Annotated in this window: 62 protein-coding genes and 1 tRNA gene (1 of these 63 cut by a window edge); 36 read left to right on the top strand and 27 right to left on the bottom strand. The window is 66.5% G+C overall.

Going from position 1 to position 54,157, the window contains the following annotated elements; all coding sequences use genetic code 11:
- The 4 genes from V7S63_RS22500 to V7S63_RS22485 all read left to right on the top strand — a co-directional run.
- A protein-coding gene (locus V7S63_RS22500; protein WP_442896507.1) for an ABC transporter substrate-binding protein crosses the window boundary here: on the top strand, positions 1-1,351 show its 3' portion. It extends 242 nt beyond the left edge of the window; the window shows 1,351 of its 1,593 coding nt (coding positions 243-1,593); the start codon falls outside the window, past its left edge; it ends in the stop codon at positions 1,349-1,351.
- 229 nt (positions 1,352-1,580) lie between these two features.
- Positions 1,581-2,516 (top strand): ABC transporter permease, encoded by a 936-nt coding sequence (locus tag V7S63_RS22495; RefSeq protein ID WP_091841507.1) that lies wholly within the window; start codon positions 1,581-1,583, stop codon positions 2,514-2,516.
- A gap of 8 nt (positions 2,517-2,524) precedes the next feature.
- A complete protein-coding gene (locus V7S63_RS22490) occupies positions 2,525-3,346 on the top strand; it encodes an ABC transporter permease (RefSeq protein ID WP_091841505.1) in 822 nt (273 codons plus the stop codon).
- A 31-nt stretch (positions 3,347-3,377) separates the two neighbouring features.
- On the top strand, positions 3,378-4,343 hold the full coding sequence (locus V7S63_RS22485; protein WP_336531844.1) for a succinylglutamate desuccinylase/aspartoacylase family protein: 966 nt from the start codon (positions 3,378-3,380) through the stop codon (positions 4,341-4,343).
- Positions 4,344-4,356: 13 nt separating this feature from the next.
- Here the strand turns inward: V7S63_RS22485 and V7S63_RS22480 are convergent, their stop codons facing one another.
- On the bottom strand, positions 4,357-4,770 hold the full coding sequence (locus tag V7S63_RS22480) for a hypothetical protein (RefSeq protein ID WP_336531843.1): 414 nt from the start codon (positions 4,768-4,770) through the stop codon (positions 4,357-4,359).
- 168 nt (positions 4,771-4,938) lie between these two features.
- Here V7S63_RS22480 and aroQ point away from each other — a divergent pair, with 168 nt between their 5' ends.
- The gene (gene aroQ, locus V7S63_RS22475) at positions 4,939-5,388 is read left to right on the top strand and encodes a type II 3-dehydroquinate dehydratase (protein WP_336531842.1); all 450 of its coding nucleotides are present in this window, start codon (positions 4,939-4,941) and stop codon (positions 5,386-5,388) included.
- Between the two features lie 280 nt (positions 5,389-5,668).
- Positions 5,669-6,373 (top strand): invasion associated locus B family protein, encoded by a 705-nt coding sequence (locus V7S63_RS22470; protein ID WP_336531841.1) that lies wholly within the window; start codon positions 5,669-5,671, stop codon positions 6,371-6,373.
- An 88-nt stretch (positions 6,374-6,461) separates the two neighbouring features.
- Here V7S63_RS22470 and V7S63_RS22465 read toward each other — a convergent pair whose 3' ends face one another.
- The 3 genes from V7S63_RS22465 to V7S63_RS22455 form a co-directional block, all read right to left on the bottom strand.
- Complete coding sequence (locus V7S63_RS22465) at positions 6,462-7,391, bottom strand: dihydrodipicolinate synthase family protein (protein ID WP_336531840.1); 930 nt, start codon at positions 7,389-7,391, stop codon at positions 6,462-6,464.
- 163 nt (positions 7,392-7,554) lie between these two features.
- Positions 7,555-8,241, bottom strand: coding sequence for a fumarylacetoacetate hydrolase family protein (locus V7S63_RS22460; protein WP_336531839.1), 687 nt, complete (start codon positions 8,239-8,241; stop codon positions 7,555-7,557).
- A gap of 104 nt (positions 8,242-8,345) precedes the next feature.
- Positions 8,346-8,816 (bottom strand): Lrp/AsnC family transcriptional regulator, encoded by a 471-nt coding sequence (locus V7S63_RS22455; protein ID WP_164547550.1) that lies wholly within the window; start codon positions 8,814-8,816, stop codon positions 8,346-8,348.
- Positions 8,817-8,972: 156 nt separating this feature from the next.
- Here V7S63_RS22455 and V7S63_RS22450 point away from each other — a divergent pair, with 156 nt between their 5' ends.
- The 6 genes from V7S63_RS22450 to V7S63_RS22425 all read left to right on the top strand — a co-directional run bounded on the left by V7S63_RS22450 (position 8,973) and on the right by V7S63_RS22425 (position 13,863).
- Positions 8,973-9,989 (top strand): ABC transporter substrate-binding protein, encoded by a 1,017-nt coding sequence (locus V7S63_RS22450; RefSeq protein ID WP_100962419.1) that lies wholly within the window; start codon positions 8,973-8,975, stop codon positions 9,987-9,989.
- A 13-nt stretch (positions 9,990-10,002) separates the two neighbouring features.
- Entirely contained in the window at positions 10,003-10,755 is a 753-nt protein-coding gene (locus V7S63_RS22445; protein WP_336531838.1) for an ABC transporter permease, read from the top strand.
- Positions 10,731-11,507: an ABC transporter ATP-binding protein gene (locus V7S63_RS22440; protein WP_336531837.1), complete on the top strand. Its 777-nt coding sequence runs from the start codon at positions 10,731-10,733 to the stop codon at positions 11,505-11,507. Before V7S63_RS22445 ends, V7S63_RS22440 begins: the two co-directional genes overlap by 25 nt.
- 107 nt (positions 11,508-11,614) lie before the next feature.
- On the top strand, positions 11,615-12,094 hold the full coding sequence (locus V7S63_RS22435; protein WP_336531836.1) for an SRPBCC family protein: 480 nt from the start codon (positions 11,615-11,617) through the stop codon (positions 12,092-12,094).
- 138 nt (positions 12,095-12,232) lie between these two features.
- Positions 12,233-13,426, top strand: coding sequence for an O-succinylhomoserine sulfhydrylase (metZ, locus tag V7S63_RS22430; RefSeq protein WP_336531835.1), 1,194 nt, complete (start codon positions 12,233-12,235; stop codon positions 13,424-13,426).
- A 56-nt stretch (positions 13,427-13,482) separates the two neighbouring features.
- Positions 13,483-13,863, top strand: a complete 381-nt coding sequence (locus tag V7S63_RS22425) for a hypothetical protein (protein WP_091841470.1) — start codon at positions 13,483-13,485, stop codon at positions 13,861-13,863.
- Positions 13,864-13,871: 8 nt separating this feature from the next.
- On the opposite strand, the gene V7S63_RS22420 is transcribed toward V7S63_RS22425, so the two are convergent.
- The 7 genes from V7S63_RS22420 to fabA form a co-directional block, all read right to left on the bottom strand.
- Positions 13,872-14,117, bottom strand: coding sequence for a DUF2188 domain-containing protein (locus V7S63_RS22420; RefSeq protein ID WP_091841467.1), 246 nt, complete (start codon positions 14,115-14,117; stop codon positions 13,872-13,874).
- A gap of 105 nt (positions 14,118-14,222) precedes the next feature.
- On the bottom strand, positions 14,223-15,056 hold the full coding sequence (gene fabI / locus V7S63_RS22415) for an enoyl-ACP reductase FabI (protein ID WP_336531834.1): 834 nt from the start codon (positions 15,054-15,056) through the stop codon (positions 14,223-14,225).
- An 18-nt stretch (positions 15,057-15,074) separates the two neighbouring features.
- Complete coding sequence (locus tag V7S63_RS22410; protein WP_336531833.1) at positions 15,075-15,485, bottom strand: type II toxin-antitoxin system VapC family toxin; 411 nt, start codon at positions 15,483-15,485, stop codon at positions 15,075-15,077.
- Positions 15,482-15,724 carry a type II toxin-antitoxin system VapB family antitoxin gene (locus tag V7S63_RS22405; protein WP_336531832.1) on the bottom strand — a complete coding sequence of 81 codons (243 nt, stop codon included), beginning with the start codon at positions 15,722-15,724 and terminating at the stop codon, positions 15,482-15,484. The genes V7S63_RS22410 and V7S63_RS22405 overlap by 4 nt, the downstream gene beginning before the upstream one ends.
- A 52-nt stretch (positions 15,725-15,776) precedes the next feature.
- Positions 15,777-16,049: a DUF3303 domain-containing protein gene (locus V7S63_RS22400; RefSeq protein WP_091841457.1), complete on the bottom strand. Its 273-nt coding sequence runs from the start codon at positions 16,047-16,049 to the stop codon at positions 15,777-15,779.
- Between the two features lie 10 nt (positions 16,050-16,059).
- On the bottom strand, positions 16,060-17,286 hold the full coding sequence (gene fabB / locus V7S63_RS22395) for a beta-ketoacyl-ACP synthase I (protein ID WP_091841454.1): 1,227 nt from the start codon (positions 17,284-17,286) through the stop codon (positions 16,060-16,062).
- Positions 17,287-17,471: 185 nt separating this feature from the next.
- The gene (gene fabA / locus V7S63_RS22390) at positions 17,472-17,984 is read right to left on the bottom strand and encodes a 3-hydroxyacyl-[acyl-carrier-protein] dehydratase FabA (RefSeq protein WP_091841451.1); all 513 of its coding nucleotides are present in this window, start codon (positions 17,982-17,984) and stop codon (positions 17,472-17,474) included.
- Positions 17,985-18,243: 259 nt separating this feature from the next.
- Here fabA and irrA point away from each other — a divergent pair, with 259 nt between their 5' ends.
- A complete protein-coding gene (gene irrA, locus V7S63_RS22385) occupies positions 18,244-18,705 on the top strand; it encodes an iron response transcriptional regulator IrrA (protein ID WP_199777491.1) in 462 nt (153 codons plus the stop codon).
- A gap of 22 nt (positions 18,706-18,727) precedes the next feature.
- Here the strand turns inward: irrA and V7S63_RS22380 are convergent, their stop codons facing one another.
- The gene (locus tag V7S63_RS22380; protein WP_336531831.1) at positions 18,728-19,264 is read right to left on the bottom strand and encodes an SH3 domain-containing protein; all 537 of its coding nucleotides are present in this window, start codon (positions 19,262-19,264) and stop codon (positions 18,728-18,730) included.
- 241 nt (positions 19,265-19,505) lie between these two features.
- Between V7S63_RS22380 and V7S63_RS22375 the strand changes: the two genes are divergently transcribed.
- Positions 19,506-20,501: a 2-hydroxyacid dehydrogenase gene (locus V7S63_RS22375; protein ID WP_091841442.1), complete on the top strand. Its 996-nt coding sequence runs from the start codon at positions 19,506-19,508 to the stop codon at positions 20,499-20,501.
- Between the two features lie 97 nt (positions 20,502-20,598).
- Here the strand turns inward: V7S63_RS22375 and V7S63_RS22370 are convergent, their stop codons facing one another.
- Complete coding sequence (locus tag V7S63_RS22370) at positions 20,599-21,600, bottom strand: complex I NDUFA9 subunit family protein (RefSeq protein ID WP_336531830.1); 1,002 nt, start codon at positions 21,598-21,600, stop codon at positions 20,599-20,601.
- Between the two features lie 181 nt (positions 21,601-21,781).
- On the opposite strand from V7S63_RS22370, the gene V7S63_RS22365 reads away from it, so the two are divergent.
- Both V7S63_RS22365 and V7S63_RS22360 read left to right on the top strand, forming a co-directional pair.
- Positions 21,782-21,868: transfer RNA gene (locus V7S63_RS22365), tRNA-Leu, on the top strand.
- 397 nt (positions 21,869-22,265) lie between these two features.
- Complete coding sequence (locus tag V7S63_RS22360) at positions 22,266-23,885, top strand: GMC family oxidoreductase (RefSeq protein ID WP_442896506.1); 1,620 nt, start codon at positions 22,266-22,268, stop codon at positions 23,883-23,885.
- Between the two features lie 141 nt (positions 23,886-24,026).
- On the opposite strand, the gene V7S63_RS22355 is transcribed toward V7S63_RS22360, so the two are convergent.
- The 5 genes from V7S63_RS22355 to V7S63_RS22335 form a co-directional block, all read right to left on the bottom strand.
- The gene (locus V7S63_RS22355; protein ID WP_336531828.1) at positions 24,027-24,608 is read right to left on the bottom strand and encodes a TetR/AcrR family transcriptional regulator; all 582 of its coding nucleotides are present in this window, start codon (positions 24,606-24,608) and stop codon (positions 24,027-24,029) included.
- A 310-nt stretch (positions 24,609-24,918) separates the two neighbouring features.
- Positions 24,919-26,622, bottom strand: coding sequence for an urease subunit alpha (ureC, locus tag V7S63_RS22350; protein WP_336531827.1), 1,704 nt, complete (start codon positions 26,620-26,622; stop codon positions 24,919-24,921).
- 1 nt (position 26,623) lies between these two features.
- A complete protein-coding gene (locus V7S63_RS22345) occupies positions 26,624-26,935 on the bottom strand; it encodes an urease subunit beta (protein ID WP_100964803.1) in 312 nt (103 codons plus the stop codon).
- A 9-nt stretch (positions 26,936-26,944) separates the two neighbouring features.
- Positions 26,945-27,247: an urease subunit gamma gene (ureA, locus tag V7S63_RS22340; RefSeq protein ID WP_091841427.1), complete on the bottom strand. Its 303-nt coding sequence runs from the start codon at positions 27,245-27,247 to the stop codon at positions 26,945-26,947.
- Positions 27,248-27,277: 30 nt separating this feature from the next.
- Positions 27,278-28,183, bottom strand: coding sequence for an urease accessory protein UreD (locus V7S63_RS22335; protein ID WP_336531826.1), 906 nt, complete (start codon positions 28,181-28,183; stop codon positions 27,278-27,280).
- 240 nt (positions 28,184-28,423) lie between these two features.
- Between V7S63_RS22335 and V7S63_RS22330 the strand changes: the two genes are divergently transcribed.
- The 3 genes from V7S63_RS22330 to V7S63_RS22320 are packed head-to-tail and all read left to right on the top strand — an operon-like array spanning position 28,424 to position 30,429.
- The gene (locus V7S63_RS22330; protein ID WP_336531825.1) at positions 28,424-29,020 is read left to right on the top strand and encodes an urease accessory protein UreE; all 597 of its coding nucleotides are present in this window, start codon (positions 28,424-28,426) and stop codon (positions 29,018-29,020) included.
- 59 nt (positions 29,021-29,079) lie between these two features.
- Positions 29,080-29,730, top strand: a complete 651-nt coding sequence (gene ureG / locus V7S63_RS22325; protein ID WP_100964796.1) for an urease accessory protein UreG — start codon at positions 29,080-29,082, stop codon at positions 29,728-29,730.
- A gap of 3 nt (positions 29,731-29,733) precedes the next feature.
- Complete coding sequence (locus V7S63_RS22320; protein ID WP_336531824.1) at positions 29,734-30,429, top strand: urease accessory protein UreF; 696 nt, start codon at positions 29,734-29,736, stop codon at positions 30,427-30,429.
- A gap of 13 nt (positions 30,430-30,442) precedes the next feature.
- On the opposite strand, the gene V7S63_RS22315 is transcribed toward V7S63_RS22320, so the two are convergent.
- Genes V7S63_RS22315 through V7S63_RS22305 form a run of 3 tightly spaced genes read right to left on the bottom strand, consistent with a single transcriptional unit; the run spans position 30,443 to position 32,657 of the window.
- A complete protein-coding gene (locus tag V7S63_RS22315; protein WP_336531823.1) occupies positions 30,443-31,483 on the bottom strand; it encodes an amino acid ABC transporter substrate-binding protein in 1,041 nt (346 codons plus the stop codon).
- Positions 31,484-31,527: 44 nt separating this feature from the next.
- Entirely contained in the window at positions 31,528-32,166 is a 639-nt protein-coding gene (locus tag V7S63_RS22310; RefSeq protein WP_100964790.1) for a L,D-transpeptidase, read from the bottom strand.
- Between the two features lie 14 nt (positions 32,167-32,180).
- A complete protein-coding gene (locus V7S63_RS22305; protein WP_336531822.1) occupies positions 32,181-32,657 on the bottom strand; it encodes a hypothetical protein in 477 nt (158 codons plus the stop codon).
- A 503-nt stretch (positions 32,658-33,160) separates the two neighbouring features.
- Here V7S63_RS22305 and V7S63_RS22300 point away from each other — a divergent pair.
- A complete protein-coding gene (locus V7S63_RS22300) occupies positions 33,161-33,970 on the top strand; it encodes a YggS family pyridoxal phosphate-dependent enzyme (protein WP_442896505.1) in 810 nt (269 codons plus the stop codon).
- A 66-nt stretch (positions 33,971-34,036) separates the two neighbouring features.
- On the opposite strand, the gene V7S63_RS22295 is transcribed toward V7S63_RS22300, so the two are convergent.
- Positions 34,037-35,557 (bottom strand): bifunctional metallophosphatase/5'-nucleotidase, encoded by a 1,521-nt coding sequence (locus V7S63_RS22295; RefSeq protein ID WP_336531821.1) that lies wholly within the window; start codon positions 35,555-35,557, stop codon positions 34,037-34,039.
- 153 nt (positions 35,558-35,710) lie between these two features.
- Between V7S63_RS22295 and hemH the strand changes: the two genes are divergently transcribed.
- The gene (gene hemH / locus V7S63_RS22290) at positions 35,711-36,748 is read left to right on the top strand and encodes a ferrochelatase (protein ID WP_336531820.1); all 1,038 of its coding nucleotides are present in this window, start codon (positions 35,711-35,713) and stop codon (positions 36,746-36,748) included.
- A gap of 9 nt (positions 36,749-36,757) precedes the next feature.
- Here hemH and V7S63_RS22285 read toward each other — a convergent pair whose 3' ends face one another.
- Positions 36,758-37,657: an alpha/beta fold hydrolase gene (locus V7S63_RS22285; protein WP_336531819.1), complete on the bottom strand. Its 900-nt coding sequence runs from the start codon at positions 37,655-37,657 to the stop codon at positions 36,758-36,760.
- 54 nt (positions 37,658-37,711) lie between these two features.
- Between V7S63_RS22285 and V7S63_RS22280 the strand changes: the two genes are divergently transcribed.
- The 4 genes from V7S63_RS22280 to V7S63_RS22265 all read left to right on the top strand — a co-directional run bounded on the left by V7S63_RS22280 (position 37,712) and on the right by V7S63_RS22265 (position 40,378).
- Positions 37,712-38,275: a MarR family winged helix-turn-helix transcriptional regulator gene (locus V7S63_RS22280; protein WP_442896502.1), complete on the top strand. Its 564-nt coding sequence runs from the start codon at positions 37,712-37,714 to the stop codon at positions 38,273-38,275.
- Between the two features lies 1 nt (position 38,276).
- Positions 38,277-39,254: an SPFH domain-containing protein gene (locus V7S63_RS22275; protein WP_336531818.1), complete on the top strand. Its 978-nt coding sequence runs from the start codon at positions 38,277-38,279 to the stop codon at positions 39,252-39,254.
- 1 nt (position 39,255) lies between these two features.
- The gene (locus tag V7S63_RS22270; protein WP_336531817.1) at positions 39,256-39,702 is read left to right on the top strand and encodes an NfeD family protein; all 447 of its coding nucleotides are present in this window, start codon (positions 39,256-39,258) and stop codon (positions 39,700-39,702) included.
- Positions 39,703-39,850: 148 nt separating this feature from the next.
- Positions 39,851-40,378, top strand: a complete 528-nt coding sequence (locus V7S63_RS22265) for a L,D-transpeptidase (protein WP_336531816.1) — start codon at positions 39,851-39,853, stop codon at positions 40,376-40,378.
- 131 nt (positions 40,379-40,509) lie between these two features.
- Here the strand turns inward: V7S63_RS22265 and V7S63_RS22260 are convergent, their stop codons facing one another.
- Positions 40,510-41,457: a 2-hydroxyacid dehydrogenase gene (locus V7S63_RS22260; RefSeq protein ID WP_100964778.1), complete on the bottom strand. Its 948-nt coding sequence runs from the start codon at positions 41,455-41,457 to the stop codon at positions 40,510-40,512.
- A 236-nt stretch (positions 41,458-41,693) separates the two neighbouring features.
- On the opposite strand from V7S63_RS22260, the gene V7S63_RS22255 reads away from it, so the two are divergent.
- From V7S63_RS22255 to V7S63_RS22245, 3 genes are all read left to right on the top strand, one after another.
- Positions 41,694-42,011, top strand: coding sequence for a DUF2853 family protein (locus tag V7S63_RS22255; protein ID WP_091841397.1), 318 nt, complete (start codon positions 41,694-41,696; stop codon positions 42,009-42,011).
- A 126-nt stretch (positions 42,012-42,137) separates the two neighbouring features.
- Positions 42,138-42,269 carry a hypothetical protein gene (locus tag V7S63_RS22250; RefSeq protein ID WP_336531815.1) on the top strand — a complete coding sequence of 44 codons (132 nt, stop codon included), beginning with the start codon at positions 42,138-42,140 and terminating at the stop codon, positions 42,267-42,269.
- 7 nt (positions 42,270-42,276) lie between these two features.
- Entirely contained in the window at positions 42,277-42,480 is a 204-nt protein-coding gene (locus tag V7S63_RS22245; RefSeq protein ID WP_091841394.1) for a hypothetical protein, read from the top strand.
- A 6-nt stretch (positions 42,481-42,486) separates the two neighbouring features.
- Here the strand turns inward: V7S63_RS22245 and V7S63_RS22240 are convergent, their stop codons facing one another.
- Positions 42,487-43,788 (bottom strand): class I SAM-dependent methyltransferase, encoded by a 1,302-nt coding sequence (locus tag V7S63_RS22240; protein ID WP_336531814.1) that lies wholly within the window; start codon positions 43,786-43,788, stop codon positions 42,487-42,489.
- 237 nt (positions 43,789-44,025) lie between these two features.
- Between V7S63_RS22240 and V7S63_RS22235 the strand changes: the two genes are divergently transcribed.
- Complete coding sequence (locus tag V7S63_RS22235; RefSeq protein ID WP_100964772.1) at positions 44,026-45,540, top strand: globin-coupled sensor protein; 1,515 nt, start codon at positions 44,026-44,028, stop codon at positions 45,538-45,540.
- 105 nt (positions 45,541-45,645) lie between these two features.
- Here V7S63_RS22235 and V7S63_RS22230 read toward each other — a convergent pair whose 3' ends face one another.
- Complete coding sequence (locus V7S63_RS22230) at positions 45,646-45,867, bottom strand: DUF1674 domain-containing protein (protein ID WP_336531813.1); 222 nt, start codon at positions 45,865-45,867, stop codon at positions 45,646-45,648.
- 109 nt (positions 45,868-45,976) lie between these two features.
- Here V7S63_RS22230 and htpX point away from each other — a divergent pair, with 109 nt between their 5' ends.
- The 6 genes from htpX to V7S63_RS22200 all read left to right on the top strand — a co-directional run bounded on the left by htpX (position 45,977) and on the right by V7S63_RS22200 (position 52,523).
- Positions 45,977-46,897: a zinc metalloprotease HtpX gene (gene htpX, locus V7S63_RS22225; RefSeq protein WP_100964770.1), complete on the top strand. Its 921-nt coding sequence runs from the start codon at positions 45,977-45,979 to the stop codon at positions 46,895-46,897.
- Position 46,898: 1 nt separating this feature from the next.
- Positions 46,899-48,233 (top strand): RsmB/NOP family class I SAM-dependent RNA methyltransferase, encoded by a 1,335-nt coding sequence (locus V7S63_RS22220; protein WP_336531812.1) that lies wholly within the window; start codon positions 46,899-46,901, stop codon positions 48,231-48,233.
- Between the two features lie 58 nt (positions 48,234-48,291).
- Positions 48,292-50,034 carry a heparinase II/III family protein gene (locus tag V7S63_RS22215; protein ID WP_336531811.1) on the top strand — a complete coding sequence of 581 codons (1,743 nt, stop codon included), beginning with the start codon at positions 48,292-48,294 and terminating at the stop codon, positions 50,032-50,034.
- Between the two features lie 114 nt (positions 50,035-50,148).
- Positions 50,149-51,741 (top strand): bifunctional phosphoribosylaminoimidazolecarboxamide formyltransferase/IMP cyclohydrolase, encoded by a 1,593-nt coding sequence (purH, locus tag V7S63_RS22210; RefSeq protein ID WP_336531810.1) that lies wholly within the window; start codon positions 50,149-50,151, stop codon positions 51,739-51,741.
- 21 nt (positions 51,742-51,762) lie between these two features.
- Positions 51,763-52,041, top strand: a complete 279-nt coding sequence (locus V7S63_RS22205) for a hypothetical protein (protein ID WP_091841377.1) — start codon at positions 51,763-51,765, stop codon at positions 52,039-52,041.
- The gene (locus V7S63_RS22200; RefSeq protein ID WP_100964762.1) at positions 52,038-52,523 is read left to right on the top strand and encodes a YbaK/EbsC family protein; all 486 of its coding nucleotides are present in this window, start codon (positions 52,038-52,040) and stop codon (positions 52,521-52,523) included. Before V7S63_RS22205 ends, V7S63_RS22200 begins: the two co-directional genes overlap by 4 nt.
- A gap of 3 nt (positions 52,524-52,526) precedes the next feature.
- Here the strand turns inward: V7S63_RS22200 and V7S63_RS22195 are convergent, their stop codons facing one another.
- Positions 52,527-53,333, bottom strand: coding sequence for a DUF72 domain-containing protein (locus V7S63_RS22195; RefSeq protein WP_336531809.1), 807 nt, complete (start codon positions 53,331-53,333; stop codon positions 52,527-52,529).
- 265 nt (positions 53,334-53,598) lie between these two features.
- On the opposite strand from V7S63_RS22195, the gene V7S63_RS22190 reads away from it, so the two are divergent.
- Positions 53,599-53,958 carry a helix-turn-helix domain-containing protein gene (locus V7S63_RS22190; RefSeq protein ID WP_336531808.1) on the top strand — a complete coding sequence of 120 codons (360 nt, stop codon included), beginning with the start codon at positions 53,599-53,601 and terminating at the stop codon, positions 53,956-53,958.
- Positions 53,959-54,157 lie beyond the last annotated feature (199 nt).

Raw genomic sequence — 54,157 nt, 5'->3', positions numbered from 1 at the left:
GAGCGTCCAGGTCTCGGCCGACGGCAAGACCTACACCTACAAGCTGCGCGACAACGCGCTTTTCCATAACGGCCGCAAGCTGACCTCCGACGACGTCATCTGGTCCTATACCCGCATCATGGATGGTTCGAAGAACTATCCGGGCGCGCGCTATGTCGCCCGCATCGTCGGCGCGACCGACGTCCAGAAGGGCCAGGCCAAGGAGATCTCAGGCCTGAAGAAGATCGACGAGTCCAGCTTCTCGATGACGCTGACCGACAAGGCCGATCCCGGCTACTTCCTGTTCCAGGCGCAGACCGCGATCCTGCCGGCCAAGGAAGCACAGGCCGCCGGCTTCTTCGACAAGCCGATCGGCCTCGGCCCCTTCAAGTTCGTTGAGCATGTGCCGGGCTCGCGCATGGCCTTCGAGCGCTGGGACAAGTACTACCTCGCCGGCAAGCCCTATGCCGACAAGCTCGTGATCTCGCCGATGGGCGAGGCGGCGGCGCGCGACGTCGCCTTCCGCAACAAGGAGGTTGACGTCTCGATCCTGGGCTCGACCCAGTACGTCGCCTACAAGGCGGACCCGAACCTGTCGAAGGGCATCCTGGAGGTCGCCGAGGTCTTCACCCGCAATATGGGCATGAACCCGACCTTCAAGCCCTTCTCCGACAAGCGCGTCCGCCAGGCGATCAACTACGCCATCGACAGCGAGCTGATCATCAAGCGCCTCGTCCGCGACAAGGCCTACCGCGCCGTGAGCTGGCTGCCGCTGTCCTCGCCCGCCTTCGACAAGGACGCCAAGCCCTACGCCTTCGACCCTGAGAAGGCCAAGAAGCTCCTAGTCGAGGCCGGCTATCCCGACGGCTTCGAGTTCGAATGGACCGCGACGCCGAACGAAAGCTGGGGCGTGCCGATCGTCGAAGCAACGATCCCGATGCTCGCCAAGGTCGGCATCAAGGTGAAGGTCAAGCCGGTCGAAACCTCGGCGCTTGGTGGCGTCGTGGTGGGTGGTGATTTCCAGGCCTATATCTGGTCGAACACCTCGGGCCCGGACACGCTGACGGCGCTGAAGTGCTTCCACTCCTCGACGCCGCGCTCGTCCTGCAACTACACCACCTTCAAGAATCCGGCCTATGACAAGCTGATCGACGACGCCGCGAACGAGGCCGATGCGGCCAAGCAGCTCGACCTGCTGAAGAAGGCCAACGCCATGCTGCAGGACGAGGCGCCCGTCTGGTTCTTCAACTACAACAAGGCGGTGCTGGCCTATCAGCCCTGGCTGCACGGCCTCCAGCCGAATGCGACCGAGCTGGCGCTGCAGCGCTACGAGGAGCTCTGGGTCGACAGCACCTCGCCTGCGGCGAAGTAAGCCTCGTCCCATCGGATGTAACGAGAAACGCGCGGTCATCCCGGACAAGCCGCGCGAGCGGCGCCGATCCGGGATCCATTCCTGAACTGTTCCGGAATGGATCCCGGGTCTCCCGGAGCCTGTCTTCGGGCCGACCGAAGGTCGGACCCGATGGGTCGCCCGGGATGACCGCGAACTTCATGTTTCCGATCGCGACACGCAGCCAAGTCGCAATCAGGAGCCCTCCATCATGTTGCCTTACGTCTTTCGCCGGCTGCTGCAGGCCATCCCGATCCTGCTCGCGGTCGCCGCGCTGATCTTCGTGCTGTTCAGCGTCATTCCCGGTAATTTCGCCACCAGCCAGATGGCCGACGGACGCAGCAATATCGACGCTGCGACGATCGAGCGGATGAACCAGCAGTTTGGCCTCAACGACCCGCTGCCGCTGCGCTTCGCCAAATATGTCGGCGGGCTGGCGACCTTCGATCTCGGCGATTCCTTCCGCACCCGCCAGCCCGTCACCGCGCTCATCGGCGAGCGGCTCTGGCCGAGCCTGCAGCTCGCGCTCGCGGCGATGTTCTTCGCCATCGTCATCGGCGTGCCGCTCGGCTTCTTCGCCGCGCTCAGGCCGGGAAGCTGGGTCGACATGCTCTCCATGGTCTTCGCCGTCTCCGGACTGTCGCTGCCGATGTTCTGGCTCGGCCTGCTCCTGATGTATTTCTTCGCGCTGACGCTGAACTGGTTCCCGAGCTTCGGCTATGGCGACGGCGATCCCCGCTACATCGTGCTGCCGGCGATCGCGCTCGGCGTCTCGCCTCTCGCCCTGCTCGCGCGCACGACCCGCGCTGCGGTGCTCGAGATCATGCATGCCGACTTCGTCCGCACCGCCCGGGCCAAGGGCGCGAACGCCTATCGCGTCATGCGCTGGCATGTCGCCCGCAACGCGCTCGTCATCGTCCTGACCACGCTCGGCCTGCAGTTCGGCTCGGTGCTCGGCCAGGCCGTCGTCGTCGAGAAGCTCTTCGCCTGGCCCGGCCTCGGCTCGCTCCTGGTCGACAGCGTCACCTGGCGCGATATCCCGGCCGTACAGGGCTGCATCCTGACGATCGTGCTCTTCTTCCTCGTCGTGAACATCGCCGTCGACGTGCTCTGCGCCGTCGTCGATCCGCGCATCAAGTACAGCTAGGCCGCACCATGAAGTTCCGTGCCAACCTCTGGATCGGCGCCACCTGCTTCGCCCTCGTCGTCGCCGGCGGCGTCTTCGCGCCCTGGCTCGCCCATACCGACCCGGTGATGGACGCCAATCTGATGAACGCCGAGGTGCCGCCCGGCTCCGAATTCTGGTTCGGCACCGACGCGCAGGGCCGCGACATCTACAGCCGCGTGCTGCATGGCGCCCGCATCTCGCTGACGGTCGGCATCGTCTCGCAACTGATCAACACCTGCATCGGCGTCGCGCTCGGCCTTTCCGCCGCCTATTGGGGTGGCTGGTGGGACGATTTCGTCAACGGCCTCACCAACATGATGCTGGCGATCCCCTCGCTGGTCTTCGCGCTGGCGATCATGGCGATCCTGCAGCCCGGCTTGACCAGCCTGCTGATCGCGCTCGGCCTGACCAACTGGTCCTTCACCTGCCGATTGACGAGGGCGGCGACACTCTCGGTCAAGCAGCTCGGCTATATCGAGGCGGCGAGATCGCTGGGCTACGGCACCTTCCGGATCATGTTCACCCAGATCCTGCCGAACATCGCCGGCCCGATCATCGTGATCGGCACGCTCGGCATGGGCGGCGCCGTGCTGGCCGAAGCCTCTCTCTCCTTCCTCGGCCTCGGCATCCGCCCGCCCTTCCCGAGCTGGGGCTCGATGCTGTCGGATGCGCGCGACCAGATCTCGACCGCACCCTGGATCTCGATCTTTCCCGGCCTTGCCATCTTCCTGACCGTGCTCGGCCTCAACCTGCTCGGCGACGGCCTGCGCGATATTCTCGATCCGCACTCGCAGACCCGCAAGGCCTGAACCTTCCTCTCGACGAAAGCGACCTGTACCTGTGACTGCCTCCGACCTCGACGACGGCCCGCTCGAAACCGTCAGCTTCATCGGCCTGAAGCCCGGCCCCAAGCTGATCGTGACCGGCGCCGTCCACGGCAACGAGCCCTGCGGACCGACCGCGATACGCCGCGTCATCGAGGAGTGCCGGGCAGGCCAGATCAGGATCCTGCGCGGCGAGGTCACCTTCCTGCCCGTCACCAATCCCAAGGCTTTCCGCCTGAAGACCCGCGAGGGCGACCGCAACTTCAACCGCGACCTGCGCGAGCGACCACTGGCCGGCGATTACGAGGACCGGATCGGCAATCCGGTCTGCGCGCTGCTGCGCCGGCACGACGCGCTGCTCGACATCCATTCCTTCCGGCAGGAGGGCGAGCCCTTCGTCTTCTTCGGCCCTGCGAACAATCGCGGCGCGCTCGAACCCTTCGCCCGCGCGGAAGAAGAGCTGGCGCTTGCCTCCTGCCTCGGCGTCCCGACCGCGATCCATGGCTGGCTCGACAACTACGCCCGCCTCCTCGACATCCGTGCCCGCCTGCCGGTGCCCAGGCTCAACGTCACCGAGGGCTATGGCACGACCGAGTTCATGCGCTTCGCGGGCGGCTATGCTGTGACGCTGGAGTGCGGCACGCATGACGACCCCAAGGCAGCCGATATCGGCTACGCAGCAATCCGCAATACATTGGCGCAGTTGCAATTGGTCGAGGCGCCCCTGCCGAAGCCGGCGTTGCGCGATGTGATCGAGATGGTCGAGGTCCTGCTCTGCGAGACGGAGGGCGACCGTGCCGAGGCGGGCTGGCGCACCGGCGATGCCGTCGAGGCCGGCGCAATCCTCGCCCATCGCGCCGACGGCTCCAAGGTCACGGCGCCGCGCGACGGCTACATCATCTTCCCGAACACCGCGCCCAAGCTCGGCGAGGCGATCTGCCATTTCGGCATCGCCAGCCATCGCGCGATTGGACGCGCCTGACATAAGGCGAGAGTCAACGCCGGCCGGCTGCGACGAACTTGTCTCCATTCCAGACGAGCCGGCGCTGGCAGCCCATGTGGCCGGAGCGGCCGCAGGCGCTGCCGTGCAGGGACAGCACCAGCACGGACTTGCCGCCGGCTTGAGCGAGCGACCAGCCCTGGACATTGCTGCCATAGGCCTGGCGGTAGCCGCCCCCGCTCGACATCAGGATATCGAGCGTGCAGCCCGCCGAGCCGCAGAATGGATTGGTCGACATCCCGCCGACGCATGCGGACTCGCTATAGTCGAGCAGATAGTCGGGTTGGCCGTCGCCGTTGAAATCGGCCGTTCGCTGGAAGCCCGACTTGAACGTCGCGCGCCCGCCGCAGGTCTCCCGGATTTCGGCGCGGACCTTGGCGATCTCCGCGGGAACCGATTGTTGCGCCAAGGCGCCGGCACCGAACTGAGCAGCGAAGGACAAACCCAAAGCAAGACTGCGCCACAAGTCCATCACCTCCCCCTCGGCAACACCGGCATGACGCTACGGCAAGGCACATCATGTTGCGTCCGGTCCGGATAAAAGCAACATCCCACCCGCATCGCTTCCGGAGTACTCATGCCCCGTCTCGTCTACGTTCTCAACGGCCCGAACCTGAACCTGCTCGGCAAGCGCCAGCCTCATATCTACGGCTCCGAGACCCTCGCCGATGTCGAGGATGCCTGCCGGGCGCTGGGGAAGGAACTCGACCTCGAGATCCGCTTCCACCAGTCGAACCGCGAATACGAGATCATCGACTGGATCCACGCGGCGCGCGAGCAGGCGGCCGGCATCGTCATCAACCCCGGCGCCTTCACCCATACCTCGGTCGCGATCCTCGACGCGCTCAACACCTTCGACGGCACGGTGATCGAGTGCCATATCTCGAACGTGCACAAGCGCGAGAGCTTCCGGCACCATTCCTACATGTCGCTGCGCGCCGACGGTGTCATCGCCGGCTTCGGCACGCAGGGCTATCTGCTGTCGCTGCGCAGGGTGGCGAAGCTCGCGGACGAGAAGACGGGCTGAGCCGACTGCGGCTCTCGCTCATCGTTACGGCACCGGCCGCACCGGCCGGCGCCAAGACCCAGGTTGGTCACATCAAGCGGGTGATCATGGCCGATCGGATCGAACGATATCTGGCGTCACCAGCGTAATCGATGCGGCATGCAAACCTTTTTTTGAAGTAAATAAAAACAAGTCCAGAGCAACAACCCAGTTGCCCTGCCACGACAACTTGCACATGTCAGGCGAATGCTCTAATCGCACCTCGGCGGCGCCGACCGGCTGCTGCAACGAGAACACTGACGTGACCAAAGCAAATCTTCTTGGTATCGCCGTGCTTGCCGGCTGGATCAGCCTGCCGGCAATCTCCGCCCTCGCGCAGACAGAGCCGCCGGCGACCCAGGAGCCGGCGCCGCGCGCGCCAGCCGCCCGCCCGGCTCCCGCGGCACGTCCTGCCCCTGCGGCGCGTCCGGCGACGGCGAATCCGTCCGCCCGTCCCGCGACCGCGCAGGCTCCGGCGACGCCGAGCGTGAGCCAGCCAGCCGCTGCGACGGCGCGACTGCCGAACGGCGCCTTGGCCGTCAACGAGGTCTATGGCGACTGGACCGTCGATTGCCGCATCAATGACGGCCAGAAGCTCTGCCTGCTGTCGCAATCGCAGGGCGACAGCCGCACCAACCAGCGTGTCTTCGCAATCGAGTTGCGCGCGCCGAAGGATGGCCGCGCCGAAGGCACGATCCTCATGCCCTTCGGGGTCAAGCTCGAAAACGGCGCCGTGCTCAAGCTCGACGAGAAGGATCTCGGCCAGGGCCTGCGCTTCTCGACCTGCGTCCCGGCCGGCTGCCTGCTGCCGATTTCCTTCCCGACCGTGGCGACCGACGCGATCAAGGGCGGCAAGACGCTGACCGCGGCGGCGCTCAACCTGTCCAGCAACGACGTGGTCTCGTTCAACATCGCGCTGAACGGTTTCGGCCCGGCGCTCGACCGGCTTGTGCAGTTGGCGAACTGATCGAAGGCGGCATGTTCTGGCACGGACCCGAGCATCTCCCCGCGGGAGAGTCTCGGGTCAGCGCCTCGCTCCGCTTGAGACCGAGGGCTCAGAGCTTCGCGCGCGGATCTTGTTTCGCCAGCCGTCCGAGCAGGTAGTCGACCTCGGCCTTGGCGGCGGCGGTCAGGCCGGGCCCCGGCTTGCGCTGCGCGTCATGGCTGAGGATGCCGCGCTTCATCATCACATATTTGCGCACGGCGAGGCCCACGCCCTGCTGCTGCTCATAGCGCAGCAGCGGCAGATGCGCGTCGAAGATGTCATGGGCCTCGTCGCGGCGGCCGGCCTTGCTGGCCTTGACGACGTCGATCAGCAGTTCCGGGAAGGCGTAGCCGGTATTGGCGCCGTCGGCGCCGCGCTCCATCTCGAAATCGAGGAAGAGCCCGCCATTGCCGGTGAGGATCGCGACACGGCGCAGCGAACCTTCGGCCTCGAACTTGCGCAGCGTCGAAATCTTCTCGAGGCCCGGCCAGTCCTCATGCTTCAGCATCACGCAGGACGGGTTGTCCTGGATGATCTTGCGGATCACCGCCGGCGTCATCACGACCGATAGCGTCAGCGGATAGTCCTGGATGACGAAGGGGATGTCGGTGCCGATCGCCTCGACCGCCTGCGCGTAATAGCCGGTGATCTGGTCGTCGGTCCGCAGATTGGTCGGCGGAGCGATCATCACGCCGCCGGCGCCGAGATCCATGACCTGCCGCGCTAGGGAGCGCATCGCCGCGAAGCCTGGAGCGGAGACGCCGACGATGATCGGCTTAGCCCCCATCCTGGCGACGGCGCGCTTGACCAGCCCGATCGATTCCTCCGGCTCGAGCTTGGGCGCCTCGCCCATGATGCCGAGCACGGTGACGCCATCCGAGCCGATGCTGTGATAGAACTCGAACAGCCGGTCGGCCGAGGTCCAATCGACGCTGCCGTCTGGGTTGAACGGCGTCGGCGCGATCGGGAAGACGCCGGAGGCTTCGGGGGTCAGAGGCATGGCTCGATCCTAGCTATTAAAGACATTCAAGAAGCGGTCGTCCCGGGCGAGCGAAGGGAGACCCGGGACCCATTCCGGAACCTTGATGGGTGAGGTTCAGGCATGGGTCCCGGCTCTGCGCGGCTTCGCCGCTTCGGCCGGGACGACCTGTCTCCTCTGGTACTCAAACAATCCGCGTCCGGACGGTGCCGACGCCGGCGATGACGCCTTCGAGCAGATCGCCCTTGACGACGGCCGCGACGCCTTCGGGCGTTCCGGTCATGATCAGGTCACCCGGCGCCAGCGTGACGAAGCCGGACAGATACGAGATCGTCTCCGGCACGTTCCAGATCATCTTGGCGAGATCGGAGCTCTGGCGCACCGTGCCGTTGACCTTGAGCTCGATCAGCCCCTTGTCGGGGTGACCGGCCTTGGCCGCCGGGACGAGTTCGCCGATCGGCGCCGAGAAATCGAAGCCCTTGCCCATGTCCCAGGGCTTGCCGGCCTTCTTGGCCGCGCCCTGCAGGTCGCGGCGGGTCATGTCGAAGCCGGCGGCATAGCCGTAGACATGGGAGAGCGCATCGGCTTCGGCGATGTCCTTGCCGCCCTTACCGATCGCGACGACGAGCTCCATCTCATGGTGCAGGTCGGCGGTCTTGGGCGGGTAGGGCATGTCGGCGCCGCCGGTCAGCACGGCATCGGACGGCTTGGTGAAGAAGAACGGCTCCTCGCGATCGGGATCGCCGCCCATCTCGCGGGTGTGCTCGGCATAATTGCGGCCGACGCAGAAGATGCGGCGCACCGGGAAGAGCCCGCCGCCGGCCACCGGGATGACGGCGACCTTCGGCTGATCGATGACATAGCTGGACATGGGCACGCCCCGTTCGAGAAATCCGGGAGCGTTCATGCGGGAGCGCGCCCGCCGGGGCAAGTGCCGGGCATGCGATGGCGGGCCTGCGCTCCCCGCAATGACGCCTACGACGCCTTCGGCAGGTCGGGCACCTTGTAGGCCGTCGTCGCCTTGATCCGCTCCATGGCGAAGCGCGAGGTGACGTTCTTGAGCGGGATCGTTTCGATCAGCTTCTTGTAGAAGGTGTCGTAGGCGGCCATGTCGGCGACGACGACGCGCAGCATGTAATCGACGTCGCCGGCCATCCTGTAGAACTCGATCACCTCCGGCATCGCAGCGACGCTCTGGGCGAATTTCTCGAGCCAGGGGCCGGAATGGTCGGCCGTCTCGATCTGGACGAAGACGGTGAGCCCGAGCCCGATCTTTTCGGGCGCGACCAGCGCCACGCGCTTGATGATCACACCGGTCTGCTCAAGGCGCTGGATGCGCTTCCAGCAGGGGGTTTGCGACAGCCCGACCCGATCGGCGAGCTCCGCAATCGAGATATTGGAGTCTGCCTGCAACACGGTCAGAATCTTGCGATCAATGGCGTCCATCTCTCGATCCATGGCGATGTAGAAAAAACCCTTTGCCTGATCGAGGCAACGGAGAATTTTCTTCTTTTTGAAGAGCTAAGCTTGTCTTTAGATAGAAAATCCTTTTATCAGACGTCAATAGGCTCGAAAACACGCACCGTTCAGGGAATTCCGATCATGGACCGCCGCCAGTTCCTGCTCGCCGGCTCGTCGCTCGCTGCCGCGCTGCCGTTTGGCGCTCGCGCCCAGGAGGCGATCCCGGCCCGCATCGGCTATATCCCGATCATCGGCACCGCCCCGATCTTCGTCGCCAATGGCGAGGGCTGGCTGAAGCAGGCCGGCATCACGCCGACGTTCACCGTATTCGAATCCGGCCCGAACATGATCCAGGCGCTCGCCTCGGGCACGATCGATTTCTACGTCGCTGGTGTCGCCCCGCTCGCCGTCGCCCGCTCGCGCGGCGTCGATATCCGCGTCGTCGCCTCGACTGCGACCGGCGAAAACGTCTTCGTCGCCGCCCCGGCCCTGGCGAAGTTCTTCACGACCGGCACGAGTGCAGCCGCCGCCTTCAAGGCGCACAAGGCCACGACCGGCAAGCCGGCACGCCTCGCCACCCAGCCCGCCGGCTCGGTGCCCAACACCGTGCTGCAATACTGGCTCTGGGAGGTCGCCAAGGCCGACAAGGGCGATGTCGAGATCGTGCCGATGGGCATCGACGCGACGCAGCAGGCCGTGCTCGCCGGCGCCGTCGAGGGCGCGATCGTGCGCGAGCCGGCGCTGACCATCGTCCAGACCCGCAATCCCGGCATCAAGCTGATCGCCGGCGGCGAAGACGTGTTCCCCGGCCAGCCCGGCACGGTCGTCGCCGTCTCCGGCGCCTTCGCCGCCAAGAACGGCGCCGCCGTGCAGGGGCTGGTCTCCGGCCTGGTCAAGGCGGCCGACATCCTGATCAAGACCCCGGCCAAGGCCGCGCCCCATGTCGGCGCCGCGCTCGGCAAGGGCATCGTCGACCCCGCTTTGATCGAGAAGGCACTGGTCTCGCCGGCAACCCGCTTCGAGATCGACCCGCGCAAGATCATCGAGCCGGCCCGCGCCATGCAGGCCTATCAGGTCAAGCTCGGCTCGCTCGAGAAGGAACTTCCGTTCGACGGCCTGTTCGAGACGCAGTATTACGAGCGCGCCATCAAGGGCTGACGGGGCTATCGATTTGCGTTCACTGCGGGCTCCGGCCCTTGCCCTGACGGGCCTCGTCGCCTTCCTGCTGCTCTGGGAGGCGATCCCTTATCTCGGCATCGTCAATCCGGCCTTCCTGCCGGGCCCGAGCGCCCTGCCGAGTGCTTTCCTGCGCGAGGTCAAGTCCGGCGCCTGGCTCTCGGCGATCATGGGCTCGCTCGGCCACTACTTCATCGGCCTGTTCACCGGCGCAGGGCTTGGCATCGCGCTCGGCGTGCTCACCGGCATGTCCAAGATCGCCGAGGAGACCACCGCCTGGGTGGTTCGCGTGCTGCGGCCGATCCCCGGCCTTGCCTGGGTGCCGTTCGCGATCATCTGGTTCGGCGTCAACCCGCAGGCGGCGGTATTCATCATCGCGATCGGCGTGTTCTGGATCGTCTTCTTCGCGGCGCAGGGCGCGATCCGCGGCGTCGACCGCGACCTGATCGAGGTCGCCGACGCCTTTGGCTTCCGCTCGCCGCTTCAGCGCCTCAGCAAGATCCTGCTGCCGGCGGCATTGCCCGGCATCCTGATCGGCGTGCGCACCGCGCTCGGCCAGGCCTGGATGGCGGTGGTCGCCGCGGAGATCTTCGGCGTCGCCGGCGTCGGCCAGCGCATGATGCAGGCCTCCAGCCTGCTCGCGACCGATATCGTGGTGATCTACATGCTGACCATGGCAGCGCTTTACGGCCTGCTCGACACATTGTTCGTCGCCTTCCAGGGATGGGTGCTGCGTTGGAAAGCGTGATCGACATCAAGGAACTGTCGCTCACCTTTACCCGCGACGGCGAGGCGACGCAGGTGCTGCGCAAGCTCAACCTCTCTGTGGCCCCAGGCGAGTTCCTCGCCATCGTCGGCCCCTCCGGCGTCGGCAAGTCGACGCTGCTGCGAGTCATCGCCGGCTTGGCCAAGCCAAGCGGTGGCGAGGTCGTGATCAATGCGAAGGACAACACTCGCCGGCCGGTGGCGCTGGTCTTCCAGGATTCGCGGCTGCTGCCCTGGCGTAAGGTGATCGCCAATGTCGGCTTCGGCTTGGAAGGCCAGGCGCCCCGGGGGGAACGTCTCGCCAAGGCGCAGCAGACACTCGACCTCGTCGGCCTCGGCCATCTCGCCCAGCGCTGGCCGCATCAGCTCTCCGGCGGCCAGCGCCAGCGCGTCTCGCTGGCGCGCGCGCTCGCGGTCGAACCCGAGATCCTGCTGATGGACGAACCCTTCTCGGCACTCGACGCGCTGACGCGCGAGACCCTGCAGGACGAGCTGATCGAGGTCCGCCGCCGCACCGGCAAGACGGTGCTGTTCGTCACCCACGACATCGACGAAGCCGCCTATCTCGCCGACCGGGTCGTGGTGCTCTCCGGCGCACCCGGCCAGATCATTGCCGAGCACAAGATCGTGGCCGCCCATCCGCGCCGGCGCGGGGCGGAAGCGGAAGCGCAGATCGTGCGGGCGGTGCGCGTCGATCTCGGCGCGGATATCGTGAGTGACGGGGCTGCGATCTGAACTGCCGGACGCCGCGCTCGCGCGAATTCACGCCGGACTTGTTACTCACTACCGTCCGAGGCATCCGGCTACGGTTCTCCCATCGCACCAGACGAGAGGAGAACGTCATGACCAACCGCGATTACACCCTCAGCTTCACCGTCGCCCAGTCACCGGACACCGTCTTCGCCGCCATCGCCAATGTGCGCGGCTGGTGGTCGCAGGAGATCAGCGGCGGCACCGAGCATGTCGGCGACATCTTCGCCTACCGCTACCAGGACCTGCATCGCTGCAGGATCGCGATCACGGAGGCGGCGCCCGGCAAGAGAATCGTCTGGCACGTGCTCGACAACTATTTCAGCTTCACCCGGGACGAGACCGAGTGGAAGGGCACGGACATCGTCTTCGACATCAGCAGCAAGGACGGCGTCACCGAAGTCACCTTCACCCATCGCGGGCTGGTGCCGAGCTATGAATGCTTCGAGGCCTGCTCGCAGGGCTGGCGCATGTATGTCGAAGGCAGCCTGCGCGACTTGATCATGACCGGCAAGGGCCGCCCCAATGTCGGCGAGGCGATGACCGAGAGCGAGCGCATTCTCGCCGCCTGAGCGCATCCGGCATGGGATAGAGGGGCGCCAAACTCGCGCTTTGGCGCTCCCTACGCAGAAAGTTCGTTCGCCTTTACGAACGCGGGCGACGGTGATATTCCCTTCGTCCGTTATATCGAACGAGCCGGACGAGATATCATGGCGAACGACGCGACAGGCACAGCCGCACTGCATCCCGAAACCCTGCTCGTCCACGCCGGCACGCTGCGCTCGCAATATGGCGAGACCTCGGAAGCCCTGTTCCTGACGCAGGGCCATGTCTATGACAGCGCCGAGCAGGCCGAGGGCCGCTTCCTGAACACCGATCCGGGCTTCCAGTACGGGCGCCTCTCCAACCCGACCGTCGCCATGCTGGAACAGCGCATGGCGACCTTCGAGGGCGCCGAGGCCTGCCGCGCTACCGCGACCGGGATGGCAGCCGTCACCGCGGCAGTGATGGCTCCGGTCCGGGCCGGCGATCATGTCGTGGCGGCACGCGCCCTGTTCGGCTCCTGTCGCTACGTCATCGAGGAGCATCTGCCGCGCTACGGCGTCGAGTCGACGCTGGTCGACGGCACCGACATTGCCGCCTGGCGCGCTGCGATCAGGCCGAACACCAAGCTGCTCTTCCTGGAGAGCCCGGCCAATCCGACGCTGGAGGTGATCGACATCGCCGCCGTCGCCGCGATCGCCAAGGAGGCCGGCGTCATCCTCGTGGTCGACAATGTCTTTGCAACGCCACTATTCCAGCGCCCGCTCGAACTCGGCGCCGATCTCGTCGTCTATTCCGCCACCAAGCACATCGACGGCCAGGGCCGCTGCCTCGGCGGCCTTATCCTCGGCTCGAAGGCGCTGATCGAGGCCGATATTCAGACCTATCTACGCCAGACCGGCCCGGCCATGTCGCCCTTCAACGGTTGGGTGATGCTGAAATCGCTGGAGACGCTGCCCCTGCGCATTCGCCAGCAGGCACAGAACGCGACTGCGGTCGCGACCTGGCTCAAGGGCCGCAAGGACCTGCCGCATGTCGCCTTCATCGGCGATCCCGACCATCCCCAGGCCGACATCATCGCCAGGCAGATGACCGGCCCCTCGACGCTGATCGCCTTCGAGGTTACGGGCGGCAAGGACGCGGCCTACCGCTTCCTCAACCGGCTCAGGCTGATCCGCATCTCCAACAATCTCGGTGACGCCAAGAGCCTGATCGTCCATCCGGCGACGACGACCCATCAGCGTTTTACGGCGGAGGTGCGCGCCAGCATGGGCGTCGGCGACGGTCTGGTCCGCCTTTCGATCGGGCTGGAACATGCAGACGACCTCATCGCCGATCTCAAGCAGGCGCTCGACGGCTGATTCGAACCAGTGTCGCGGCCGCGCGTTGGACCTTCGGCAACAACCGAGGTTCAACCATGATCCGCAAGCCCGCCTGCACGAAGACCGCCTGCACGACCGCGCTTCTGGCCCTGCTCGCCGCGCCGGCGTTCGCTCAGAACGCTGCGCCCGCCTCGCCGGCACCCGTCGAAAAGCCGTCCTCGCCGGAACTCGTCGCCTGCAAGGCGACCGCGATGGCGGCACTGACGGCGCGCGAGCCCGAGATCAAGGACATCTATATCGACGAGGATGGGCTGACGATCGCGGTGTCCGAGACCAAGGTCGAGGATACGCCGATCAAGCGCATCATCATGGGCGAGGCCTATCTGAAGACCGACAAATCCGACAAGCCGCGCCGCTTCCTCTGCCTGGTCGGCGAGAAGGGCAAGGTGCTGCTGACCTTCTTCACACAGCGATAGGCAACGCCTCAACCGCCATCGACGATCTGCGTGGTCGGCCGGTCGCGGCCGTCGGCCAGTTCTTCGTGCCATTCGCCCTTGGCATCCTGATAGACGATGCCGTCAGTGACACCAGGCCTCTTCTGGCGGGCAGCGGCCTTGTTCGCCGCCTTCAGCGCGGCGTCATGCGAGCGGAAGGTTTCCGAAAGAGCGTCGCCGACCTTGTAGGCCCAGCCGCCATCGTGCTGGACGATCTCGTACTTCACCATGACCATGAGCGTCCTCCATGGCTCACTGATCGAACCAATGGCGTGCGCCCCCGGTTCCACCGACGGCGAGGATAGCCCTGCCTCGCCCGCGGCGAAAGAGCGTCTTGGCGTTCAGTCGCCGTTGCCGGTATCGGCGGCGCGCAGCCCGTCCAGCACCGGCATCGAGGTGATGTGATAGCCGGCGTCAATATGGTGGATGTCGCCGGTGACGCCCGCTGACAGGTCAGAGAGATAATACAGAGCCGAGCCGCCGATCTCGTCCAGCGTCACCGATTTGCGCAGGGGCGAGTTGGCGCGCTGCCAGGAATACATGGCGCGCGCGTCCGAAATGCCGGCGCCGGCCAGCGTGCGCACCGGCCCGGGCGAGAGCGCATTCACGCGGATGCCTTTCGGTCCGTAATCGGCAGCGAGGTAGCGCATGCTGGCTTCGAGCGCCGCCTTGGCGACGCCCATGACATTGTAGTTCGGCATCACGCGGGTCGAGCCGCCATAGGTCAGCGTGATCATGCTGCCGCCCTGCGGCATGCGCTCGGCGGCGCGCTTGGCCGCTTCAGTGAACGAGAAACAGGAGATCACCATGGTGCGCGAGAAATTCTCGCGGGTGGTGTCGGCATAAAGCCCCTTGAGCTCGTTCTTGTCGGAGAAGCCGATGGCGTGGATCAGGAAATCGAGCGTGTTGCGCTCGGGGTCGCCACCCCAGGCCTCGTCGATCGCGGCGAAGGCGGCATCGACCGTCGTGACGTCCTCGACATCGCAGGGAATCACCAGCTTCGAGCCGATGCTCTCGGCCAGCGGCTTGACGCGCTTGCCGAGCGCCTCGCCCTGATAGGTGAAGGCCATTTCGGCGCCATGCGCATGCAGGGTCCGGGCGATGCCCCAGGCGATCGAATTCTGGTTGGCGACGCCCATGACGAGGCCGCGCTTATTGTGCATCAGGGGGAGCATGGGGGTCACTATTCGTGTTTACGGGCCGGAGCGGGCGGAGGGCAGATCTGTTTGGCTGAAATCCTGCCCCTTGAACAGGATGCGAGCATCATGAACGGCCGCGCAGGCATAGGCAAAACAATCGCCCATGTTGAGCGCCGCCGGATGACGCGCTTTGCCGAAACGGTCGAAAACGGATACCGCGACGTGACCCTGCCCCTCATCGATCGGTGCGACGGCAATCGACATCCGGCTCAAGGTGAGATGAACCTCGTCCCTGGCGATAGCCGCAGGAATGGCATTGACGCGCGCGATCGCGAGCGATGCCTCATCGATCGCAAAGGGCGAGGTTATGGCGGAGTCGCCCTCATCGAGGGCACTTGCGAGATCGGCCGCGTCCGGCTCACCCAGGATCATGGCAACGATCGCCGAGGCGTCGACATAGATCATTCGTCGCCCGACAGCCAATCGTAGAACGTCTTGTCGGCCTTCAAACCTGTCTTCGGATAGGCGGCGACGCGCTCTTGGATGTCCCGGATACGCTCGATCATCGGCCGTTTGTCTTCTTCGAGCTTGGCAAGCTCGCTTTCGACGGCGCCTCGCACGGCCTCGGTCATGCTCACGCCCTTGCGCGCCGCGAGCTGCCGCACGGCCTTGTCCGTTCTCGGATCGCGGATGTGGAAAGCCATCGGATGCTCCGTCTAGACGACGCACATAGTCGTCTAGACGACCGCTGTCACCTCAGAGGTGCTTCTTCACGGCCGCCGCCGTGTCCTTCGAGCTCGCCAGCGGCACGATCTCGAAGCGGGCGAGATCGCCCCAGGCCAGCACCCATTCCTGCAGCTTGGTGACGTCGTCGCACTGCATCACCTGGAAACACCGGGCAAAATCCGCCGAGATCCAGCTGTCGATATAGGTCAGGCCTTCGGGCATCATCCGGCCATGCTCATGGAAGCGGGCGTAGATCTCCTTCACGCGCGCCTGGTCGAAATGCTCGATCACCATGAAGAGCATGGCCCGCTCCTCAGGCTTCCAGACGCTTCATCACGATCGTCGCGTTGGTGCCGCCGAAGCCGAAGGAGTTGGAGAGCACGCAGCCGAGGCCAGCATTGTCGATGCGCTTGCGCACGATCGGCATGTCGGCAAAGGCCGGGTCGAGCTCCTCGATATGGGCGCTCTCGCAGATGAAGTCGTTGTTGAGCATCAGCAGCGAATAGATCGCCTCCTGCACGCCGGTGGCGCCCAGCGAATGGCCGGTCAGCGACTTCGTCGCCGAGATCGGCGGGCTCTTCTCGCCGGCGCCGAAGACCTCGCGGATCGCCTCGATCTCCTTGGCGTCGCCGACCGGGGTCGAGGTTCCGTGTGGGTTGATGTAGTCGATCTTGGCCTTCACGCCGTCGAGCGCCATGCGCATGCAGCGCACCGCGCCCTCGCCGGACGGAGCGACCATGTCGTAGCCATCCGATGACGCGCCGTAGCCGACGATCTCGCCATAGATGCGGGCGCCACGGGCCTTGGCGTGCTCGAGTTCCTCCAGCACGACGACGCCGGCGCCGCCGGCGATGACGAAACCGTCGCGGCGGGCGTCATAGGCGCGCGAAGCCACGGCAGGCGTCTCGTTGAAGTCGGACGACATCGCGCCCATGCCGTCGAACAGCACGGAGAGCGTCCAGTCGAGCTCCTCGCAGCCGCCGGCGAAGATCACGTCCTGCTTGCCCCACTGGATCAGCTCATAGGCGTTGCCGATGCAATGGTTCGAGGTCGCGCAGGCCGAGGAGATCGAATAGTTGACGCCCTTGATCTTGAACCACGTCGCCAGCGTCGCCGAGGCTGTCGAAGACATGCCCTTGGGCACGGCGAAGGGACCGACCTTCTTGGACGAGCCGCTCTCGCGCGCCTTGTCGTAGGCGTCGATCAGCGCGCGGGTCGAGGGGCCGCCCGAGCCCATGATGATGCCGGTGCGCTCATGGCTGATTTCTTTGTCTTCCAGCCCGGCGTCGCGGATGGCTTGCTCCATCGCAACCTGGTTCCAGGCCGAGCCGCCGCCATGGAAACGCATGGCACGGCGGTCGAGCACGGTCGCAGGATCGAGCGTGGGCGCGCCGGCGACGCGGCTGCGAAAGCCGTGCTCGGCGAAATCCTGGGCATAGGAGATGCCGGACTTGGCCTCGCGCAGCGAGGCCAGCACTTCCTGCGTATTGTTGCCGATGGACGAGACGATGCCCATCCCGGTGACCACAACGCGTCTCATGCTGCTTCTCCGGCTCTTTGGTGACGGGCCGGGAGGCCAACCCCGGACCTATGATAGATCGACACCCGCGCAAATGGACCGCGCGGACAGCGAAGGCAAGGCGCGACGATCGCCTTTATGATTCCGAGCGAGATTTCAGCGAAAACCGGTGACCACTTTTCGCATCCCGCTCGGGTTTATTTTGCTTAGGCTGCTTCCGGCTTGAACAGGCCGACGCGCATATCGGTCGTCGTATAGATGCGCTTCCCGTCGGCCTCGAGCCAGCCATCGGCGATGCCGAGGACGAGCTTGGACTTGAAGACGCGCTTGAAATCGACGCCGTAGACGACGTGCTTGACCGAGGGCAGAACCTGGTCGGCGAACTTGACCTCGCCGACGCCGAGCGCGCGGCCGCGGCCCGGCAGGCCGAGCCAGCCGAGGAAGAAGCCGGTGAGCTGCCAGAGCGCATCGAGGCCGAGGCAGCCCGGCATCACCGGATCGCCCTTGAAATGGCAGTCGAAGAACCAGAGGTCCGGCCGGACGTCGAGCTCGGCGCGCACCATGCCCTTGCCATGCGGGCCGCCGGTCTCGCTGATCTCTGCGATACGGTCGAACATCAGCATCGGCGGCAGCGGCAGCTGCGCATTGCCCGGCCCGAAGAGTTCGCCGCGCCCGCAAGCGAGGATCTCCTCGTAGCTGAATGACGATTGCCGCTCCATATCCGACTTCACTCCATTCAGGCCGCCCGCTATCCGGTGGCCAACTCCCGATGCAACGTGCCTAACACGGTGGCGCTGCGGAACGAAAGGGTCGGGGCGGCCTACCGTGGAAGATCGCAGCCCGTTTCCTGCCAAGGCACCGAGCCAAAGCCGGCCGGCGGCACCGCGATGCTTGCAGCTGGACAACCAAGGCCTTACATCGAATCTAAACGATGGCGTCCCGATCATGGGGACGGGTTTCACGGAGACGACGCGCGGCATGGACGGCCTGACGCAGGACCAGGGCTACGGAACGGACGCGCGGCAGGGCTGCCCCTTCCACGATGTGCGCCAGAAGCTGCGCCGGGTGGGCCTGCGGCCGACGCGACAGCGGGTCTCGCTGGGCTGGCTGCTCTTCGCCAAGGGCGACCGGCACATCAGCGCCGAGATGCTCTACGAGGAGGCGATGAAGGCGCGCGTGCCGGTCTCGCTTGCGACGGTCTACAATACGCTGCATCAATTCACGCAGGCTGGCCTGCTGCGCGAGCTCGCGATCGACGGCGCCAAGACCTTCTTCGACACCGACAACAGCGACCATCACCATTTCGTCGTCGATGGTGAGGACAAGGTCATCGACATCCCGGCCTCGGCGGTCGACGTCGCCGAATTGCCGCCTCCTCCCGATGGCTACGAGATCAGCCGGGTCGACGTCGTCGTCAGGTTGCGCAAGGTCGCCGGCTGAGGCTTCCGCGCCGCGACCGGACCTACTGCACGGTCTCGTTGGGATAGACGCCCCAGAGTCGGTCCTGCTTCATGTAGCCAGACATCTTGCTCACCGTGACGCGGCACCAGCCATTCTGGCAGGACTGGACATTGGCGATGACGCCGGGCTCGAGCGTCGCCACCACCGGCGCGCTGTCGCTGGTCGTCTCGCGCAGCGAGAAGGTTTCGCCCTTGTTCTTCGACCAGGGTGAGACCAGCACGGTGCGCCGTCCCGAGAGCAGGCTGTGCAGCACCCAGCCCTCGGTGCCGTCGGCATCGCGCACGCGGCGCCATGTCTCGAATTCGGCGGTGATCTCGACCGGCAAGCCGGCGCGCTGGAACACCCAGCTGGTGCGGTGCTCCTTCGAGGGCCCCTCGCGCAGATTGACGCGGTCCGACTTCAGGCTGACATAGCGCGGCAGCGGCAGGCCGGAGACCGGGCCGTTGGCGACCTCCTGGGCTGAAGCTGGCATCGCCGGCAGGGCCAGGCCCGCCGCAACCACAAGGCCGAGCGCTACGCGCATCGTCTGAACCGTCATCCCACCCACTCCTCGCCTGTCCCGCTTCCGGCGCATTAGCGCCAAAGGGTCAGGTTGTGTTCCGCCGCAACGCTGCTAGAGAACGAAACGGCCGCCGACCGTCGAAACGGCCCGACTCAATTCCTGATGCGCCTCGGTTAATGGGGGGTTGAGGCGGAATGGCGACGCTGCGGCCACTGGTCGCGCCCGGCCGGGCGCAGCGCCGGCAGTATCGGAGCCTGAGGGGCATCAAGGAGCCGCCATGACGAAGAAAAAGCCCCTGGTCGTGGTTACGCGCAAGCTTCCGGCCGTGGTCGAGACGCGCATGCGTGAGCTCTTCGACGCCAGGCTCAATCTCGACGACACGCCGATGAGCCAGGCCGCGTTGGTCGAGGCGATGAAGACCGCCGACGTGCTGGTCCCGACCGTGACCGACAAGATCGACGCCGGGCTGATCGCCCAGGCCGGCGAGCAATTGCGCCTGATCGCCAATTTCGGCAACGGCGTCGACAATATCGACGTCGCCAGCGCGGTGCAGCGTGGCATCACCGTGACCAACACGCCGGGCGTGCTGACCGACGACACTGCCGACATGACGATGGCGCTGATCCTCGCCGTCGCCCGACGCATCGCAGAGGGCGCCCGCATCATCACCGACGACGAATGGGCCGGCTGGTCGCCGAACTGGATGCTGGGCCGCCGCATCACCGGCAAGCGCCTCGGCATCGTCGGCATGGGCCGGATCGGCCAGGCGCTGGCCAGGCGCGCCGCTGCCTTCGGCCTGTCGATCCACTACCACAACCGCCGCCGGCTCGACTCGCGCATCGAGGAAGCGCTCGACGCGACCTATTGGGATTCTCTCGACCAGATGCTGGCGCGCATGGACGTCGTCTCGGTCAACTGCCCGCACACGCCGGCGACCTATCACCTGCTCTCGGCCCGCCGGCTCAAGCTGATGAAGCCCGACGCCATCCTGGTGAATACGGCGCGCGGCGAGATCGTCGACGAATCCGCCCTGTCGCGCATGCTGGAAGCCGGCGAGCTCGCCGGCGCCGGGCTCGACGTGTTCGAGCACGAGCCGGCGGTCAATCCGCGCCTGCTCAAGCTCGCCCGCCAGCACCGCGTCGTGGTTTTGCCCCATATGGGCTCGGCCACACATGAGGGCCGCGCCGACATGGGCGAGAAGGTCATCGTCAACATCAAGACCTTCATGGACGGGCACAAGCCGCCGGATCGCGTCCTGCCCAGCATGCTCTGAGCCCTGGCAGCGCCTCTCGTCATGTGAGGCGCTCCGAGTCGCATCGGCCGCGCCTTAACGCGTGGCCGGCAAGCTGGTGCTGCTGCCCTGACGGGGCTCAACTGGCGCGGGCGGTGGCGAACTGGCCGGCCTTGCGGAAGCGCCAGAGATAGCCGGGCACCTCGGCCTCGGCCGAGACCGGCGTGATGCCGAGCCCCTGCAACGTCCGGCCTTCCTTCTCGGCCGTCGCGGAGACGACATTGTCGCTCTCGAGCAACTTGACCTGGTCGCGCGTCAGGATGAGCTCGTTCGGCAAGATGCCGAGCGTCAGCATGTCGGCGAGCTCGAGGATCTGGCCCTGCAGACGGGCGAGGCCGAAGGGGACCGGCACGATCAGGCGCTTGCGGCCGGTGACCTCGCAGACATAGTCGACCAGCTCGCGCAGCGTCTTCACCTCGGGACCGCCGAGCTCGTAGGCCTTGCCAGCCTCGGCCTTGCCGTCGATGGCGCGCGCGATCGCTTCGGCCACGTCGCCGACGAAGACCGGCTGGAACCTCGTCTGCGCACCGGCGAGCGGCAGCACAGGCAGCATGCGCACCAGCGAGGCGAAGCGGTTGAAGAAGGTGTCCTCCGGCCCGAACATCACCGAGGGACGCAGCACGATCGCCTGCTTGACCAGGGCCTGGACCGCCGCCTCGCCTTCGGCCTTGCTGCGGGCATAGACGGACGTCGACTCGGCGTCGGCTCCGAGCGCGGAGACCTGGACCAGGCGCTCGACGCCGAAATGTGCGCAGGCCTGCGCCACGCCGCGCGCGCCTTGCGCCTGTACCGAGGCGAAGTTCTGCCGGCCCTTCTCGCGCAGGATGCCGACGAGGTTGATCACTGCATCGGCGCCGTTGACGGCGGCCGCGACCGAATCGGGATAGCGCAGATTGGCCTGGACGGCGGTGACCTGGCCGACGCTGCCGAGCGGCTGCAGGAAGCCGGCGAGGTCCGGGCGGCGCACGGCGGCGCGCACACGATAGCCGCGCCGCGCCAGCGCCCGCACGACATGCCGCCCGAGGAAGCCCGAGCCGCCGAAGACCGTGACGAGTTGCGAAGCGGGAGGCAGGACCGTCATGATGACGCGAAGCTCCGTTTGGAAGCGCTGAAAACTGGCTCTATTGTGCCTGTCCTAGTGCATAGCAGCGCGGCTGTGAAGGCGGTGAGACGCCGCCCGCAGCGCGACCGATACACTATTGTCAAAAAGCCGGCTTCGGCCGTTGACAGGCGCGTTCGGCCCCCGTAAACGAACCGCCGTTGCCCAGGTGGCGGAATTGGTAGACGCACCAGCTTCAGGTGCTGGCGCTCGCAAGGGCGTGGAGGTTCGAGTCCTCTCCTGGGCACCATTTTTCAAGGGTTCTACCAAGCCCTTGAGGCCGAAGGTGTTTCCTTCCGCATCGGAAATGATCTGTCGCCCGGCCTGTGTAGACGGGCGGGATAGAACCGTCGTGAGAATGCCGCGCCCTGCGAGACGGGCAGGCAGCACCTCTCAGCTTTGCGTGCGCGCTCCCTGTGAGTTCCAAAGGCGTCTGGAAAAGAGCGCCCGAAAGGCCGCAACACGGCTCCTGGTCTCGTCGCCGCATACGCCTTCCAAGATGATTCGGATCCTCTCCGGCCCCCAGGATCCGCAGCGCGCTTTCGCCCAGACGGAACGCTGCGCGATGCGCGCTACCGGCTCGATATCGATCTTGCTACGACGATCGCAGCGCAATGACAGCATTGTCGATCGGAGGTCACTTGAGCATCCGTCGCCATCTCGGTTCCTGGGACTATGTCATCGTCGGCGCGGGTTCGGCGGGCTGCGTGCTCGCCAACCGCCTCAGCGCCGATCCGCGCAAGCGCGTGCTGCTGCTCGAGGCCGGCGGCTCGGACAATTACCACTGGATCCATATCCCGGTCGGCTATCTCTACTGCATGGGCAATCCCAGAACCGACTGGGGTTACAGCACGGCACAGGAGAAGGGCCTCAACGGGCGTGTCCTCGCCTATCCGCGCGGCAAGGTCCTCGGCGGCTGCTCGTCGATCAACGGCATGATCTACATGCGCGGCCAGGCGGCCGACTATGACGGCTGGCGCCAGCTCGGCAATCCCGGCTGGGGTTGGGACGAGGTTCTGCCGCTGTTCCGCAAATCCGAGCGGCATCACAATCTGACCGGACCGTTCCATGGCCAGAAGGGCGAGCTGCGGGTCGAGCGCCAACGCCTGTCCTGGCCGATCCTCGATGCCGTGCGCGAGGCCGCCGAGGAGATCGGCGTGCCGAAGATCGACGATTTCAATGCCGGCGACAATTTCGGCTCGGCCTATTTCGAGGTGAACCAGAAGGCCGGATTCCGCTTCAACGCGGTGCGCGCCTTCCTGAGTCCGGTGCGCAATCGCAGCAATCTGACGGTGCTGACGCAGGCGCAGGCCGAGCGCATCGTCTTCTCCGGCAAATGCGCGAGCGGTCTCGAGCTGCGCCTGAAGGGGGAGCCCGTCCAAGTCGACGCCGCCGGCGAGCTGATCCTCTCGGCCGGCGCGATCGGCACGCCGCAATTGCTGCAGCTCTCCGGCGTCGGGCCGGGCGCGCTGCTGTCGCAGCACGGCATCGCCGTCCAGCACGAGCTGCCCGGCGTCGGCGAGAACCTGCAGGACCATCTCCAGATCCGTACGGTCTTCAGGATCACCGGCGCGAGGACGCTGAACGAGCGGCAGGCGAGCCTGTTCGGCAAGGCCGGCATCGCGCTCGAATATGCACTGCGTCGCTCAGGGCCGATGGCGATGGCGCCGAGCCAGCTCGGCATCTTCATGCGTTCGGACGAGCGTTTCGCCACGCCCAACATCGAATTCCATGTCCAGCCGCTCTCATTGGAGCGCTTCGGCCAGCCGCTCGATGCCTTTCCGGCGATCACGGTCTCGGTCTGCAATCTCAGGCCGGATTCGCGCGGCCATGTCCGGATCGTCTCGGCAGATCCCTTCGCGCATCCGACCATTGCGCCGAATTATCTCTCGGCCGACAGTGATCGTGAGGTCGCCGCCGCTTCGATCACCGCGGCGCGGCGCCTCATGGCGACCAGGCGAATGCAGGCATTCAAGCCGGAAGAGCTCAAGCCCGGCATCGCCGTTCAGGAGCCCGCCGAACTGGCGCAGGCAGCAGGCGACATTGCCACCACCATCTTCCACCCGGTTGGAACCGCGAAAATGGGCGTCGACGCGATGGCGGTGGTCGATCCTGAGCTGCGCGTGCACGGTCTCGAAGGCCTGCGCGTCGTCGACGCCTCGATCATGCCGACGATCGTCTCGGGCAACACCCACGCACCGGCCGTGATGATCGCCGAGAAGGCGGCGCAGCTCATGACAGCGAGCCAGCCCGGCAAAAGTGCGTAGCCGTTTTGCGTGGATACGAAAGACAGAGCCTTGAGGGCGAACCTGCATTCGCCTGAAATGCTCTAGACCCCTGCCTTATCGCAATGCCTGCGAACGCGCGATCGCCTCCATCGCCGGCAAAGGCAAGCCTGGTCGCAGCCGCTACCGCCCGGCGCCAATTCCGTCGAGCAGGGTCGTGACGGCCAGTGCCGCGACCTGGTCGCTGCTGGCGCCGCTGGCGCGCATCCATTCCGGCACGCGGTTCAACCCACCGAGGAAATACGGCACCAGCAGGTGCAGGTCGATGCCGGCATCGACCTCGCCACTGGCGACGCCGCCGGCGAAGAGATCGAGCCAGAGCCGGGTATAGGTTTCGCGCATCTTGCGGCTGCGCCGTTTGATGACCGGCGGCAGGTGCTCGTAGACGTGCATGTGCTGCTGGTCCTTGCCGACCAGGCTTGCCACATGCACCCCGACCGCTGCCGAGAGCCGGCCCGCGAACGGCGCGTCGGCCGGCAGGCTGCGGAGCGCCTCCGCGACCCGGGCATAAAGCGTTTCGATGCCCTGGTTGAGGATCTCCTCGACGATCTCGTCCTTCGACTTGAAGTGGTAGTAGAGGCTCCCGGCCTTCATATCGACCAGCGCCGCCACAGCCCGCATCGTGCAGGCAGCGTAGCCCTTGCGGACGATGATCTCGGCAGCGGCGGCGACGATCTCGCCGCGCATCGGGCTTGGCTTCGTCACCTGCGCTGTCGCGGTCCCTGCCGGCCTTCTTGCGCTGCGTACTCTCATGCCCTGCCTCGCGCGCCCTCGGCTCTCGCGCGGCCGCATTCCGGCCGAATGCCCGTTCCGCGACGGGACGCAGGCTTTCGTCACTATCGCCCCTCGGGGCCCCGATCAAGGCGACCCGTCAAACGTTCGTTTCGGGCTCACGCGCGCCACCGGCGCCGATCTTCTTTCCGTTGTTTGCCGGGATCGCCCCGGCACGGCGCATCCCCGTCCCAGGCCGATCAGGCTTCTCCCTACGGCGGAGTTCAGTGCCGGCTGCCTCCCCTCAGAACAGGAAGTAGCGCTGCGTCATCGGCAGGGAGGTCGCGGGCTCGCAGGTGATCAGCTCACCATCGACGCGCACCTGGTAGTTCTGCGGATCGACCTCGATCTTGGGCGTCAGCGCATTGTGGATCATGTCCTTCTTGCGGACGCCGCGCGTGCCCTTCACCGCCACCAGCTGCTTCTGCAGGCCGAGCCTGTCGCCGATCCCGTCGTCGAGCGCCGCCTGCGAGACGAAAGTGACCCCGGTCTTGCCGCGGGCGCGCCCGAGCACGCCGTACATCGGCCGGTAATGGACCGGCTGCGGCGTCGAGATCGAGGCGTTCGGATCGCCCATCGGTGCGGTGGCGATCATCCCGCCGACCAGCACCAGCGACGGCTTGATGCCGAAGAAGGCCGGCTTCCACAGCACGAGGTCGGCACGCTTGCCGACTTCGATCGAGCCGAGCTCGTGGGCAAAGCCATGAGTGATCGCCGGATTGATCGTGTACTTGGCGACATAGCGCCTGCAGCGGAAATTGTCGTTGCGCGCACTGTCTTCGGGCAGTGGCCCGCGCTGGACCTTCATCTTGTGCGCCGTCTGCCAGCAGCGCAGGATCGTCTCTCCGACGCGACCCATCGCCTGCGAATCCGACGACATCATCGAAAAGGCGCCGAGATCGTGGAGGATGTCCTCCGCCGCGATCGTCTCCTTGCGGATGCGGGATTCGGCGAACGCGACGTCCTCCGGAATCCGCGGGCTGAGGTGGTGGCACACCATCAGCATATCCAGATGCTCGTCGATGGTGTTGACCGTGTAGGGCCGGGTCGGATTGGTCGAGGAGGGCAGGATGTTCTCCTGGCCGGCCGCCGTGATGATGTCGGGTGCATGGCCGCCGCCCGCGCCTTCCGTATGGAAGGAGTGGATCGCGCGGCCTTTCGTCGCCGCGAAGGTGTCACCGACGAAGCCGCTCTCGTTCAACGTATCGGAATGCAGCCCGACCTGAACGTCCATCTCGTCGGCGACGGAAAGACAATTGTCGATCGCCGCCGGAGTCGTGCCCCAGTCCTCGTGCAGCTTGAGGCCGATGACGCCGGCCCGGACCTGCTCGCGCAACGGCTCGGGCAGGCTCGCATTGCCCTTGCCGAGCAGGCCGACATTGAGCGGCAGGTCGTCAATCGCCTCGAGCATCCGGTGGATGTACCAGGGTCCCGGCGTCACCGTGGTGGCGAGCGTGCCGACAGAGGGTCCCGTGCCACCGCCGACGAGTGTGGTCGTGCCGCTAGTGAGCGCCATCTCCGCCTGCTGCGGACAGATGAAATGGATATGGGCGTCGACGCCGCCGGCGGTCAGGATCTTGCCCTCGCCGGCGATGACGTCGGTGCCGGGGCCGATGACGATGTCGACGCCGGGCTGGATGTCGGGATTGCCGGCCTTGCCGATCGCGGCGATGCGCCCGTCCTTGATGCCGACATCGGCCTTCACGATGCCCCAATGGTCGAGGATCACCGCATTGGTGATGACGAGGTCGGGCACCTCGGCGGCATTGCGCTGGCTCTGGCCCATGCCGTCGCGGATGACCTTCCCGCCGCCGAAAGTGACTTCCTCGCCATAGATCGTGTGATCAGCCTCGATCTCGATCACGAGCTCGGTGTCGGCGAGGCGGATCCGGTCGCCCTTGGTCGGGCCATAGAGCGAGGCGTAGTTCTCGCGGGTGATGCGCACCATCTCAGGCCTCCAGTCTGCCCATGACCCTGGCGTTGAAGCCGTAGACCACCCTGTCGCCGTCCAGCGCCACCAGCGCGACCGTCCGCGATTGTCCCGGCTCGAAACGGACTGCTGTCCCCGCCGGAATGTCGAGCCGGAAGCCCCTGGCCGTCTCGCGCTCGAACTGCAGCGCCGCGTTGGTCTCGTAGAAATGATAGTGCGAACCGACCTGGATCGGCCGGTCGCCGGAATTGGCGACCTCGATCGACCGCCGCTCGCGGCCGGCATTGAGCTCGATCGTGCCGTCCTCGATGAAGAACTCGCCCGGGATCATCGCGCCGCCTCACGGAATCGGGTTGTGGACGGTGACCAGCTTGGTCCCGTCCGGGAAGGTCGCTTCGACCTGCACGTCGTGGATCATCTCCGGAACGCCGTCCATGACGTCCTCGCGCGTCAGCAGCGTCGCGCCATAGGACATCAGCTCCGCCACGGTACGCCCGTCGCGCGCGCCTTCCAGGATCGCCGCCGAGATATAGGCGACGGCCTCCGGATAGTTCAGCTTGACGCCGCGTGCCTTGCGCCGTTCCGCCAGCAGCGCCGCGGTAAAGAGCAGAAGCTTGTCCTTCTCGCGCGGAAGCAGCTCCATCGCCTTCCCCCATCCTCGCAGTCGATCGTTTCAGGTGGCCCAGATGCGCGGCGCCTCGGCCATCTTGCCCTGCCCCAGGCTCCGAAGCACGTTCCATGCCCGCACGAACAAGGCCTTGCCCTCAGCGACCCGTGGCCCGAGATAGCGGCAGACCACGGCCTCTTCGAGCTGGCTGACGCAGAAGACGCCGTCTCCCGCCGCGCCAATCGCGGCCCGCACCTGCTCCGCCGCATTCTCGGCGACCGTGCCGGCATAGACCATCGTTCCCCAGCTCGGCTGGCGGGCCAGGGAAAAGGCAGCCTCCAGCAAAGGCGAGCCGCCCTGCAGCTCCAGGCGCTCGAACCAGATCGGCCGGCCATCCCGCACGATCTCGATGCGCTGGCTGAGGCGCCCCGTCTCGAAACGCTCGCCGGCCGCAGGGCGCCCAAGGCACAGGAAGTCCCAGCCGACATAGGTGGCGTCGGTGGCAAGCGACACCTTCGTCTCGATCCGCGCATCGGCCCCGTCGAAGACGATGGTTTCCTGCGGCAGGTATTCGCAGACCGCGCCGGTCCCGATCGCGACATCGACCGATTGCATGCTAGCGCTGTGTTCGCTGCGATAGAATTTCGTCGCGCCCGGGGTCGTCAGCAGCGCGCGCGCTCCGGCGTCGAGATGGAAGCGCAGATCGAGGCGGTCGCCGCCCGCGACCCCGCCCGGCGGGTGCAGCAGGTAGACATGGCAGGTCCCGTCCTTCTCCGGGTGGAACGGCCGCTGCACGACGAGCGGGCCGAAATGCCGGCGGCGGACGAGGCGGGTCTTGCCGGCATTCAGCGCGAACCACAGCTCGAGCTCGGCAGGCCACGCGCTCGGTTGCGCCGCATACTGGGCGCGAGCCGGCGAAGCCACGGTCGAATGGGCCGGTTCGGAGGATCGAGTAGGCACGATTGCGTTCATGGACCGCGCTTCAGCCGGCGTAAGCCGCCTCATGCTTCAACCGAGAGCAATTTAGAGCCTGTATTATCATCGTTCGCTCATTATTTGGGCAATTTAGGCAATCGATCGTCGATCGAGCGTTGACGAACGTTCGGATCGAAGCTGTTCTGCAACCGGATACTGACGCCTCGCCTCGCTTTGGGATAGTTCTCGGACTTTCATCCCTGCGCGAGCAGGACCGCGTCGAAAACGGGGTTCAGCATGTTGAAAGCCATAGCCGTCCGGCGCGCGGTTGATGCGGCCGTGCCAGATGAGCCTGTGCTTGGTCGCGCGGTCCTCGAGCACGACGCCCGGCATCTGCGCCGGCGCATGATCGAAACCATGGATGGCGACAAGGTTCTGGTCGATCTGCCCGAAACCGTCGTGCTGTCCGCCGGAGACGCCCTGGCGATCGAGGGCGGCGGCCTGGTCGAGATCGCCGCCGCCGACGAGCCGCTCTATGCGATCAAGGCCCGCGATCCGCTGCATCTTGCCGAACTCGCCTGGCACATCGGCAACCGCCATCTCGCCGCGGCGATCGCGGCGGACCGCATCCTGATCCTGCGCGATCACGTCATCAAGGCCATGCTCCAGGGGCTCGGCGCGCAGGTCGAGGACATCGTCGCGCCCTTCGATCCGGTGCGCGGCGCCTATTCCGGCCACGGCCACAGTCACGCACATGACCATGGACACGATCACGGCCACCGCCATGACCATGCGCACTCGCATGATCACGGGCACCACCATCACGATCACGGGCATTCCCATCGTCATGGGCATTCCCATGGCGACGGGAAGCACGATCACCGTCATGGCTGAATCCCGCGCGGGAAGCCTGTAGGCTGTCGGCCATATCCATTGCTCGAGGCTCTGCGCTCATGATCTCGAAGAACGGCCCCCTCCGCGTCGGCATCGGCGGCCCCGTCGGCTCGGGCAAGACGATGCTCACGGAGAAACTGTGCAAGGCGATGCGGGAGGACTACTCGATCGCCGTCGTCACCAACGACATCTACACCAAGGAAGACGCCATGGTGCTGGTGCGCCGGCAGGCGCTGCCCGAGGAGCGCATCGTCGGCGTCGAGACCGGCGGCTGCCCGCATACGGCGATCCGCGAGGATGCTTCGATCAACCTGCAGGCCATCGCCGAGATCAACCGGCGGATCCCGGACCTCGACATCGTCTTCATCGAATCCGGCGGCGACAACCTGGCGGCGACCTTCTCGCCCGACCTCGCCGACCTCACGCTCTATGTGATCTCGGTGTGTCAGGGCGAAGACATACCCCGCAAGGGCGGGCCTGGCATCACCCGATCCGACTTCCTCGTGATCAACAAGAGCGACCTCGCGCCTTATGTGAACGCCGATCTCGACGTGATGCAGACGGATGCGGCCCGGATGCGCGGCAAGCGCCCCTTCGGCTTCACCGATCTCTCGCGCGGCAAGGGCCTCGACACGATCGTCGATTTCATCGTGGCGCATGGCGGCTTGCGGACGCAGCACGCCAGCGAGGCCAGCACGGCCGGGGCCTGAGAGATGGACGGCGCCCCAACCTCCGGCGGCGACCGGGATGCGCTCCCGCTGCATCTGCTGCGCCTGGTGAGCCAGGGCCTGCCGGTCGGCGGCTTCTCCTATTCGCGCGGTCTCGAAGCGGCCGTCCACGCCGGCTGGGTCTCAGACGAGGCGAGCGCGCGCGACTGGATCCTCGGCACGCTCAGGGCCAATGTCGCGCAGCTCGACGGCGCGCTGTTCTGGCGCATGGCGACGGCGCTGGAGAATGGCGACCAGGAGCGCTTCCTGATGGCCAATGCCTGGCTTGCTGCCGGGCGCGAAAGCCGGGAATTCCAGCGCGAGGACAAGCGGCAGGGCGAGGCGCTGCTGCGGCTGCTCACCGATCTCGACGTCCCCGCCGCCCGCCATCATGCCGGCGACGCGCTGACCTACGCAGCCGCCTTCGCCCTGGCCGGCCAGCACTGGCGTATCGCCCCGGAAGCGGCCCTGAAGGGATTTCTCTGGGTCTATGTCGAGGGCCAGGTGACCGCTGCGATCAAGCTGGTGCCGCTCGGGCATACCGCCGGCCAGCGCCTGCTCATCGAGGCCGCCACCGCCATCGGCGAAGCCGCGGCCCGGGCCCGCTCGCTTCGCGACGACGAGGTCGGCAACCTCGCCCCCGCGCTGGCGATGGCGAGCGCCTGGCACGAAACGCAGTACAGCCGCCTGTTCCAATCCTGACGGCGGCCGGCGCCTATCGCAGCGGCGGGGCGTAGAGCACGCCGCCCATGTTCCAGAGCTGATTGAGCCCGCGCGGGATGCCGAGCTTCGAGCCGGTGCCGAGATTGCGTTCGTAGATCTCGGCATAGTTCCCGCCCGCCTTGACGGCGCGGACCGCCCAGTCGGCCTCGAGGCCGAGCGCCTTGCCGAAGCCGCCCTCCGCCCCGGTGAAGCGACGCACGTCGGGCTTCTGCGACTTGAGGGCATCGTCGAGATTGGCAGCGGAGACGCCGAGCTCCTCGGCGTTGACCAGCGCGAAGTTCACCCATTTCACCACCGTGAACCAGGGGAAGTCGTCGCTGCGCACCACCGGCCCGAGCGGTTCCTTCGAGATCACGTCCGGCAGCACGATCGCCTCTGCCGGCTTGGCCAGCCTGAGCCGTTCGCCATGCAGCGCCGACTGGTCGCGGGTCAGGACGTCGCACTGCCCGCCCTCGAAGGCGGCGAAGGCCTCGGCAGCGCTCGGATGGACCTTCTCCTCATAGGTCATCGAGTTGGCCTTGAAGAAATCGGCGAGGTTGAGCTGCGTCGTGGTGCCGGCCTCGACGCAGATCCTCGCCTTGTCGAGCGACAGGGCTGAATCGACCTTGAGCGCGCGCTTCGCCAGGAAGCCCTGGCCGTCGTGATAGGAGATGCCGGCGAATGTCAGCCCGAGCTCGGCCTCGCGCCCGAGCGTCCAGGTCGAGTTGCGCGCCAGGAGGTCGACCGTGCCGGCCTTCAGCGCATCGAAGCGCTGGCTCGCCGACAGCGGGGTGAAGGCGACCTTGCCGGCATCACCGAGCACGACCGCCGCGACGGCACGGCAGAAATCGACGTCGAAGCCGCGCCAGGAACCCTGGGCATCCTTGTCCGAAAAGCCGACCACCCCTTCGCTGACGCCGCATTGCAGCGTGCCGCGCTGCTTCACGGCGTCGAGCGTGCCGGCGACAGCAGGAAGTGCGAAGCCGACAAGGGCGGCGAGGCAAAGACCGCTGCGGGCAAGCCAGGAGGCGTTCGACCAGGAGACCTTCGACATGTCTGTCCGTTCCTTCTGCAGGTCGGCGGAAGCGGCGGGGCCGGTCATAGCGTCGCCTTGTGGCGGATGACGACCTTGGTACCGAGCGGCACGCGCTCGTAGAGGTCGGCGATGTCGCCATTGGCGAGCCGGAAGCAGCCCGACGAGATCGCCTGGCCGATCGTCTCCGGCTGGTTGGTGCCGTGGATGCGGAAGACGGTCGAGCCGAGATAGAGCGCGCGCGATCCCATCGGATTGCCTGGACCGCCGGCCATGAAGCGCGGCAGATAGGGCTGGCGCTGCAGCATCTCCGGCGGCGGGCGCCAGTCCGGCCATTCCGCCTTGCGGCTGACCTGGACCTGGCCTGACCAGGTGAAGCCCTCGCGGCCGACGCCGATGCCGTAGCGCAGGGCCCGGCCATTGCCCTGCACCACATAGAGGAAGCGCTCGGCCGAATGGATCACCACGGTGCCGGGCGCCTCGTTCGAGCGGAACAGCACCATCTGGCGGGCATAGGGGCCCTCGGTGATGCTGACCTCCTCGGTCGAGACGCGGCCGGGCTCGTCGCCGATATCCATCGTCTCCTGCAGCGCCGCCGGCGGGCGTGGCTGCGCCGCCGCGACGCCCGGCAGGGCAAGAACCGGCGCCAGCCCCAGTCCGGAGACGATCAGGCCATGCAGGGCGGCGCGAATGATCTCTCTCATCTGTTCGCCTCCGTTCAGCCGCAGCGGCTGTAGATGAAGGTGCCGTAGCGGGCATGCACATCGGGATCGACGAAGCGCGCCACGAATTCCTTCGGCTTCACCGACAGCAGCTCGCGGTCCTGCGGATCGCCGGCCGGCGCCTCGAAGCCGAGATAGGTCTTGCCGCCCGCTCCGGCCTTCAGCCTGAGCTCATAGAGCTTGGGATCGTCGGCAGCGTGCATCATCACTCCGTCACCCGGGCCCTGCGCAATGACATAGGGCTGCTTGCACTGTGCCCGCGCCTCGGCTTCCGTGCGCTTGCGGTCCTTTTCCGTATGAAAGGAGGCGACACCCCAGCGCCCGATCAGGGCATCGCGCGAGATCCCGGCCGGAGCCGGCGCACGCGCAGAACTGCCCGAGGACGGCGACGACAATCCCTCGCCGCCACCGCAGCCAGCCAAAAGGAGCGGCAACGCGATGCCGCATGCCACGGCGCCCGCGGATCGCCGCATCGTATCTCGAGCACGTCCGAGTTCGATCGTCATCGTTCCTCCCCCTCCTTGCAGCAGGATAGGCCATGCCGCGCTGCCGTCTCGGCCCCCTTATGCTCGTCCGGTCCCGGACGACCGCGGAGCCTGGACTATCGGGACGCCCGGCAAGCACTGCATCGATCATCCAGCCGTCCCGAAAGCGACCCGGGAAACGCATGAGAACCGCAAAGGCTGCCGCGATCAACCCATCCACCAGCAGCCGAATGAAACGCGACGATCAGCTGCCGGGCGCCAGTTCCAGCGAAGCGATGGGGCAACGCATGCAGACGGTCTGGCGACATCACGCAGACATCGTCAACTGGCCCAAAGTGATAGCGCTTAACTGGACGTTCTGTCCGGGCCAGCTCCATGCTTCCGTCACAACTGGACCAGCCGCACGTGTAGCCGATGACGCTCCACCCATGCCGATTTGAGACCGCCTCCAGCGACACCGACAGGAACTGGAATCGTTGACGGCTGCAGACATCGACCAGCCCGACCGGAACGACGAGCGCGCTGACGACGCGTCTCTCTCCGCCGCGGATATCGAGCGCTTCGGCAGCGATCCTGCCGGCACGTTCCGAGCGAATCTCGCCGCCGTCGAGGAGCGCATCGCCCGGGCCTGCGCGCGTGCTGGGCGGGACCGCGCCTCGGTTCGATTGCTGCCGATCACCAAGACCGTGCCGGCGCAGGTCCTGCGCTGCGCCTTCGCGGCGGGGATCACCGCCTTCGGCGAAAACAAGATCCAGGAGGCGATGTGCAAGCGCGAGGCGCTGGGTGATCTTGCCATCGACTGGAGCATCGTCGGCCATCTCCAGAGCAACAAGGTCAAGTACCTCAGCCGCTTCGCCCGGGAGTTCCATGCGCTCGACAGCCTGAAGCTCGCCGAACTGCTCGACCGGCAGCTCGGGCGCGAGGGTCGCAGCCTCGACGTCTACGTGCAGGTCAACACCTCCGACGAGGACAGCAAGTTCGGCCTGCATCCGGATGCGCTGCTGCCCTTCGTCGACCGGCTCGGGCAATTTCCTCGGCTGAAGCCACGCGGCCTGATGACGCTCGCCCTGTTCAGCTCCGACATGGCGCGGGTCCGCCCCTGCTTTGCCCTGCTACGCCGCCTGCGAGACGAGGCGCTCGCGCGCCATCCAGGCCTGACCGGCCTGTCCATGGGCATGACCGGCGATTTCGAGGAAGCGATCGCGGAAGGCGCGACCGTGGTCCGGGTCGGCCAGGCGATCTTCGGCAAGCGCCCCACCCCGGACGGGCATTACTGGCCGGGCTTCGCGAAGCCCGGCTGACCTGTCGCATGAATCCCGGCCGCTGAGTACGGCGGGCTTCCCGCCAGGACGACCAGGCAGAGCCGCTTATTTCAACACGGCCCGCCCCTCGACCTTGGCCTCGACCGTGCCGAGGCGGCGGATATAGACCATCACCTCGTTGGCCATCAGCTTGCCGTCGGTCAGGCCGATCAGCGTCTTGCCACGGCCGAGCGCGGAATAGCCGTCGCCGCCCGTCAGCATGAAGTTGTTGGTGGCGACGGTGTATTTGCCGGCCGGATCGATCTCCTTGCCGTCGACCTTCACCGAGGTGACGCGCGAGCCCTGCGGCTGCTTGAGATCGGCCTCGAAGGTGAGGCCGGACACCACCGGGAAGCGGCCGGAGCCCTGCGGCGCATCGCGCAGGCCGTTCTCGATCGCGTCCTTCACATCCTTGCCGGTGATCTCGACCATCGACGTTGCGTTGCCGAAGGGCAGTTCGCTCAGGACGTCGCGCCGCGTCAGCTTGTGGCCGGCAGGATACTGCTTGTTGGCCCGGATGCCGCCGGCATTGGTGATGGCGAGCTGCGCGCCGGTCGCGGCCCTGATCGCGTCGGCGATCAGGTTGCCGATCGCGGTCTCCTGCGTGCGGATCACGCCGGTGCGCGAATCGAGCGGGACGCCCAGCGTAGCGATCTCGATGTCGAGCTCCTTCGACAGCTCGGTCTCGTAGCCCTTGACGATGGCGGCGACCTCGGGATCGGGCGTCGCGGCGCGGCTGTCGTTGACGCGGAAGGTCGGCGTCCACTCGACCTTGCGATTGGCGCCCTCGCCCGACGCCTTGGCGGCGATGTCGATCGCGGTGACGTAATTGCCCTCCTCGTTCGACTCGACCATCACCACCTTGCCGTCATAGGCGATGGCGAGGTCGTGGTCGTGGCCGGTCAGCAGGATGTCGACCACGCGCGAGCGCACGATCTCGTAGTCCATCGCCCGGTCGGCATGCACGACTGCGACGAGGATGTCGGCGCCCTCTGCCTTGAGCTTGCGCGCCTCGCGCCGCAACGCCTCCATGGTCGAGGAGAATTTCAGGTCGCCGGGATTGGAGAGCTGCGGCGTCGGGTCGAAGGTCGTGCCGATGACGCCGACCTTGATGCCGCCAAGCTCGAAGATCTGGGAATCCTTGTGGCCCGGCAGCGGGTTGCCGGCCGCGTCTCGCAGATTGGCCGCGAAGGTCGGATAGGTCTGGGCGGCAGCGAGCTTGAGATAGTTCTCCTTGCCGAAGTCGAATTCGTGATTGCCGGGCACGAAGACGTCGATGCCCATCTTGTTCTGCATCGCGACGATATGGGCGCCCTGGTCGAAACCCGACATCAGCGAGGGCGAGTAGCAGTCGCCGGCATGGCAGAACAGCACGGGCACGCCGCGCGCGCGCTCGGCCTTGGCGATGCCTGCAGCGCGGGCGAAGCCGCCTTTGCCCTTGTCGTCGCTCATCTTGTAGATGTCGTTGACGAGCAGCAGCGTGAAGCTCGCCGGTGGCGTCTGCGCCTTCGCCACGGGCGCGGTCGCGGCAAGGGCTGCTGGAGCGCCGAGGACGCGGAACGCGTGGCGGCGGGTCATCTTGGTCATCGGCGCGAACCCCTGCGGTTTTGATTTGGTCGAAGACTAGCAAGAGCCCAGCCGCCTTGCGAGACCCCTGCTCACGCAGTGTCGCACCCCGTATGGCCCGACTGGACGAAAACCGTAACTCGTCTAAATCACAGCCGAACGAAAGCGGATGCGATGAACCTCGAGCCGAGCTTGCCTCCCGACCACGTCAGCATCAGAAGCGGCCGCATCGGCGTGCTTCTGATGAACCTCGGCACGCCCGAGGGCACCACCTACAAGCCGATGCGGGCCTATCTCAAGGAGTTCCTCTCCGACCGCCGCGTCATCGAGGAACCGCGCTGGAAATGGTGGCCGATCCTCAATCTGATCATCCTGTCGACGCGGCCCAGCCGCAAGGGCAAGGACTACGCGACGATCTGGAACAATGAGCGCGACGAGGGTCCGCTCAAGACGATCACCCGCTCGCAGACGGAGAAGCTCGCCGAGCGGCTGGCGGGCGCTGCCGATGGCCGCATCACCGTCGACTGGGCGATGCGCTACGGCCTGCCGGATGTGAAGAGCCGCCTGAAGGCGCTGCTCGCGCAGGGCTGCGACCGCATCCTGCTGGTGCCGCTCTATCCGCAATATGCCGCGCCGACCTCGGCGACCGCCTGCGACCAGGCCTTCCGCGCGCTGATGGAGATGCGCTGGCAGCCGACGGTGCGGGTCGCCCATCCCTACTACGCCGACCCGGTCTATATCGACGCGCTCGCCACCTCGATCCGCGCCTCGCTCGGCAAGCTTTCCTTCGAGCCGGAGGTGATCCTCTGCTCGCTGCACGGCATGCCCAAGGAATACCTGCTCAAGGGCGACCCCTATTATTGCCAGTGCGCCGTCACCGCCCGGCTGCTGCGCGACAAGCTCGGCCTCAGCGCGGAGCGCTTCCGCCTGACCTTCCAGTCGCGCTTCGGACCGGACGAATGGCTGCAGCCCTATACCGACGAGACCGTGAAGGCGCTGGCGCAGGCCGGCACCAAGTCGCTCGCCATCGTCGCGCCCGGCTTCTCGGCCGATTGTCTGGAGACGCTGGAAGAGCTCGACGGCGAGAACCGCGAGATCTTCCTGCACAACGGCGGCAAGGAGTTCGCCTATCTGCCCTGCCTCAACGATTCCGAGGAGGGCATGCAGGTGATCGAGGCGGTGGTGCGCCGGGAGCTGATGGGCTGGGTGTGAGCTAGGACGCTACCCCACCACGAAGCGCGTCACGCTCTCCACCACCTGCCTGGCCTGCAGGATGCGCCGGTGTCCCAGCCCGTTCGTCTCCTGCAAGGTGACGAACGGCCCGGCCGCCGCCAGCGCCTGCGCATGATGGAAGTCGAGTTCCCGGTCCTGCCGGTCATGGATCACCAGGGTCGGCAGGCCGATCGCCTCCAGCTGCCCGCAGCCCTCGAAGGCCTCGACAGGATTGCCGGCGACGCTGTGGATGCGGCGCTCCAGCGCCGCCTGGCCGCGGCGGCCGAGCCCGATCGTCGCGCCGAAATTGCGGGTGATCGTGGTGACGGAGGATGGCGCCGCGACCAGCGCGAGCCGATTCGACTTGACCCGCGGCTGGCCCGGCACGCTGCGCGCCAGCCCGGCCAGGGCGATCGCCCCGCCGAAGGAATGCGCCACGATCGCATGCACTGGCGCAAAGACACGCGCCACCGCGGCGAGCGCGCCGACCCCGAGCGGGATGTTGAGCTCGGCCCCGGTCGAGGTGCCATGCGCCGGCATGTCGAAGGCGACGACGCGGAAGCCCTGCGCCAGCAAGGGCTGCACGAAAGCGGTCATGAACGCCGCCTCGCTGTTCCAGCCATGCAGCAGGATCACTGTCGGCGCCGGACCATCGCCATCTTGCAAGCGGGGCTCAGGTTCGAACAGATAGGCGCTGACCGTCCCGCACGGGTAGGATACCGCCTGCCGGATCGCCGGCGCGAGCCTACCGCGGGCGGCGATGATCGCCTTGCCGGTCCGGCTCTGTGGGCCGGGCGGGCGCGGCGGGGTACAGAAGAGCTTGAAGGCGGCGCGCCCGGCCGTATGCGGAGCAATGAAACTGCCGATGCGGACGAGAGGACGAATGACGCGAAGCGCTGTGCCGGGCATGATCGGAAACCTTGTTCGTTCAGCCTTGAACTATTATGTTCAGCGATGAACAAAATGCAAGAGCCAATTTCCGCACCGGCAACTGAGCCGAATAGCACCGTGAAGTCGGGGCTTCCCTGGGACCTGCCGCGTTTCAAGAACTGGCTCGCGGTCGCGCGCATGCACCAGCTCTGGAAAAAGGTCTTCTCCGAGGCACTGGCGCCGCTCGGCATCCAGCTGGCGCATTACGATGTGCTCGCCAACGTCTTCCGGACCCCCGGTCTGACCCAGCAGCAGCTTGCCGAGAAGCTTCTGGTCGGCCGCAGCGCCATGAGCATGCTCCTGCCCGAGCTCGAGCGGCGCGGCCTGATCGAGCGCCGCAATGACGAGGCCGACCGGCGCGTGCGCCGCCTCTGGCTGACCGGGGATGGCGAGGTCCTGACGCGCAAGGCGCTGGCGATCCACGCCGCCCGGATCGAGGCGATGATGGGCGTGCTCAGCGACGAGGAATGCAATGCCGTCGGCACGATGATGTGGCGGGTCGTCGGCTACCTCGAAGGCAAGCCGCCGCGCGAGCCGTCATCAGATGCTCGCAAAGGCACGCTTGAACCGAAGTCCCCGATTGCGCCGGAGAGCTGAGATGAATCCCACTGGCTTCGACATCGTCGTCGTCGCACTGGTCGCACTGGTCATCCTGACCATCGCGCTCGGGGTCCGCACCATCCCGCAGGGCTTCAATTATACGGTCGAGCGCTTCGGCCGCTATTCGCGCACGCTGGGGGCCGGCCTAGGGCTGATCATCCCCTATATCGAGCGCATCGGCCACAAGGTGAATGTGATGGAGCAGGTGCTCGACATTCCCTCGCAGGAAGCCATCACCAAGGACAATGCCGGCGTGCGCATCGACGCCGCCGCCTTCTACCAAGTGCTCGATGCCGCCAAGGCCTGCTACGAGGTCTCCCATCTCGGCCAGGCGCTGATGGTCTTGACGATGACCAATATCCGCACCGTGGTCGGCTCGATGGACCTCGACCAGCTGCTCTCGCATCGCGACGAGATCAATGAGCGGCTGCTGCGGGTGATGGACGCCGCCGCCTCGCCCTGGGGCGTCAAGGTCACCCGCATCGAGATCAGGGACATCCTGCCGCCGGCCGATATCGCCGGCGCGATGAACCGGCAGATGAAGGCCGAGCGCGAGAAGCGCGCCGCCGTGCTCGAGGCCGAGGGGCTGCGCCAGGCCGAGATCCTCAAGGCGGAAGGGCAGAAGCAATCGCAGATCCTCGCGGCCGAGGGCCGCAAGGAAGCGGCCTTCCGCGACGCCGAGGCGCGTGAGCGCTCGGCCCAGGCCGAGGCAGCCGCGACCGCCATGGTCAGCGAGGCGATCAGCAGGGGCGACATCCAGGCCGCCAACTTCCTGATCGCCGAGCGTTATACCGAGGCGCTGAAGGCGATCGCGAGCGCCCACAACAGCAAGGTGGTGATCGTCCCGATCGAGGCTGCAGCACTCGCCGGCACCGTCGGCGGCATTGCCCAGCTGACGAGGGCCGTGTTCGGCGAGGATGCGGCGGCGAGCCGGCGCGCCGGCTCCGTCCCGGCGGCAGGTCGCACGGAGGGCTGACATGCTCGACTGGTTTGCCTCCTTCGGCGGCTGGGGCTGGATCGTGCTCGGGCTCGTCCTGGTCGGTGGCGAGATGCTGGCGCCCGGCGTCTTCCTGCTCTGGCTCGGGCTCGCCGCACTGTTGACCGGCGCCGTGGTCGGGCTGACCGGGCTCGCCTGGCAGGGCGCCTGGCTGGTCTTCGCAGGCCTCGCCGTCGCCTCCGTCGTCATCGGTCGCGTCGTCACGCGCCACCGCAGCGACGAGCCCGACACCGCCAGCGGCCTGAACGATCGCGGCCGCCAGCTGATCGGCAAGATCTTCAGGCTGGAGGCGACGATGACCGGCGGCGAAGGCCGCATCCGCATCGGCGATTCCTCCTGGCGCGTCACCGGCCCCGAGCTTCTCGCCGGCACCGAGATCCGCGTCGTGCGGGTCGATGGCGCGACGCTCGTCGTCGAGAAGGCCTGAGCGCCGACCTGCAGCGGCCATTCGCCTGACACGGGATTAAGCCCGGATTCATGCTGAATCGAGGGTTCACCATGCTGCTGAACCCTCGATTCACCGGGAGCCCGTCCAAATCCGCCTCCAAAGCGTCAGGACACGCAAGGAGGAGGCCATGGCGGGCCGGCACGGACCAATCGATTTCATCACCGCGGCGGCGCTTTCGCTGCTGATGCTGCTCATGGTGCGTCCCGCCCAGGCGCGCGAGGTCGTCGACTTCCCCGATTATCGCTACCAGCCCGGCACGATCCTGATCCGCACCGCCGAGCGCAAGCTCTACTACATCGCCGCGCCCGGCCAGGCGCTGCGCTACACCATCGCCGTCGGCAAGGCCGGCAAGCAGTGGCGCGGCGTCAAATATGTCGAGGAACTCCAGGTCGATCCGGCCTGGAGCCCGCCGGCCGAGGTCAAGCGCGACAATCCGCGCCTGCCCGACGTGATCCCTGGCGGCGCCTCCAACAATCCGATGGGCGCACGCGTCATCGGCCTCGGCCCCGGAGGCCAATACGCCATCCATGGCACCAACAACCCGCGCTCGGTCGGCACTGCCGCCTCCTATGGCTGCTTCCGGATGCACAACAGCGACGTCATCGATCTCTACGCCCGAGTCCGCATGGGGACGCCCGTCGTCGTGATGCCCTGACAGCCGATACGCGGCAAAGTCCCTCGCACCTAGAGCAATTCCGCAATTCTTCGAATCGCAGAATTGCTCTAAGTCTTTCTCTTATCGCATTTTCTTCACGCGAACCGGTGCCCACTTCGCTCGAAAATGCTCTAGAGTGCGACTGGCGACAGCAACGGTCGGCCGGCGAAGAATGCCTCCAGATTGGCGAGCAGCAGCTCCTGCTGCGCGACCTGGGCCGATTCCGCGTTCGCGGCGATATGCGGCGTCAGCACCACGTTCTCGAGCGCTTTGAGCCGATCCGGAATCGCGGGCTCGTGCTCGTAGACGTCGAGCGCGGCTCCCGCGATTGTTCCGCTTTCCAGCGCCTCGATCAGTGCGGCTTCGTCGACCGCGATGCCGCGCGATATGTTCACGAGATGACCGTCCGGACCGAGAGCACGCAGGATCCGCGCATCGATCGCGTGCCGGGTCTCGCCGCTCGCGCGGACCGAGACCATCAGGATATCGGCCCATTCGGCGAGGCCGAGCAGGCTGGCATGGTACTGATAAGGTAGTTCCGGACGCGGCGAACGGTTATGGTAGCCGATCGTCATGTCGAAGGCGGCAGCGCGCACCGCAATGCGCTGGCCGATGGCACCCAGCCCGAAAATGCCCAGCTTGCGACCGGCCAGGCCCGGCACCGTCGCCATGCGCTCGATCGCGTTGCCCTGCCAGCGGCCAGCCCGCGCGAAGCGTTCGGCGGCTCCGATCTGCCGGGCGCTCGCCAGCATCAGTCCCATCGCAAATTCGGCAACGCTCGTCGCATTGGCGTCGGCGGCATTGCTGACCATTATGCCGCGCGCCCTCGCAGCGGCCCGCTCCACGCCTTCATTGCCCGTGCCATAACAAGCGATAAGGCCGAGATTGGGCAGGGCCTCGATCAGGGCCGCGTCGGTTTTCCAGGTTCCGACTGTCAGGAGCGCGCGCGCTGCCTCGGCTCCGGCTGGCAATGCCTCCGGCCGGGGATGGCTCATCGGCCCGAGCACCTCGTACCGTTCCTGCAAGCGCGCCACCAGGCGAGCCGGCATGCGCGGGGCCATCAGGATCGTCGGCTTCATGGCTGAAAGGTCCTCGGGGCGATTGCTGCATCGCAGCACTTGCCGCCCCCTGCTTCAACAACCCCTGGCGCCGGTCGGCCATCTCGCGGATGCAATACGAAAACACCGGGCAATCGACGGGATTTTCCTGAACCCCTCCTCTCGCCTGCGACAAAAAAGCCGGATATCGTTTTCCATGGCGGTTAACGCTGCGTGCAGCGCGCCTACGAACCGATATGTCTAGAGAGGGGTACCCGATGGATCATCTCGCCGACGTCAAGAAGTTCGCCAAGAAGCCTGTCAACGAGGCCGCCTTCGCCGGCATGAGCAAGGCCTATGCATTGGTGATGAGCAAGCCCGACACCCGCTATGTCGCCTGCTCCGACCCCGCCGAACTCGAACGCGTCCGCGAGAATTTCCTGAAGAAGAAGCTTGGCTTGAAGAGTGCCGACCTCGACGCCACCGTCAAGGCGACCTGCGATCACATGAAGGCCGACAAGACCAAGTCGCGCCTGACCTTCTACTATCTGCTGGCCGAACATTACGGCAAGCTCGACGCCTTCGTGAAGAAATAGGTCTGACAGCCTGGCCTGACCTGATGGCGCCCCTTCGGGCGCCATTCGCATTTTCAGAGCCCCCCGCGAAAACGGCGCAGAGCACCGCAAGGCCGGAACATCAACGCTCGGCCCTTGGGGGTTTCGATGTTCACGCTGTCCCGCTCCGTCCTCTCCGGCCACGCCCAGACGCTCTTCACCGTCGCCGAAGCGGCCCTCGCCTCGATGATCGTCTTCGGTGCAGGTCTCGCCTTCGGCGCCACGATCGGTTTCTTTTGAGGCGGCCATGCCGACCGCCGCCGCCTCAGCCACCCGCCCGCATTTCAAGATCGGGCGCGACCGCGAGGGCCATTGGATCGCGGTCGAGACCCATGGCCGCGGCGGCGGCTATTTCCGCAGCCGGGACGACGCCCTCCACTATGCCCGCGCCGAAGCGGGCGCCGATGCCGTGAGCTTCAGCGCTCGGCCCCTCGCCCTGCGCCTGTCGTAAGCGCGCTCAGCGATAGAGATCGACCCGCGTCAGCGGCAGCCCGGACGGGCCCTTGCGCCGCTTCGAGACCAGCGTCTGGTTGATCAGCGCCCCGCCACGCTCGAAGGCGAGCGAGCAGCCGGCGAGATAGATCAGCCACATCCGCGTCCGCTCCGGCCCGATTTCCGCTTCGGCTGCCGCCTTGTTCGCATTCAGCCGCTCGAACCAGAGCCGCGTCGTGCGCTGGTAATGCTCGCGCCAGCCCTCGACATCATGGACCTCGAAGCCGTAGCGCTCGAGATTGGCGATCGACATGCCCAGATGATCGAGCTCGCCGCCCGGGAAGATGTAGCGGACCAGGGCCCGGTATTCGGCCGGCATCTTGTTGAAGGCCTTCTCGGTCTTCTTGGCCCGCCGCGAGATCGTATGGTGCAGATACAGGCCGCGCGGCCTGAGCAGCCGGTTCACCGCCTGGAAATAGGTCGGGTGGTTGCGGATGCCGACATGCTCGAACATGCCGATCGATGAGATCTTGTCGAACTCCCCCTCCATCTGGGTGAAGTCCTTGAGATGGAGCGTGACTTTGTCCTCCAGGCCGAGCGCCTCGACCTTCTCGCGCGCGAGCTTGAGCTGCTCCTCGGCCAGCGTCACGCCATGCGCCTCGACGCCATAGTGCTGGGCGGCATAACAGACCAGCGCACCCCAGCCGCAGCCGATGTCGAGCAGCTTGTCGCCCGGCTTCAGGCGCAGCTTGCGGCAGATCATCTCGAGCTTGTCGGTCTGCGCCCGCTCGAGATCGTCATGATCCTCGGTGAAATAGGCGCAGGTGTAGACCATGCGCTCGTCGAGAAAGAGCCTGTAGAATGCGTTCGAGACGTCGTAGTGATGAGCGATATTGGCCTTGTTGGTCGCCGGCTTGCCGTCACGGGCGATCTCGTCGCCCTTGATGTGCTGAACCGCCTGCGGCGCCTGGCCCGGCGCGAACAGGAAGTGCCTGGCCACATCGAACGCCGCCGTCTTGGAGATGCCGCGTGCCAGCCGGCCGACCTTGCCGTCGGGCCGTGCCGCCGCGAGATCGAAGATCGTGCCGTTCTCGATCGCGATCCGGTCGGAGACGTGCAGATGCAGCAAAGTATCGAGCTTCGGCTTGCGCAGCAGCGCCGCGACGACGCCGGCATCGCGGATCGCGATCATCAGCCCGCCCGTCGGCCAATCGGCCGGCACGCGAGAGCCATCCCAAAGCGAGAAACCGAGCTTCAGCCCCAGCTTCTGGTACGCCTCGGTCAGGAGCCGCCGCAGCGCCTCGATTCTCTTGCCGTCGCCGCTCATGCCTTGCCTGTTCCGACAGATATGCGCCGCCCTCTTAGCGCGGTTTTTGCCCGACCGGAATTCGCGCCGTCAGAACAGCTTTGCCCTTCTGCAATCAGCGGCGGCTTGTCGAAACGGCACAACACGCAAAAGGTGCAAGAAACCAGCTAAGCAACTATTCTTCATTTCTTAACCATACTTTGCTCTGATTCCAGAGTGGCCAAAGGGGGCCGCGCATCGTGGTTGGGGGATCACATCATGTCGTCAGGGGATCAGCTCGACAGGCGGCTGGACTTCATGCAGCTTGACCGCGAGGCGCGCGGGCGCATCGCCGGGATGGAAAAGAGCATCCTCGGCGCCCTGCCCGGCGCGCTCGATGCCTTCTACACCCAGGTTTCCGCGTTCCCCGAGACCAAGGCCTTCTTCAGCAATGCCGCCCATATGGAGGGCGCGAAGAACCGCCAGATCTCGCACTGGAACCGCATCGCCAAGGGCCAGTTCGACCAGGACTATGTCCGCGCGGTCACGACTGTCGGCGAGATCCACGCCAAGATCGGGCTGGAGCCGCGCTGGTATATCGGCGGTTACGCCCTGCTGCTCGAGAACCTGCTCGCCAAGGTGCTGGAGGAGCGCTGGCCGAAGAGCCGTTTCGGCGGCCAGCTCCCCGGCGCGGCCGAGCGCGGCGCCGAGATCGGCGCCATCGTCAAGGCCGCCCTGCTCGACATGGACTATGCCATCTCGGTGTATCTCGAAGCCTCCGAGGCCGCCCGGCTGAAGATCGAGGCCGAGGCCCGTGCCGTCGAGGAAGCCAAGGCGAAGGAGCGCGACAAGGCGATCGGCTATGTCGGCAACGGCATGGCGGCGCTCGCCCGCGGCGACCTGACTCATCGCATGGCCGACGACATGCCGGCCGAATACGCCAGCATCCGCGACCATTTCAACGACGCCATGGCCAAGCTCGGCGAGATGGTCGCGAGCATCAAGACGAGTTCCTCTGCCATCGCCGCCTCCTCGCAGGAGATCAACAGCGGTGCCAACGACCTGTCCTCGCGCACCGAGCAGCAGGCCTCCGCCTTGCAGCAGACCGCGGCGACCACCGAAGAGCTCACCGCCTCGGTCAAGAGCTCGGCGCAGTCGTCGCGGCAATCGGTGACGCTCGCCGACAACGCCTCGGCCGTGGCCCGCACCGGCGGCGAGATCGTCAAGGATGCGATCGAGGCGATGGCGCGGATCGAGGGCGCCTCCAAGAAGATCTCCGAGATCACCAGCGTGATCGACGGCATCGCCTTCCAGACCAATCTGCTCGCGCTCAACGCCGCGGTCGAAGCTGCGCGCGCCGGCGATGCCGGACGTGGCTTTGCCGTCGTCGCCGCCGAGGTGCGTGCCCTCGCGCAACGCTCGGCCGAGGCCGCCAAGGACATCACCGGCCTGATCGGCTCCTCCGACACCGAGGTCGTCGAGGGCGTGCGCCTGGTCCGGCAGGCCGGCGAGACTCTGGAGAAGATCGTAGAGGCCTCGATGCAGGTCTCGGCCACGGTCAACGAGATCGCCGCCGCCGCCGGAGAACAGGCCAACGGCATCGACGAGATGGCGCGCACCGTCAGCCATATGGACGAGATGACCCAGAGCAACGCCGCTTTGGCCGAGGAGAGCGCGGCGTCGGCGCGTGCCTTGCTCGATCAGATCGAACGCCTGAACCGCCTCGTCAGCACCTTCCGCACCACGGAAGGTCAGGACACGACCGCGCCAGCGCGGCGAGCGCGGGCAGCCTGATCCGCCTTCACGCGGAAGGTTCGGCGTTCAACGCTACCTGGTCATCCTGGACTGAGCGAAGCGAAGATCCGGGATGACTCACGAAATATGTCTCTCCCGAGCACGTCAGAAATCGCTGGCGATGCCCTTCACTTCCCAGTCGTCATAGCGCACCGGCTCGAGCCCGCCGCGGCCATCGACTTCCTTCTGCTCGCCGAGCTCGGCCGCCCTCGCATCGATCGCGGCACGGCGCGCCTGCGCCTCCGAGAGAGCCCGCTGCGCCGCCGGCGACAATGCCTTCGCGGAAGCGTTGGTCTCGACCTCATCCGTTTTCGTCTGCGCGCTCATCATCGGTCATTCTCTTGCAGGATCGGCATCGCGCCCACCACATAGGGACGAAACCGCATTCCGGCGAGCCTGTCCAATGCCGGACGACGACGCAAGAAGGGGTTCCTGCATGAACTATGTCCGCACCGGCATGCTGATGGCGGCGCTGACCGCGCTGTTCGGCGTGGTCGGCTATCTGCTCGCCGGCGCCGGCGGCATGCTGATCGCGCTCGGCATCGCGGTCGCGACCAACCTGTTCAGCTACTGGAACTCGGACAAGCTGGCGCTGTCCGCCTACAACGCGCAGCAGGTCGATGAGCGTAGCGCGCCCGAACTTTACGGCATGGTCCGCGACCTCGCCCAGCGCGCCAACATGCCGATGCCGCGCGTCTACATCATCCAGGAAGACCAGCCGAACGCCTTCGCCACCGGCCGCAATCCGCAGAACGCCGCGGTCGCCGCGACCACCGGTATCATCCGCACGCTGAGCTATGACGAGCTCGCCGGCGTGATGGCGCACGAGCTTGCCCACATCAAGAACCACGACACGCTGACCATGACGATCAGCGCCACGATGGCCGGCGCGATCTCGTCCCTTGCCTCCTTCGGCATGTTCTTCGGCTCGCGCGACAACCGTCCCAACGCCATCGTCCAGATCGCGCTGATGATCCTCGCCCCGCTGGCGGCGACCATCGTCCAGATGGCGATCTCACGCTCGCGCGAATACGAAGCCGACCGCATGGGCGGCGAGATCTGCGGCAATCCCGTGGCGCTCGCCGACGCGCTGGCCAAGATCGCCGGCGGCGTTGCCCACATCCCGAACGAGACGGCCGAGGCGAAGCCTGCTACGGCGCACATGTTCATCATCAACCCGCTCTCAGGCCGCGGCATGGATTCATTGTTCTCGACCCACCCCGACACCGGCAACCGTATCGCCGCACTGATGGAGCAGGCGCGCGCCATGGGTGTCGGCGCGAGCCGTGGCGGCTTCACGAGTGGCGCGAGCCGGAACCCCTTCGCCGGCGGCCGCGAGCCCGGGCCCTGGGGCTGAGATGGCAGCTCCTCACGAAAACCGCGCGCCGGCTGACGACGCCCCCGGCCTCGCTGCGCGCCGCCTCGCCACAACGCTGATCGACGAGGTGCTGCGCGCCGGCACCGCGCTCGATGAAACCTTCGAGCGGATGGCGCAGGCGGCAGGGCTGGAGCCCGCCGATGCCGGGTTGGCGCGCGCGATCGCGACAGTCGCCTTCCGCCGTCTCGGCACGATCCGCCAGGTGGTCGGCGCCCGCCTCGAACGCGGCAGCCCGCGCAAATCCGGCCCGTTCGAGCCGATCATGGTCGCCGCTGCCGCGCAGTTGCTTTTCCTCGACGTGCCCGACCATGCGGCGGTCGACCTCGCCATCCGTCAACTGCACGAGGACGCCCGCTCCTCTCGCTACGCCTCGCTCGGCAATGCCGTGCTGCGGCGGCTGGCGCGCGAGCGCGAAGCAATCCTCGCCGAGCTCGATCCGCTGACCGATACGCCCGACTGGCTGCGCGAGAGCTGGACGCAGACCTACGGCCCCGACATCGCCAAGGCGATCGCCGCGGCCCATGCCGAGGAGCCGCCGCTCGATCTGACCGTCAAATCCGATCCGGCCGGCTGGGCCGCCAGGCTCGACGGCATCGTCCTGCCGACCGGCTCGGTGCGCCTGCGCGGGCGCGACACGGTCACCGGCCTGCCAGGCTTCACTGAGGGCGAATGGTGGGTGCAGGATGCCGCCGCCGCTCTTCCCGCCCGGCTCCTCAATGTCCAGCCAGGCGAGCGCATCGCCGATCTCTGCGCCGCGCCCGGCGGCAAGACCGTGCAGCTCGCACAATCGGGCGCAGAAGTCGTTGCCGTCGATCGCTCCGGCCCGCGCCTACGCCGGCTCAAGGCCAATCTCGACCGGCTTGGGCTCAGCGCCGAGGTCGTCACCGCCGATGTCGGGACCTTCGAGGCCGAGCCCTTCGACGGCGTCCTGCTCGACGCGCCCTGCAGCGCGACCGGCACGATCCGCCGTCATCCCGACGTCGCCTGGGCCAAGCAGCCCGAGGATGTCGCCAAGCTCGCCGCGTTGCAGGCGCGCCTGCTCGACCAGGCAGCGCGGCTCACCAAGCCGGGCGGGCGCCTGATCTACTGCACCTGCTCATTGGAACGCACCGAAGGCGAGGCGCAGATCGAGGAATTCCTGGCGCGAAACGACGGCTTTGCCCGCGATCCAATCAAGCCCGAGGAAATCGGCGGCCAGGCCGAAGCGCTGACGGCGCTGGGCGAATTGCGCACGCTGCCGCACCAGCTTGCCGGCGAAACGCCACGCCTTTCAGGATGGGCGGGATTTTACGCTTGTCGCCTGATAAGATCATGACTCGATCGGGGATTCGCCTTCGCAGGGAGGCGGCGGGACGGCGAGGCAGCAGATTTCATTGAACGGCTGGTCGGAGCGCGGAGGCCTGGCACGGGCAGCCATCGGCAGGGCGGCGCGACGCACGCGCGGCCAGGTCGTCGGCGCCAAGCGCGCGCTCTGGCCGTTCGGCCGCCTGCGCGCCAGCCGCCTGCTCTTCGCCCCGCACGACCTGCGCACCGCCGACCCGACCACGGCGAGCGAGATCTATGCCGGCTACTTCGCGCTCGCCGGCCGCACCGTGAACTGCCATGGCGAATCGCCTTTCCTGGTCGCAGCCCCAAGCGAAGCCTGGTCCGAGGCGCTGAGCGGCTTCGTCTGGCTGCGTCACTTACGGGCCGCCGACACCGCGATCGCCCGCGCCAACGCCCGTGCCCTCGTCGACGAGTTCATCGCCCGCAGACATGATCGCGACGAGGTCGCCCGCCGCCCGGCTGTGATCGCCCGCCGGCTGATGTCTTTCCTGTCGCATTCGCCGCTCCTGCTCGAAGGCGCCGACCATGCCTTCTACGAGCGCTTCATCCGCCATGTCGCGCAAACGGCAGAGCGCCTCCAGCTCGCGCTCGCCGGCGCCGTCGAAGGCGCGCCGCGGCTGCAATGCCTGATCGCGATCTGCTTTGCCGCCATTTGCCTCGACGGCCAGGAAAGACGGCTGCGCCGCTATGAGATCGCGCTCTCCGACGAACTGGAACAGCAGATCCTGCCGGATGGCGGCCATCTCAGCCGCAATCCCCGCATCCTGATCGATCTCCTGCTCGATCTCCTGCCGCTGCGCGAGACCTTCACCGCGCGCGGGCTCGAACCGCCCCGCGCCGTCATCATGGGAATTGACCGGATGATGCCGCATCTCAAGCTGTTCCGGCATGGCGATGGCGCGCTCGCTCTGTTCAATGGCATGAACGCGACGCCGCCCGATCTGATGGCGACGCTCGCCGCCTATGATGACGTCCGCGCCCGGCCGATCGAGCACGCCGCCTATTCCGGCTATGACCGGCTCAGCGCCGGCACCAGCATCGTAGTGGTCGAGGCCGGGCCGCCCCCACGCGGTGCCAACTCGATCGAGGCCCATGCCGGCTGCCTCTCCTTCGAATTGTCGACGGGCTCGCAGCGCATCGTGGTGAATTGCGGCGCCAGCCGCTTCGGCACGCCCGAGCTCAAACTCGCCGCCCGCGCCACCGCCGCCCATTCGACCGTGACGCTGAACGACCGCTCCAGCGCCGTCTTCGGCCTGGTGCTTGGCGAGCGGCGGATTATCGCCGGCCCGGCCGATGTCCGCGTCGCCCGCCAGGACGGCGAGGATGGGCATGAATGGGTCGGCAGCCATGATGGCTATCGGCGCGCCTTCGGCACCGTCCACACCCGCCGCCTGCTGCTGTCCCGCAATGGCAGCGAACTCGTCGGCGAGGACGGCTTGAGCCCGCCCACCGCGCTGGCGAGCCTGCCGGCTGCCGCGCGCTTCCATCTGCACCCCAACGTCAAGCCTAGCCTGATCCGCGACGGCGAGGGCGCGTTGCTCGCGCTGCCTTCCGGCGAAATCTGGGCCTTCGAGGCCTCCGGCCTCAGGGTCGCGCTGGAAGAAAGCATCTTCTTCGCTGCCGCCGATGGCCGCCACAAGACCACGCAGCTCGTCGTCGAGTTCGACGCCGTGGCGACGCCGCAGCTCATCTGGCGCTTCGCCCGTCTCGGCACGCCGGCGCAGCGCAGGACCAAAGCCGAAGAGGCACGGCAGGAACAGGCCGAAGCCGAGCCTGACCTGCCGCTCTGACCTCGCCGCAAGGCAAGGCTGCGGCGTCTTGTGCTTTGCAGCAAAGCCCGGGCGTGATAGGGCGCGCGCGAGTATTCCGCGCCTCGCGCTCATCAACCCGGACCTGATCTTCCCATGCCGAACGAACTCCGCCGCGTCGAACGCGCGCTGCTTTCCGTTTCCGACAAGACCGGGCTGATCGATTTCGCCCGCGCCCTCTCGCGCCTGGGCATTGCCCTGGTTTCGACCGGCGGCACTGCCAAGGCGATCGCCGAGGCCGGCCTTGCCGTCACCGACGTCTCGGATCTGACCGGTTTCCCCGAGATGATGGACGGGCGCGTCAAGACGCTGCATCCCAAGGTCCATGGCGGCCTGCTGGCCATCCGCTCGCATCCGGAGCATCAGGCCTCGATGATCGGTCACGGCATCGCGCCGATCGACCTGCTCGTCGTCAATCTCTATCCGTTCGAGGCGACGGTTGCCGCAGGCAAGCCGTATGACGACTGCATCGAGAACATCGATATCGGCGGCCCCGCCATGATCCGCGCTGCCGCCAAGAACCACAACGACGTCGCCGTAGTGGTCGAGGCCTCCGATTATGCGGCCGTGCTGGCCGACCTCGAGACGCACAAGGGCGCGACCACGCTGACCTTGCGCCGCAAGCTGGCGCAGAAGGCCTATTCGCGCACCGCCGCGTATGACGCCGCGATCTCGAACTGGTTCGCTGGCGAGCTCGGCGACACCTCGCCGGCCTTCCGGGCGCTGGGCGGCAGCCTCGCCGAGACCATGCGCTATGGCGAGAACCCGCATCAATGGGCCGCTTTCTACCGTACGCCGGAGCAGCGTCCGGGCGTCGCCACCGCCCGTCAGGTCCAGGGCAAGCAGCTCTCCTACAACAACATCAACGACACCGACGCCGCCTTCGAATGCGTCGCCGAGTTCGACCCCGACCGCACCGCCGCCTGCGTCATCGTCAAGCACGCCAATCCCTGCGGCGTCGCCGAGGGCGGCTCGCTGCTCGAAGCCTATGAGCGGGCCCTCGCTTGCGATCCCGTCTCGGCCTTTGGCGGCATCGTCGCGCTGAACCGCAAGCTCGACGCTGAAGCTGCGAAGAAGATCGTCGAGATCTTCACCGAGGTCATCATCGCCCCCGACGCCGACGAGGAGGCGATCGCGCTCGTCGCCGCCAAGAAGAACCTGCGCCTGCTCCTGACCGGCGGCCTGCCGGATGTCCGCAAGGCGGGTCTTTCCCTGCGCACCGTCGCCGGCGGCTTCCTCGCCCAGGCACGCGACAATGCCGTGGTCGACGACATGGAACTCAAGGTCGTGACCAAGCGCCAGCCGAGCGAGGCCGAGCTCGCCGATCTGCGCTTCGCCTTCCGCGTCGCCAAGCACGTCAAGTCGAATGCGATCGTCTATGCCAAGGGCCTCGCCACGGTCGGCGTCGGCGCCGGCCAGATGAGCCGCGTCGATTCCTCGCGCATCGCCGCCTGGAAGGCCGGCGAAGCCGCCAAGGCGGCCGGCGCGCCCGAGAGCCTGGCCAAGGGCGCGGTGGTCGCCTCCGACGCCTTCTTCCCCTTCGCCGACGGCCTGCTGGCCGCGGCGGAGGCCGGCGCCACCGCGGTGATCCAGCCCGGCGGCTCGATGCGCGACGACGAGGTGATCAAGGCGGCCGACGAGGCCGGCCTCGCCATGGTCTTCACCGGCCATCGCCATTTCCGGCACTGAGGACCGCGAGGGGAAGCCGGCATGCACACCGTCAAGGTCATCGCCGCCGGCTTCGCTTTGCTCGGCGTGCTGCTCCTGATCGCGCCGCGGCTGAACACGGGCGGGCGGCATCCGATCGTCTTCGCGATGAAGCTGTTCATCCCGCTCTGGTTCGCCGTCTCGGTGATCAATCTGATCGTCGGCATCACCCGAGCCGGCTACAGCTTCCTGCAGGAAGCGCCGATCCTGCTCGTCGTCTTCGGCGTGCCGGCCTTGGTAGCTTCCCTGATCTGGTGGCGATTTGGAAGGAAAGTCGCGTGAGCCTTGAATCCGTCCGTGCCTTTTTTGCGCAGCATGCTCCCGATATCGAAGTCGAGCTCACCGAGGGCAGCAGCGCGACCGTTCAGCTCGCTGCCGAAGCCTTCGGCGTCGAGCCGGCCCGTATCGCCAAGACGCTGTCACTGCGCTTGGGTGAGCGCGTCGTCCTGCTCGTCGCTCGCGGCGACGCCCGGCTCGACAACCGGAAAGCCAAGGCCGCGTTCGGCTTCAAGCCGCGCATGCTCGCGGCAGAGGAAGTCTCCGACATCACCGGTCATCCGGTCGGCGGCGTCTGCCCGTTCGGCCTGGCGGAGCCGCTACCGATCTATTGCGACGTCTCGCTTAAGGCGTTTGACATCGTCTTGCCGGCCGCCGGCTCGACTCGCAGCATGGTCCGCATCGCTCCCGAGCGGATGGCAGCGCTCACCGGCGCAGAATGGGTCGATGTCTGCCAGGAGCCGGCGGCCCAGCACGCCGCGGAGTAGGCCTCAGCCGCGCACGCGCTCGATCAGCGCCATCGCCGCGGCGGGATTGCGGACCTTGTCGCCGCTGATGACATAGAGAAACACGTCGCGTGGCGCCGTCTCCGCCGCCGGCGCGACCAGTTCCAGATCATCCGGCGCGCCACCCTTGGCCCAGTCCGTGGCCCGGCCGGCCCAGGCGTCGAGCTCTTTCGCCGGATAGCCCTGCGCCTCCGCCTCGCTGGTCCCCATGATCCGCGCATAGACGAAAGGCGCCGTCACATCGGCAATCTGGGGGAAATCGGAATCGCCCGAAATGATCGCCGCGACGCCGTGTTCCCGTAGTAGCGCGACGAAATCGGGCGAGCGGAAACTGGGATGGCGCACCTCGACGGCATGGCGCAGCCTGATGCCATCGACCTCCTTCGGCAGCAGCTTCAGGAAGGCCTCGAAATCGACGGGGTCGAAGGTCTTGGTCGCCACGAACTGCCAGTTGATCGGCCCGAGCTTCTCCTTGAGCTCGCTGAGACCGGAGGTCACGAACTTCTCGACGGACGGCCCGGCTTCGGCCAGAACCCGGCGATTGGTGCAGAAGCGCGAGCCCTTCAGCGCGAAGACGAAGCCATCGGGCGTCTCCGCCCGCCATTTGGCGAAACTCTCCGGCTTCTGCGAACCGTAATAGGTGCCGTTGACCTCGATCGAGGTCAGCTTGCTCGCGGCATATTCGAGCTCGCGCTTCTGCGAGAGATTCTCAGGATAGAAGGTCCCACGCCAGGGTTCGAACACCCAGCCGCCGATGCCGATATGGATCTGTCCGGCTGTTTTGGGGGCCATGGTTCGCATCCTCGACCGTGTCGTTCGCTCTGAAGCGAAGAGTAGTACGCAGCTGCCCCTGTCGATAGGCGGCAGTATGATGATGCTCGCCCTGCAGCGAGCATAAGCCCGATGCCGACCCTGCCCGCTCGATTCGTGGCAGGACCTCTCTGGTTGCAGCTATTGACTGCATCATGGGCATGGATGCACGCTGAAGGAGCAAGATCGAAGGACGCCGATCGATCGCGACTGGCGGGCGGAATTCAGGCGTATCGTTGGCGATCGAATGCGGCGTCTTCGGCTTGCCTCGCGATTGAAGCGGGCCGATGTCGGAAAGGCTCTGCATATCGGCGAGGAGCAGTATGTCAGCTACGAGCGTGGCCTGAGCCATGCCAGTTCGCAACTCCTGATGCAGTTCTCGAGCCTTCTTGGCACCTCGCCGCGAGAACTTGGCAGAGGGATGGCTGCGTTGGTCGCATCGGTGGGCCTCTCGGATGTCGAGCAGAAGCTCTATCGAACTGAACCAGCGGCTGCGTCGCGTTTCAGAGTGAACAAGGCGACGGAGCAGATCACGGATCAGGGCACACTGCGCACTCTGGTCTGTCTCACCGAATTTTTCGCCGAACTCGATGGCCAGGAAACCTAGATCGCCGCGAGAATCGCGGTCTTCTCGCACGGCAAAAGAGCCGCGAGCGACCGCCTTCCGTGTCTCCGTTGCTTCCCCGGAACGACGAAAACCCCGTCGGATTTGCGACGGGGTTTTTGGTAGATTTGGTTGCGGGGGCCAGATTTGAACTGACGACCTTCAGGTTATGAGCCTGACGAGCTACCGGGCTGCTCCACCC

Origin of the sequence: Allobosea sp. CCNWLY174 (genome assembly GCF_037120455.1) — a bacterium.
GTDB lineage: Bacteria > Pseudomonadota > Alphaproteobacteria > Rhizobiales > Beijerinckiaceae > Allobosea > Allobosea lupini.
Note: the sequence above shows the minus strand (reverse complement) of the source record. Positions and strands in the feature narration are given on the sequence as shown.

Coding starts and splice junctions, on each gene's coding strand:
- V7S63_RS22230 (WP_336531813.1), bottom strand. CDS start 45,867: ATGAGCGCGCAGACGAAAACGGATGAGGTCGAGACCAACGCTTCCGCG.
- V7S63_RS22220 (WP_336531812.1), top strand. CDS start 46,899: ATGGCAGCTCCTCACGAAAACCGCGCGCCGGCTGACGACGCCCCCGGC.
- V7S63_RS22310 (WP_100964790.1), bottom strand. CDS start 32,166: ATGAGAGAGATCATTCGCGCCGCCCTGCATGGCCTGATCGTCTCCGGA.
- V7S63_RS22375 (WP_091841442.1), top strand. CDS start 19,506: ATGACGAAGAAAAAGCCCCTGGTCGTGGTTACGCGCAAGCTTCCGGCC.
- V7S63_RS22465 (WP_336531840.1), bottom strand. CDS start 7,391: ATGCCTCTGACCCCCGAAGCCTCCGGCGTCTTCCCGATCGCGCCGACG.
- V7S63_RS22455 (WP_164547550.1), bottom strand. CDS start 8,816: ATGGACGCCATTGATCGCAAGATTCTGACCGTGTTGCAGGCAGACTCC.
- V7S63_RS22315 (WP_336531823.1), bottom strand. CDS start 31,483: ATGTCGAAGGTCTCCTGGTCGAACGCCTCCTGGCTTGCCCGCAGCGGT.
- V7S63_RS22295 (WP_336531821.1), bottom strand. CDS start 35,557: ATGACCAAGATGACCCGCCGCCACGCGTTCCGCGTCCTCGGCGCTCCA.
- V7S63_RS22305 (WP_336531822.1), bottom strand. CDS start 32,657: ATGCGGCGATCCGCGGGCGCCGTGGCATGCGGCATCGCGTTGCCGCTC.
- V7S63_RS22405 (WP_336531832.1), bottom strand. CDS start 15,724: ATGGCTTTCCACATCCGCGATCCGAGAACGGACAAGGCCGTGCGGCAG.
- V7S63_RS22285 (WP_336531819.1), bottom strand. CDS start 37,657: ATGCCCGGCACAGCGCTTCGCGTCATTCGTCCTCTCGTCCGCATCGGC.
- fabA (WP_091841451.1), bottom strand. CDS start 17,984: ATGGAGCGGCAATCGTCATTCAGCTACGAGGAGATCCTCGCTTGCGGG.
- V7S63_RS22260 (WP_100964778.1), bottom strand. CDS start 41,457: ATGAAGCCGACGATCCTGATGGCCCCGCGCATGCCGGCTCGCCTGGTG.
- V7S63_RS22270 (WP_336531817.1), top strand. CDS start 39,256: ATGCTCGACTGGTTTGCCTCCTTCGGCGGCTGGGGCTGGATCGTGCTC.
- V7S63_RS22320 (WP_336531824.1), top strand. CDS start 29,734: ATGGACGGCGCCCCAACCTCCGGCGGCGACCGGGATGCGCTCCCGCTG.
- V7S63_RS22460 (WP_336531839.1), bottom strand. CDS start 8,241: ATGTCCAGCTATGTCATCGATCAGCCGAAGGTCGCCGTCATCCCGGTG.
- V7S63_RS22335 (WP_336531826.1), bottom strand. CDS start 28,183: ATGAACGCAATCGTGCCTACTCGATCCTCCGAACCGGCCCATTCGACC.
- V7S63_RS22190 (WP_336531808.1), top strand. CDS start 53,599: ATGCGGCGTCTTCGGCTTGCCTCGCGATTGAAGCGGGCCGATGTCGGA.
- V7S63_RS22410 (WP_336531833.1), bottom strand. CDS start 15,485: ATGATCTATGTCGACGCCTCGGCGATCGTTGCCATGATCCTGGGTGAG.
- V7S63_RS22370 (WP_336531830.1), bottom strand. CDS start 21,600: ATGACGGTCCTGCCTCCCGCTTCGCAACTCGTCACGGTCTTCGGCGGC.
- aroQ (WP_336531842.1), top strand. CDS start 4,939: ATGCCCCGTCTCGTCTACGTTCTCAACGGCCCGAACCTGAACCTGCTC.
- V7S63_RS22255 (WP_091841397.1), top strand. CDS start 41,694: ATGGATCATCTCGCCGACGTCAAGAAGTTCGCCAAGAAGCCTGTCAAC.
- V7S63_RS22240 (WP_336531814.1), bottom strand. CDS start 43,788: ATGAGCGGCGACGGCAAGAGAATCGAGGCGCTGCGGCGGCTCCTGACC.
- V7S63_RS22490 (WP_091841505.1), top strand. CDS start 2,525: ATGAAGTTCCGTGCCAACCTCTGGATCGGCGCCACCTGCTTCGCCCTC.
- V7S63_RS22420 (WP_091841467.1), bottom strand. CDS start 14,117: ATGGTCATGGTGAAGTACGAGATCGTCCAGCACGATGGCGGCTGGGCC.
- V7S63_RS22380 (WP_336531831.1), bottom strand. CDS start 19,264: ATGACGGTTCAGACGATGCGCGTAGCGCTCGGCCTTGTGGTTGCGGCG.
- fabI (WP_336531834.1), bottom strand. CDS start 15,056: ATGCTCCCCCTGATGCACAATAAGCGCGGCCTCGTCATGGGCGTCGCC.
- V7S63_RS22250 (WP_336531815.1), top strand. CDS start 42,138: ATGTTCACGCTGTCCCGCTCCGTCCTCTCCGGCCACGCCCAGACGCTC.
- ureG (WP_100964796.1), top strand. CDS start 29,080: ATGATCTCGAAGAACGGCCCCCTCCGCGTCGGCATCGGCGGCCCCGTC.
- purH (WP_336531810.1), top strand. CDS start 50,149: ATGCCGAACGAACTCCGCCGCGTCGAACGCGCGCTGCTTTCCGTTTCC.
- V7S63_RS22435 (WP_336531836.1), top strand. CDS start 11,615: ATGACCAACCGCGATTACACCCTCAGCTTCACCGTCGCCCAGTCACCG.
- metZ (WP_336531835.1), top strand. CDS start 12,233: ATGGCGAACGACGCGACAGGCACAGCCGCACTGCATCCCGAAACCCTG.
- fabB (WP_091841454.1), bottom strand. CDS start 17,286: ATGAGACGCGTTGTGGTCACCGGGATGGGCATCGTCTCGTCCATCGGC.
- V7S63_RS22345 (WP_100964803.1), bottom strand. CDS start 26,935: ATGATCCCGGGCGAGTTCTTCATCGAGGACGGCACGATCGAGCTCAAT.
- V7S63_RS22245 (WP_091841394.1), top strand. CDS start 42,277: ATGCCGACCGCCGCCGCCTCAGCCACCCGCCCGCATTTCAAGATCGGG.
- V7S63_RS22280 (WP_442896502.1), top strand. CDS start 37,712: ATGCAAGAGCCAATTTCCGCACCGGCAACTGAGCCGAATAGCACCGTG.
- V7S63_RS22440 (WP_336531837.1), top strand. CDS start 10,731: ATGGGTGCTGCGTTGGAAAGCGTGATCGACATCAAGGAACTGTCGCTC.
- V7S63_RS22235 (WP_100964772.1), top strand. CDS start 44,026: ATGTCGTCAGGGGATCAGCTCGACAGGCGGCTGGACTTCATGCAGCTT.
- irrA (WP_199777491.1), top strand. CDS start 18,244: ATGGACGGCCTGACGCAGGACCAGGGCTACGGAACGGACGCGCGGCAG.
- V7S63_RS22450 (WP_100962419.1), top strand. CDS start 8,973: ATGGACCGCCGCCAGTTCCTGCTCGCCGGCTCGTCGCTCGCTGCCGCG.
- V7S63_RS22330 (WP_336531825.1), top strand. CDS start 28,424: ATGTTGAAAGCCATAGCCGTCCGGCGCGCGGTTGATGCGGCCGTGCCA.
- V7S63_RS22495 (WP_091841507.1), top strand. CDS start 1,581: ATGTTGCCTTACGTCTTTCGCCGGCTGCTGCAGGCCATCCCGATCCTG.
- htpX (WP_100964770.1), top strand. CDS start 45,977: ATGAACTATGTCCGCACCGGCATGCTGATGGCGGCGCTGACCGCGCTG.
- V7S63_RS22400 (WP_091841457.1), bottom strand. CDS start 16,049: ATGCTCTTCATGGTGATCGAGCATTTCGACCAGGCGCGCGTGAAGGAG.
- hemH (WP_336531820.1), top strand. CDS start 35,711: ATGAACCTCGAGCCGAGCTTGCCTCCCGACCACGTCAGCATCAGAAGC.
- ureA (WP_091841427.1), bottom strand. CDS start 27,247: ATGGAGCTGCTTCCGCGCGAGAAGGACAAGCTTCTGCTCTTTACCGCG.
- V7S63_RS22425 (WP_091841470.1), top strand. CDS start 13,483: ATGATCCGCAAGCCCGCCTGCACGAAGACCGCCTGCACGACCGCGCTT.
- V7S63_RS22195 (WP_336531809.1), bottom strand. CDS start 53,333: ATGGCCCCCAAAACAGCCGGACAGATCCATATCGGCATCGGCGGCTGG.
- ureC (WP_336531827.1), bottom strand. CDS start 26,622: ATGGTGCGCATCACCCGCGAGAACTACGCCTCGCTCTATGGCCCGACC.
- V7S63_RS22275 (WP_336531818.1), top strand. CDS start 38,277: ATGAATCCCACTGGCTTCGACATCGTCGTCGTCGCACTGGTCGCACTG.
- V7S63_RS22265 (WP_336531816.1), top strand. CDS start 39,851: ATGGCGGGCCGGCACGGACCAATCGATTTCATCACCGCGGCGGCGCTT.
- V7S63_RS22205 (WP_091841377.1), top strand. CDS start 51,763: ATGCACACCGTCAAGGTCATCGCCGCCGGCTTCGCTTTGCTCGGCGTG.